We start from the raw sequence: 57,671 nt of genomic DNA, 5'->3' as shown, positions 1-57,671 counted from the left end.
GTGGCCGCGCATGTTGTAGTGGCCCAGACCGCAGAGTTGTGCACAAAGAATATCGAAGCGACCGGTCTTGGTGGGCGTGAACCAGAACGATGTGACCATGCCGGGCACCATGTTCATGCGCGCGCGGAACGGTGGCACATAGAAATCGTGCAAAACGTCCTTCGAGCGCAGGAGCACCTTGATGGGCCGGTTCAGCGGCAGGTGTACCTCCGGCCCCATGACGAGTATGTTGTCCTGTCCATTTGGATCATCGGGATTCAGGCCGAGTGGATTCGTGCCGCTGACGAATCGCGGGTCCGTGGTACCGAGCTGGCCACTTTTGCCGGGGAAGCGGAAGGCCCATTGCCACTGCTGCCCCACCACCTCCATGACCATCGCATCGCGTGGTGGCCGCACGTACTCCGCGTAGACGATCAGGCCTGGTGCCAGCAACGCGATGATGCACACAGCGGTCAACCCGATCAGCCAGCGCTCCAGTTTCGGGTTCTCCGGCGCATAGGCAGCGCGATGCCCCGCACGATGACGGAAGCGCCAGACGATGTATCCGACGAGCAGGTTGATAACGACAAAGAACAGGCCGGTGATGACGAGGGTAATGGTCAGCGTGTCGTCCATCTGTTTCCAGTTGGACGCCAGCGGTGTCGCCCACCACGGGCTCAGGAAATGAAAGAGCACCGAGGCAACGACAATGATGACGAGTGCGATGGCGATCGCCATGACCCCCCTCCTCCGCGCGGACGAAAAGCCGCGAGGAATGCGCAGACTGCGCAGGTGGATTAAGACTAGTGCATCGTTTCAGGTCACGGCAAGGCGACATCGTGCCGATATCGGTGCGCCAGGACGCGCATGGCCACAATAAAAAATGGCGGAGGGGAAGCTTACTTCCCGATCCGCCATCGTGGCCACGCGCGGCCCCGTGTAGTGGCAAAGTGCGCGACGCAATCAGACCATCAGCACATGATGTATTCGGTACAGAATTTCACGGCAGGTATCTAACGAGATACACCGCGCGACTCCAGCTTCCAGTAGCAGATGGCGATGGCCATCCCGAAGATGAGGTGCCCTACCAGCGTATGCCAGCCACGCTGGTCGACAAACCACGGGAAGGCGCTTGTCATCACGTAGAAGTTGAACATGTACACCACCAGGCCAAATACCGCCCCGACCAGTAGCGACATGCCGACGCTCGAATCGAGCTGGAACGGCGCGATGATCGCGCACAGCACGCAGCCGAGTATCGCGCCGAGCACGAAGTGAATAATCAACGCTGCGGCGACCGTGCTGACGCTGAAGAACGAGTTCTGCAGAACATCGCGCCCGAGCACGATTGCGGCAACCATGCGCGTGGTGCCCCATGGGTGAACGCCGGCCACCATCGTCGACCAGAACATCTCCACGACGATCAGCAGCGCACCGGCCGCGAGCCCGGACACGGCGGCCGCCGTCCAGTCCGGCAGGCGACGCATGTAGTGGTGCGAATGCATATGTAGTTCCATAGCGTCCTCCAGTCTGCTTCAGTCTGCTTTGGTGACCCCGTGCGTCCAGCATAGGACACTCGTCATCAATACGGCTGACACGACAGGAAAACCGCGTGGGAAACCGTCCAGGTGCGCTGTCAACGGTACAAACGGCTTCGGGCCAAGTCTCGCGCGAGATACTTGGCAGAGCATGACATGACGCAAACAGTACGGGACAACCCCAAGCACTACAGCCTTGTATTCGCCACACACTGCCTATACTGGAAGAACAAAGAAACAAGATAGGAGACCGCCATGCTGCATCTTCAGTTACAGGCGCACGATCTTGTATTCCTGATCCCCATGGCACTCGTCGGCTTGTTGGCGATGGGCGCGATTCCAGTTGCGGCCAAGGCGTTGCGTATCAGTTGCCGTTGCGCCGGCGCGATCCTGGGAGTCCTGCTTGGGGTATTGGTGCTGGAAGCCCTGCCACTGCTGATCTAGCGATCGGCGATCGAACAGGACACCAGTTAGAGAGAGAACGCCGCCAGGCAAGACGGCCAGAGCGGCTGCAGGCGAGAAGGAGGCGCGATGTCTCTTCTTATGCTCGCCACCGTGATGGTGGCGCTGCTGGTCGTGACTGTGGGCACGGCATTGTGGCGCTGCAGCCACCCATACCGGATGCGCTATACGCGCTGCGCGCAAAAGCGACGGCGCGCGGGCATCTGTCGATCGGCGACCCAGCGCGAAGCGCCTTGACCTGACCTCAGATCTCGATCATCGAGAAATCGCCCTTACCGACATCGCATTCCGGGCAGCGCCAGTCGTCCGGGATGTCTTCCCAGCGCGTGCCTGCGGCAATGCCTTCTTCGGGCAAGCCCAGTTCCTCGTCGTACACCCAGCCGCAAATCAGGCAAACCCAAGTCTTGTAGGCTACTGCTTCCTGCTGCACATCTCGCTCCCGATATCGATTCAAGTTTCGGGGCGCATGATACGCGGTTTTCGATGACGGTCACCACGCCGGCGTTCGAGCATTTCGTTCAAACGCCGGCACGCGTCCCATCATTGACGGATTGAGAAATCGACGCGGTTGGGCTTGCCCTTGTCCTTGATCCCTTCCGCGTTGAGCTTCGGCGCGGTCAGGAACAGCCTGGCGTTGGGCACCTTGCCATCGCGCTCGAGCGCCTGCTTGACCGTCAACGCCCGCTGCTCCGCCAACGCGCGCAGTTCCGTATCGGTCACGGGCGCATGTTCGAGCAGCAGCTTCTCCATCTCGGCCGGCGGCAACGACTTGGTCAGGCCGATGAAGTTGCGGGGCTTCTTGAACGACTCGCGCTTGTACACCGCTTCCAGGTACTTCGGATATTCCTGCGGCGATACGGTGACCGTGGCGCCCTGCTCGCCGCCCTCGCCCTCTTCCGCCTGCGCGCCTGCCTGTGCCGAACGGCGCAGATCACGCTGCTTGGCTTCGGCGACGCGCTGGTTCAGCCAGACGCGGCGCGCGCCATCGGCATCGGTGTCGGGGTCGATCCGGCCGCTGATTTCCAGATTGAGCGAAGGCCGGTCGGCGAGCGCCTTGCCGATGGTCTCGATCTTCTTGTGCGCGTCGTCGGTCAACGTGGAAGAACCCGGCGCGAACTCGATATAACCCAGCTCTTCCGCGTTGCCGCCAAATGCATGGGCAATCAGCGCGAACGGCGAGGTGATCGCCTTGGCCAGCAGGTTCACGATCACGCGCAGGATGACACCGCCGATGCTGAACTCCGGATCAGACAAGGAGCCCGAGACCGGCAGGTTGATATCGATCACGCCATTGCGGTCCTTGAGCAGCGATACCGCCAGCAGCACGGGCACCTTGACCGCGTCGGGGCTGTCCACCTTGTCGCCGAACGTGAGCTGGTCCAGGTAGAGGTGGTTCTTCGCATCGAGCTTGCCATTCTCGATCTTGTACGCCACATCGACATTCAGCTTGCCCTTGGTGATCGGGTAGCCTGCGTACTTGGCCGCGTAAGGCGTCAGACGCGTCAGTTCCACGCCGTCGGCCTTGGCGGCGATATCGAGGAAGAGCTGTTCGCCCAGCGGATTGATCTTGCCGCTGATATTGACGGGAGCATCATCGTCGAGCCGGCCATCCAGCACCAGATCTGCCGGCGTCGGATCCCCCGTGGAGACCTTGGAGATCGACCCCTTCATGCCGGTCAGGTTGGCAGAGTAATTCGGCTTGATGAAGAAGTCCGAGAAGTTGATGTTCCCCTTGTCGATGGAAACACCACCCAGACGGATAACCGGCTTGGGCCCCGCTGCCTGCGCGGGTGCGGCCGCCGTCTCCGGCTTGGCCTCGGGCTTGGCTTCGGGTGCCGAAGCCGGATTCGCCTGGGTCAGGCTGGTCGACGGTGCTGGCTCGCCCTTTGCCGCGCCACCCGCCATCACGTCCTGCAGATTCAGCCGGCCATTGGCGTTCAGGATCACCCGGGCGTAGAAATCGGACAACGCCACGTTGTTGACTCCGAGCTGGAGCGGCCCCTTCGCATCATTCATGTTGAAGTCGACGCCGCTCACGGCCAGCGAGCGCCAACGCAGAAAGTCGTCGCCGGTGACACGGTCCACCGTACGCACATTACCGGCCATCACGTTGCCATTGAATCGCACCGCTATCGGCTTGCCGGCCGGTGCCTCGTAGGCAACCTTGCCCTTGAGCGTCAGCGCCCCGCTGCGCAACGCAGCGTTGAAACGGTCAGCCATGTAGGGCTGCAACGGCGCGATGTCGAGTTCGCGTAGATCGAGCTGCAATTGCGCGGCCGGGCCGGTCGGCGTGACCTGTCCGTCGATGTTCATCACGCCCTTGCGCCCGCTTTCGGCATGCAGTTTCATCGGCACCGCTCCCGGCGAGAGCGGCCAGGTCACGGTGCCGCTGGTGAATCCGATGTTGCGGAACTGGTGAATGACCGGGCGACCGCGATTGGCCTCGGCCGGCTCATAGTCCGCCAGGCGCGCGGAGCCGCCATCCACCGCCATCTTGCCGACGCGCACCTTCCAGCCCGGCCCTCCCGCGCCTCCGCCATTTGTCGCGGCCGTCGCCGCAGCCGGCGCACGCGCCCGCTTGCCGGCGGATTCGGCTGATTCGACGGCCCAGATTCGCGCCATCTCCAGCAGTTGGCCGCTATGGTCACGTGTTGCCGCGATCTGCGGTTTGGCCAGCGATACCTGCCCCGCTTCGAACGTCTGCTTGGCCAAGTCGAGCTGGATGTCGTCCAGCACGAGCTTGTCAGCCCTGAGCAGCGGCAGGTTGGCGCCCTCGGTGTCTGCCACGCGCTGGCTAGCGCGGTTGCCGCGTTGCGCGCGGCCCGCGCGGCCTTTCGGCGCCGGGCTCGCTGCCTTCGTCGCGCGATCATCGTTGCCAGCCGAAGCGGGCAGATTGACAGGCTCGCGAGTGGCCACGTAGAGCGGTGACAGTTCAAGCCGGGATTTCTCGAGCGTGAACTGGAACACCGGCTGCGACCACGCCATCTTGTAATTCAGCTCGGCATTGATGCCGGTATCACCGAACTGGCTGCGCAACTCGTGCGGCCACCACGCCGCGAAGCCTTGCGGGCGCACGCCCGCGGTTTCCAGCGTGCCGTTCAGCGTGCCTTTCTTGAGGTCGAGTTCCCCGGACTGCTTGATGGTCTGACCATCGGCGATCGTGACCGTGGCATCGAGTTTGGCAGGCTTGTCCCCGGTGCTGGCAAGGTTGGCGATATCAACATTCACGGGCCCGATGTCCAGCTTGCCCGGCCCCGAGGGCGCCATCGCATCGACAAACCCCAGTTTCGCGTCCTTGATCGCAATGCGGTCGACGGCGTAGGACCACGGCACCTCCTCGGCCTTGGGCGGCACCTGCACGCCCGATGCAGCAACCACCGAGGCCGGGGCCGGCGTGGCGGTCACCGGTGCGGCTGCGGGAGCCTTGGCCGGCGCTGACTTCATACCTTCCGGCAGGAAGGCCGTCGCCAGATCGAGCGCGCCGTCGGCACCTCGGGTTGCCAGCAAGCCGAAGCCGTCCAGTTCGATGCTCTTCACGTGCGCCTTGTGGGCCAGCGGCTCCACACGATCGAGGTCGACCGCCAGCCGTCCCGCCTTGACGAGCGGCGCGCCCGCATGGGTCACCACGTCGGCGTCGCGCAGGGCAATGGTTCCGGACACGTACAGGTCCTGCTTGTCCTTTTCTTGACGGAAACCCACATTGAGCCGGGTATCCACGAGCCCGCTCTTGACTTCAGCATCTTTCAGCTTTGGCGCGAACGCCATGTACTTCGCTACCTCGAGCCCATCCAGGTTGATGTTGAGGTTTGCTTCACGGCTGTCCGCGAAAGGCTGCATCGTGCCAGCCAGCGCCAGCGGCGACCCATTGATCTTCGCAAACAGGCTCGGCGCCGTGTTCAGGGTGACGTCGTGGGGCAGGTTGGACAGGAACGGCAGGGTCAGCGTGAAGTTCTCCACGCGCTGGACGGTATTGAGCAGCTTGTCCTCATAGACGAAGCTGGTATTCGTCACCGCGATATTGCTGACCGAGAATCGCGCAGGCTTGGCGTCGGCCGGCTTCGGCGGCAGCGCGGCAAAGCGTTCCTGCACATCGGCAAAGTTCATGCGGCCATTCGCATCGCGCAAGACGTGCACGGACAGCGCATCCACATGAAGGGAATCGATGACCGGCGCGAGGTGCCAGACCGATGCGGCCGAGGTCTTGGCCTCGGCCTCGCCGAGCGTCACCGTCGGCGTCTTGCCGTCGGGCTCGTAGATTGTCAGGTTGTTGATCGTGGCGGACAGACTGAACGGCCTCACATGCGCCTCGCCCAGTGTCACCTTGCGCCCAAGCGCCTCGGTGGCGTTTTTCTCCACCAGATACTTGATCAGCGGCGGCCCACCGAAATAGCCGGCCAGCCCGAATACGGCCAGCGCGGCCACCACGCCACCCGCGACGCGTACGGCCACGCGCCTGCGAGGCGTGGCCATGGCCGCCCCTGTCGCGGCCTGGATGGAATCCTTGAAAGCCATGTCACCCCAGAGTAGTTCGACCCCACGCAGGCTCAGCCCCATGCCAGCCCGCGCTTTGTGCCCCGGATTTCACTTGTTTTTCATTATGGAGACGGATTATGGCAGTGCAAAGGACGATTTAGTAATCCGATTTATACAAAATCAGGGATGCGACAGACCGATCTGGTATCGTTACGCCTTTGCGAAGCGTCCGTTGCCTGCCAGCCTGCTTACCCCGCCGGCCTCCGGTTCGCTCAGTTCGTGCTGTTATCCCTTCGGCCGTCCCCCTCCACGTCATCCGTGTTGCGCGCTTCGCATGTGAATGTATCCATGCGAGTCTTTTCATGTCCACCTCCAGCAGTACTGCCGGGGCTTCGGGTGCGCAAGGCGGCCATGCCGCTCGCCCGCTGACCGGTCAGGATTACAAGACGCTCGCGCTTGCCGCACTTGGCGGCGCGCTCGAGTTCTACGATTTCATTATTTTTGTTTTCTTCGCCAAGGTCATTGGCCAGTTATTCTTCCCGGCATCCGTGCCGGACTGGCTGCGCATGCTGCAGACCTTCGGCATCTTCGCGGCCGGCTACCTGGCACGCCCGCTGGGCGGCATCATCATGGCGCACTTCGGTGACCTGCTCGGCCGCAAGAAAATGTTTACGTTGTCGATTCTGCTGATGTCGGTACCGACGCTGCTGATGGGCCTTCTGCCGACCTACGCTTCGGTGGGCCTGCTGGCGCCGATGGCGCTGCTGGTGCTGCGCATCCTGCAGGGTGCCGCCGTGGGCGGCGAAGTCCCCGGCGCATGGGTGTTCGTGTCCGAACACGTGCCCCGGCGTCACGTCGGATATGCCTGCGGCACGCTGACTGCAGGTCTGACGGCCGGCATCCTGCTCGGCTCGCTGGTAGCCACAGGCATCAACGCCGTATTCGATCCGCAGGAACTCGTTGACCATGGCTGGCGCGTGCCGTTCGTGCTGGGCGGCGTGTTCGGTGTCGGCTCGATGTACCTGCGCCGCTGGCTCCATGAAACCCCGGTCTTCGCGGAACTGCAGCAACGCAAGGCGCTGGCCGCCGAACTGCCGCTCAAGACGGTCGTGCGCGACCACCGCGGCGCCGTTGTCATCTCGATGCTGCTCACGTGGATGCTGTCCGCTGGCATCGTGGTGGTGATCCTGCTGACGCCGACCTACCTCCAGACGCTGTACGGCTTCGACGCCCGCACCGCGCTGGTGGCCAACAGCGCCGCAACGCTGTGCCTGTCGATCGGCTGCGTGGTGGCCGGCATCCTGGCTGACCGCATTGGCGCGCGCCTGACACTTTCGATCGGTGGCGCACTGCTGGCTGCCACGGCCTGCGTGCTGTACACGACGATCGGCACCCGTCCCGACCTGCTGCTGCCGCTGTACGCCCTGGCCGGCTTCTTCGTCGGCACGATTGGCGCCGTGCCTTACGTGCTGGTGCACGCGTTCCCAGCGCAAGTGCGGTTCTCCGGGCTGTCCTTCTCGTACAACGTCTCGTACGCGATCTTCGGCGGACTGACGCCGGTGATCGTCTCGCTGATGCTCAAGAATGATTCGCTGGCCCCGGCCCACTATGTGGTTGGCGTCTGCATCATGGGTATCGTGACGGCGCTGTTCGTACGCAAGCGGCACGCCTGATCGCGCTCGCCACGCTTGCCGCGCTGGCACAATCGAAAAGGGGGAAGGCTGACAGCCTTCCCCCTTTTTCATTTGGGCGCGCTTCGGGCCCCGTCCTGCGTTGTCACGCCGCCCGCTTGTGCTGACGGAGAAATTGCCATATCAGCCAGCTCGCATCCGGGCCGATGCTGCTGTGGTACGGTACCGTGGCATCGCCGCCACTCCAGGCATGACCCAGCCCCCCCACTTCCACCAGTCGGACCAGATCGCGATTCCAGCGGCCAAAGCGCGCTTCGCGAACTTCGCCATCCTTGCCCAGCGGCGCATCGTTAGCGCTTTCGATCTGTCCGCCGAGGCTGCCACCCAGGCCGTTGTAGGCCAGGAACTGCTGCGTCAACAAACGCCCGTTGATCGGATGCACCGCTTCGTCCGCCATGCCGTGCAACACGATGGCCGGCATGGCCGGACCGCCGGGCGTCACGCCAGCAGCATCGAGCAATAGCGCGGGCTCGATCGCCGAGCCCTCGTGCATCGCCCTCAGGCCCGCCCGGGGCGAATCGGCCGCACCGATCACCACACCGGAGTGCAATCCCACGGCAGCGACCTTGTCCGGGTAGCGCAACGCCACCAGAGCCGCCATCGCGGCACCGGCCGACAACCCGGCAAGGTAGATCTCGCCGATACGTACGTCGGGCCGGGTTGCCAGTTCGTCGATCAGCAGTGCCAGCGCCTGTGCTTCGCGCCCGCCCTGCCCGGCCGCGAGGTCGAACCACTGCCAGCACCGATGCACGGAGCGCCGCAATGGCTGCTGCGGATAAGCCACCATGAATCCTTCGCGCTCGGCCAGCGCGTTCATGCGCGTGCCAGCCGCCAGGGCTTCAGGCGTTTGCTGACATCCGTGCAGCATCACCACGACAGGCAATGCGCCCTTGGCGCCGGACGGGATATAGAGGCGGTACGAGAGTTGCGGGACCAGTTCGCCGGGTAACGGCGTCAGGCCCAGATTCAGCGACTGCCAGTTGCCTGGCAATTCAGCCGGCCCGGCCTCGCCTGGCGCGGTGTGGCGCTGGCGATGAGTGGCTGGGGGCGCCAGTTCCAGACGCTCCAGCCATGTACGAATTTGTTTCGCGGGCTGAAACTGCGCGCGACGAATTTGTCGAAGCTGCGCATCCCAGTCCGGAGAGAGGCTTTTGGCCATATGAAGACTCCTGTTCGTCTTGAGAACGGGTCTCCTCCTTTCTTGTGCGATGCAGCATAACACAATCGACGAGGCGCTTTTCCGACATTGTCTTGAAGGCACAACATGAATTTTTGAAAGAATTCTCTACTTTCCGGGCACATGCTGACCTCTCCCCCTAAGAGGCCGCAAAAAAACTTATTACGCTTGTTTAAAAGAATGCAGATCGACTCACGATCAGCGATGTTCGTGGGCACTTATACTGTCGGGAAAAAATGTCCATCATGCCTGCCAGGAGGCAATACCACTGGACCACCAAGCCCCCAGCGCCTCATGCTGCACCCTGTGCCCGTTCCAGTCCGTTTGCGCAAGTGCACACGGAGGCACCTTGCTGCCCGACAGACCAGCATTAAGCCCCGAGCGCAAGCACCTGCAAGCCGGCGAGGCGCTATTCAGGCAGGACCAACCGGTACGCGCCGTCTACCCATTGCGCCACGGCGGCATCAAGCGGATGTACGAATCGGCACTTGGATGGCGGCAATTGACCGGCTTCATGCTCCCCGGTGACGTAGCCGGCCTCGAGCCGAATGACGCGCCGCAGTTCGGCACGAGCGCGATTGCCCTGCAGGCATCCGAATGCTGTGTGGTGCCACTGGAGACAGCGAAGCGCTGCGAGGAAGATCCGGCGGTTCACGCCGCCTTGCTCGCGCTACTTCACCGCGACGCCTTGCGGCAGCGCGAGTTGCTGGTGACCATCGGCTCAATGAAGGCCGCGCAGAGGCTGGCCATGCTATTGCTCGATCAGGCTGCGGAACACCGCCGCCGCGGCACCGACGGGGGAGAAGTCATGCTGGCGATGACTCGCAACGATATCGCCAGCTACCTGGGCCTGACGCTGGAGACGGTCTCGCGGCTTCTGTCCCGCTTTGCGTCCGTCGGGCTGATCACGGTGCGGCACCGTCAGCTTCGTATCGTCGACGAGAAAGGGCTGTCAGACGTCCACGCCGAAGCAGACCGCATCACGCTGCGCGGTCCGGATCCAGCTTAGACGCAATTGCCGGAGACTTCGGATCCGGAATCAGCGATCTGCAGCCCGCTCCCAACCCTCGGGCGAAAAGGCTCGCATGGCACCCGCGCGCGTGCCGGTACTCTTGCCTAGGTCTCGCTCGTAGAAACGGCGCTCGCTATCGACCATGAAGGAGTGGATGCCGCTATCACCGTAACGCGCGGGCCAGGCGATGAACGCGAACTTGGCGTCGCTGCCCTTCGGCGGTGCGATGATCCGATAGCGATAGCCGTAGAACGCTTCCTCCGGCGGCACCTCGGGGCCCATTGCCAAGGCATCCGGTCCAAGCGGGCTATCATTCTCGGCCGATGCCGATGGCCAGTACAACCCATTGGTCTTGCCGGGCGTACTCACGAGCTGATGGGCGTACTTGCCATTGCCAATCTGCTCCGCATAACGCTGCTGGGCATCGGCGAGCTGCAGCAACGTATCCATCGCCACGAGTTCGTTGCGCCCGATCCGACGGCGCCGCATCTCCTGCTCGCCGGCAGCCAGATCGAACTGCCAGCCGGTTTTACGCTTTGCCAGCGGAACCGGGAACGTCCAGCCGCTACCGCCCACCTCGATACGTGCGGCCTTATCGCCATCGGGCTGGACGGCATGATGGCTTGCCCAGGCGGCAAGGAAATCGTAGATGTCGTTCTGGCTGAGCCCCGGCGGCACCAGCTTCTCGTAGTTCGCGCCGAGCACCTGCTTCAGCGCATCAGGGTCACTGCGTGCCACTGCATCGCCGAACGCATCAGCTGCGGCATCCGGCGTCGGATAGACATGCTGGGCCAGAACGGGAACGGACATGCTCAGCAGCATCGCCAACGCGCCGGCACGCAACATGGATTCGAACCTCGATTGACGCTTCATCGTTACCTCCGGCCGTGACCAAGGTGACCGCCACCCGCACCTGCTCCACCAGCATGGCCCCCGCCCTGGAAGCCGCCACCACCACCGCCGTGGAAGCCACTACCACCACCGCCACCACCGCCGTGGATGCCCCCGCCAGATCTCGCCGGCGCGGAATGCTGCTGCACCTGGCCCGCGTTGTGTTGGAAGCCGCTGCGATCGCCCCGGTTTGCCTGCTGACGCATCCGGTCACCATTGCCTGCATCGCTGAACGCGTTATTGCGGTTGCTGTCACGCGCACGGTTGCGCGCATCGGCCTGATCGGCACGTTGACGATCCGCGCCAGCCGGCCGCGGATTCTGCCCGCCAGCCTGGCGATTCACGTTCGGCGCCGAATGTCCGGGAATCGACTGGCCGGTACGCCCCTGGAACGACTGGGCCGCACGCTGACGCTCTGCGTCGCGCTGGTTCTGCACACCGCCTCCGCCCTGACCCAGACGCTGCTGGTTCTGCACGCCACCACCTGCCTGACCCAGGCGCTGCTGACCACCCTGCGGGCGATTGGCCAGCCCCTGCTGACGCTGCGCGTCGTAGCGGTTCGCAACGTTCTGATTCCGGTACGGCACGTTGCCACGGTTCGCGGGATTGTGCTGCCAGTTCACGTTGGACCGATTGACGTCCAGTCGCTGATTCACGTTGATGTTGTTGTATCGATTGACGTTGATGTTGACGTCGTGGCTACCCCAGTTGAATCCGCCCCACATCGAATTCACAGCCGCCACGCCAAGCCCGAAGCCAATGCCGGCCACCAGCGAGGTGGCGAACACCGATCCGGGTGGCGGCGGGTAGTAGGCCGGCGGATAGGCGGGATAGGGCCATGCGCCGTAGACCACGGTCGGGTTGTACGACGGCACGTACACCACCTGCGGACTGGCGGGCTCGATCTGGACGATGGTGGTGCCGCCGCTCTGCTGCGTGACCACCTTTTGCTGCTCGTTGGATTTGAGAGTGCCCGCCTTCTGCGCCTGTACGCGCAGGCGTTGCACCGAGTCCATCACGTCATCGGGCTGCGCCAGGAACGCATCGCCCACGCTCTCGACCCACTGCGGCTGGCGTCCCATCATGTCCATCACGGAGGGAAAAGCGGTGAGCGACTTCACGCTTGGGTCCCACGGCTCGCCTTCGACGGCCTTGGTGGCCGCATCACCCGAAAGACTCTGATTCGATTTCGACCATTCCGCGGCGGAAGCCACGTCCGCCGGATAGGTCGATGCCATGAGCACCTGCGACAGCAGTGCATCGGGATACAGCGCAACCGGTGCAAGCAGCTGGTCAAGCTGTGGCTTGTCCAGTTTGGCCTGCGCCAGTGCGCTGCTTGCGCCGGCCAGCAACATCAGCCCGAACGACCAGGCAAGGAAACGTCGCAAGTGGAACATGTTTGCTCCTGCAATGACGGATGTAACCACCATCCCTTTCGACAATCGCCTGGTCACACCCGGCATCATCCTGGCAACGGCGGATCAGAACTTACTTGCGTGACTGGGCGCACTCCTGCCGGTACGCCTCCTCGAGGCGCTTGCGATCCGGCGCGCGCTCGAGCGTGGAATAGGTCCGGCCATCTGCCGTCGTCACTGACGACTTGCCCTGCCCCCACTGCGGCCCCGACGGCAAGGCATTGATCTGGTCGAGTAACTGGCGGCATCGCTCGACCTGAGAGGCACTGAGCGTGCCCCCCGTATCCTCGACGGTGGACGTCGCAGGATCGAGCATGCGCGGCGGCAGCGGCGCGACTATCGGAGTACCCGGATCCTGCGGAGGCGCCGCATGAACCTGAGCGACAGACATCCCGAGCCACACCATTGCGCCTGCGGCAGCAAAAACCTTCTTCACGAAAAAACTCCAGAAACCAATGTCATGCGAGACATTGCAGTGGCAAGAGGAACCGGCTCGATGCGGCGACCAACCAATCAATGGCTTTTGCCATCGCCGTGCCTGCCGGTACGATTGCGCAGCAACTCAAGTTTGAGCAGTGCATCCGCAAGCATACTCTTGAGTCGCGCATTCTCCTCTTCCAACTGACGCAATCTGCGGCTGTCGGACGGGTCGTGTTGCCGTACCTTGCTGCCATACTTGGCCCGCCAACCGTAGAACGAGGCATCGCTGAAGCCATAACGCGCGCAGAGCTCCCGCACCGGCACTGAGCTTGCCCCCGCAAAACGAATCCCTTGCTGAGGTTAAACTGAAGCAAGGAGAGATGTGATGACAAGCAAGACAAAGCGGGCGCAGTACACGCTGGAATTCAAGCTGGAAGCGGTACGGCTGGTGAAGAGCGGGCAGAGCATGGCAGTGGTTAGCGCGACCCTGGGCATCAGAGCGCAGACGCTGCATAACTGGGTCAAGGCGGAGCGGGAAGGCAAGCTGACTGGTGCGGGTATGAAGCCGGTCAGCCCGGAGCAGATGGAGCTGGCCCGGCTTCGGGCGGAGGTGGCGCGCTTGAAGATGGAGCGCGATATTTTAAAAAAAGCCGCAGCATACTTTGCGAAGGAGTCGGTGTGAGGTATGCGTTCATCGAGCGAAACCGACGTTACTGGCCGGTCTCGGTCCTGTGTGAGCTGTTAGGGGTCAGCCCCAGCGGCTATCACCAGCGCAAGCAACGCACAGTAAGCACCGACAGGCCAGATAGAGGCCGACTCAGTGACGATGCCTTGTTGGCCCACATCAAGGCGATTCACGCCGGGGTCAAGGGGGAGTACGGCTGGCCGCGCATGTGGAAGGAACTGCTGGCGCGTGGGGTGCGGGTGGGCAAGGAGCGTGTTCGCAAGCTGATGGCGCTGCACGGCATCCGTGCCCGCCACAAGCGCAAGTACATCGCGACAACCAACTCGAACCACGATTTGCCGGTGGCCCCCAATCTGCTGCAACGCGACTTTAGCCCAGCAGCACCCAATCAAGTCTGGACGAGCGACATAACCTATGTGGCGACCGCCGAAGGCTGGCTCTACCTGGTGGTCATCATCGACCTGTTCAGCCGGCAGGTGGTTGGCTGGTCGATGCAACCACACATGAAGGCCGAATTGGTCACGGACGCGCTGCGCATGGCCTGGTTCCGGCGCCGCCCGGAAGCCGGTGTGATTGTGCACACCGACCGGGGAAGCCAGTATTGCAGCCATCTGTTTCAAGACGCCCTGAAGGCGTATGGCATGCGCTCGTCAATGAGCCGCAGGGGCGATTGCTGGGACAACGCGCCGACTGAGAGTCTGTGGGGGTCGTTGAAGGTCGCTCGCCTGCACGGTCGCCAGTTCGCTACCCGCCGCGCCGCAATGGACGAGGTAATTGACTGGCTTGGCTTTTATAATGCCAGCCGACTCCACTCGACGCTGGGCTACGTCAGCCCCATGACGTTCGAGAAAAACTGGTCCGCAGCTCAGCAACACCGGGCTGCCTAATTCCCTCGGTTATGGGATTCGTGGAACAGGGGCAAGGTCACCCGCACCGGCACCCCTTTGGCGGCCTCTTCTAGATACATGCGGATCTGTTCTTCCGAATAGCGTCTGTTCACGCAAATGTCTCCGCTCGCCGGCCTCCAGTCAGGCGCCCATGCGATCGCGCGCACGGCCCTCCCGCCTACCCTGCCCGTAAGGTAGCCCACCGCCCGCGCAAAAGGCAATTCAGTGTCTTCGCGGCACGAGTTAAGCAAATTGAACAACGCCTCTACAGGATTGTCGGGATACACCCACAACTATTCGGCACAATCCGTACACTCACATTTGCAATTCAAATTTTGTTATTCCAATTTGGAAAAATTCCTACCTCTGCCATTCTCAACTGCCAGTCCAGAATGTTGAATTCACACCCGGATTCGGCGTCGACTAATGCACTCCCATTGACGGAAACCCCCATTTGAGGCGGGTTTCAGGGTTGTATCGTTGTTCGTACATAGGATCTTTGTTGGTATGGCACAACCGTCTGGAAGTTGAGCATTACTAGTAGTTTCCAGAATGTTGTATTAAGATTTCTACGCATCAACTAAATTTCGAAACGCCTGCAGTGGCGCCGCCCGGCGCATGAGGACAGGCGTCAAAGCGGTACGGCGTCGGCAGATGACGCCGCCACAAGCCGCTGCATATTTCCTGGTCTGACGAATAGGAGCCATTGCCGTAGCACGCACCGGATACACAAACCCGTGCGGTCTGGAGGAAGTGGTGGCTGCAAGGCGCGATGCGGACATTCAGCGTCCGCGCGCGGCGTCTTCGGTTGCCAGGGCGCCTCGCCGTCGCCCCCGCCCGTTTTTGGTAGTGCCAGCAGTACCTGCCATCGCCCTCGCCGAATTTCCGCAAGGAGAGCCGGCCGGCAGTCAGAAGCAGTAATGATGTTGCATCACCAGAACAAATAACAAAGTAGAACTCGGATCGGGAGAAGTCAGTATGCGGCACGTCAGCACGAAGCTATTGCATGTTTTCGTTCTGCTTATGGAGTATCGCGACCTCAATGCGGTTGCGGCTTGCACTCAAGGGCGCGTACCCACAGTGGCATATAGCCTGGCGCGATTGCGCGAAATCACCGGCGATGCCTTGTTCGTGAAACGAAATGGCGCGCTGGAACCCACGCCTCATGCGTTGCGACTCGAGCAGACCGCGCGTCAGATTCTGGCCAAATGGAATCAACTCGTGCAGCCAAGCGGGGAACATGCCGCCCAGGCAACCCGAGGCCGACGCATTTCGATCGGGTTTTCTTCGTCAATTGGCGATCCGGTCATTACCGAAATCCTGACCGCCCTGGGCGAACGCTTCCCGCAGGACAGCTTCATCACGCGGCCGGTCATTGCCGATGCGGCGCTGGCGGATAGCCTGGATAGCGGCGATCTCGACTGCGCCTTTGTCGTCGATGGCGCCAACGTGCCCGACTCGGTCATCCCACATAGCATCATGGCCACGCCGCGACGCCTGATCAGCGTCACGCGCACGGGGTCGATGGACGAAGTGGAAAGCGACTGGATCCTGCTGCAGGAAGACTGCGACGCCGCAAGTCCCCTACGTGGATTCCTGGAACGCCAGGCCCTTGCTCCCGGCCATCGCGAAACCGTGGTGCCGTCGTGGCATACCCAGATCACGCTGTTACATGCGGCAGGTGGTATCTGTCCGGTGCTCGACTTCAACGTGCCGCTCGTCACACGCGATCGGAAGGCGCGCCTGCTGGCGCCACCCAGCAGTTTCCCGGCCTGGGCCGCGCTTCATTTCTGGATGCCCCAGGAGTCTGATGACCGCAATACGCTCCGCGACATCATGGACGTCGGCGCCTCGGTATTGCGAGACCCTCTCAAGGCCATCGACGGACGCCGTCAGGCACGACAACCCGCCAGGCCTCTTGCAGTAGCCTGACCCACACGTATTGATATCAACCGACGACCCCGTGGTGCATCGCGCCACGGGGTCGTTTGCGTTCGATGTCCCCGACGCAAGGCAATGCAATACGTTTTTTGCGAATCCTCTTACTCCCTTCCCGCGATCCGGGCATTAATCTCGCCGTGCATCGCGGTGCTCTCCGAGTCGTCTCCCGTTTGATTCGCGGTTCCGCGTGCGCGCAGTTGCTGCGTGTTCGCGCCGTACGCCACTCCCGCGTGCGGCGCTTTTTTGACGCCAGCGTGCAGCCGTATCCGACCCATATGTTCAGGAGTCATTGGATGACGTTGAGGATTTTGCTGGCCGACGACCACCCCGTCATTACGGCGGCAATCCGAGCCAGGGTACAGTCGTCGCAGACTGGCTGGGAAGTCTGCGGCGAAGCCACCAGTGCCACGGAGTTGCAGCAACAGGTCGATCTGCTCCAACCGGATGTGGTCGTGACCGACTACCACATGCCCGGACCCACCGAGCTCGATGGCGTGCGCCTGATCACGTCGCTGCGGCGACGGCACCCGTCGATATCCGTGGTGGTGCTCACCATGATCACGAATCCGCTCGTGCTACGCACGATACTGGATGTCCGCGTGCATGGGCTGTTGATCAAGGACAGTCCGCTGGCGGAAATCATGACCGCAATCGGGCGAGCCCAGCGCGGTTTTACCTACATCGGCAAGTCCGCGCTACGCGCGCTGGCACCCACCGAACTCCGGACGATGCTGCCATGCGGGCGCGATGGCGAGCAGCGTCCGTCCGCGCGCGAAATGGAGGTACTGCGGCTATACCTGACCGGCCGCACGGTAACCGAGATCGCGACCACGCTGTGCCGCAGCGTCAAGACCATCAGCCGGCAAAAGAACTGCGCCATGCAGAAGCTCGGCGTCACCAATGACCGCGAGCTGTTCGAGTGTGTGGCACTTCAGGGCATGGTCCTGCCACGGCGCTAAAGGTGGAGATGTCTGCCCGATATAATCCATCGCATCGCATGGCGCTGCCGCCGTGCATTGCCACCTCCGAGATGCCCCCGCTTCCTATTCAATCCTCTCCGTTGGGCACGACAACACGAACCGGCACGCGCCCGGTCCCCGCGTTGCTCGTTGCCGCCCCCGCATCGGGGCAGGGCAAGACCACGGTCACCGCCGCCTTGGCACGCCTTCATGCGCGGCAGGGCCGTACCGTGCGCGTATTCAAGATCGGGCCCGATTTCCTCGACCCGACGTTGCTTGCCGCCGCCAGCGGTGCTCCGGTGCAATCGATCGATCTCTGGATGACAGGGGAAGTCGATGCTCGCCAACGTCTTGCCCTGGCCGCGCAGACCGCGGATCTGATTCTTGTCGAAGGTGTCATGGGCCTGCACGATGGCACGCCGAGCAGTGCGGATGTCGCGCGATGCTTTAGACTGCCGGTCCTCGCCGTCATCCAGGCAGGCGCGATGGCGCAAACGTTCGGTGCCGTGGCCCACGGCCTGGCGACCTACGGCGAGCCATTTCACGCGATGCACGTGCTGGCGAATGGCGTCGGCAGCGCACGCCATGCCGAGATGCTGCGAGACAGCCTGCCGCATGACATCCACTGGGCCGGCGCGTTGGCCCGCGATGATGCGGCGGCGTTGCCGGAGCGGCATCTTGGCCTGTTCAGCGCCGACGAGCTTCCCGACCTTACCGCGCGACTGGATCGCATGGCGGATGCCTTGGCCGCACTGCCGCTATCGCACCTGCCAGAGCCGATCGTGTTTCCGGACACGCCTACGCAGCAATTGCCGCGCCTGCTGGAGGGCCGGCGCATCGCCATCGCGCGCGACGATGCCTTCCGGTTCATTTATCCGGCCAATGTGGAAACGTTGAACGCGCTCGGGGCGCATATCACATGGTTCTCGCCCTTGCGTGACGCGGCTTTGCCGCACTGTGACGCGCTATGGCTGCCCGGTGGCTACCCCGAACTGCACGCCGCCGCGCTCGCCGCGAATGTGCCGATGCACAACGCGATCCGCGCGGCGCACGCACACGGCCTGCCAATGCTGGCGGAGTGCGGCGGCATGATGGCGCTGTTCGACAACCTGGTGGACAAGGAAGGGCAAACCCATCGCATGGCCGGGCTGCTGCCCGGCACGGTGACGATGCAAAAACGACTGGCGGCAATCGGCCATCAGGCCATCGAGCTACCTACGAGGGAAGGCATGGTCGGCCAGCCGGTACGCGGACACACGTTTCACTACTCGACCACCGACACTCCGCTGACTCCGCTCCTGCACGCGCGGTCACCGCGCGATGATGGAACCGGGGAAGCTGTCTATCGGTCCGGGTCGCTTACCGCGTCCTACGTGCACCTGTACTTCCCTTCTAACCCAACGGCCATAGCGGCGTTGTTTGGCGGATAGAGAGCAGCCAGGCGACGCTGCCAGATCAGGCGGCGTCGCGTTCCGCCTGCGTGCGCGCGACTGCGTCGGCGATGCCCGCCTCGAGCTGAACCAGCCCCTTCGAGAGGTTGTGCATCGTCGTTTCCGTGACGTTGGCCAGCACGTCCTGCAGGAATGCCGAGCGGCGCGGCATTGCCTGGTCAACGATCTCGCGGCCAAGCGCGCTCAGCGTGACGTTGGTCATGCGGTTGTCGCGCTCGCTGGTCATCCGGTCGACCCAACCCATTTCCTGCAACGTCTTGAGCTGGCGTGTCAGCGCGCCGGGGTCCATGCCGACACGATCGGCCAGCGGCTTCTGAGCAATCGGGCCTTCGTGCCCATACAACGCGAACAGAATGCGCCAACGCGGCAACGGGTGTCCGATTCGCTGTTCAAATGCCGCAGCATAAGCCCGGTAGGTCCGGCCAAATTGCTGCAGGACAGCCAGGCTTTGTCGCTCCAGTTCCACTCCACTCCTCCTGTAGGCGAATGTGCTTCACATCCGCACGGCTGTCATCAGTCCGCAGCCATCACGGGTTCATTTACCCGCATCAATTTGATCGGCGGAACCCGGCGCGCGCGCCAGACACCGAACAATGCAGCGATTGCCGCCAGCAACAGGCCAAGATGGATGGCGCCGACGAGGGACACCCGCGCCTGTTCCAGCAGCAGGGCTCCATTGTGCCCTGCCTGCTGCAAATTGGTCAGCAATTCTGCCTGCGCGGCCTTGTCGATCAGGATCTGCGGGTCGGTCATCCTGGCAGTCCAATCCGTCGCATTGGCGGCAGCCAGCGCCGACGTCACGCCAGACGTGTAGCTGCGCGTGACCAGCGTGCCAACCAGTGCCGTCCCTACCATCCCGCCGACCATCCGCAGCGACTGAAGCATCGCCGTAGCGATGCCGAGATGGGCACGACCGGCGGTCTGCTGGGCGAATACCGTCAGGTTGGGCAGGACAAAGCCCAGTCCGAGCCCTGCCAGCAACATGATCGAAAGCAGCAGATTGTGATGCATACCGCGCGTCGCCTGCGAGAGACCCAGCAGCGCCAGCGCCAGCATCGTGAATCCCGCGTAAAGCATGGCATTGGGGCGCGGGATCCGGGTGATGATGCGGCCGTTCACAATAGATCCGATCGTGATGCATACGACCAGCGGCGTCACCAGCAGCCCGGCCTCCTTCGGCGAATAGCCAAACCCGCCCTGGAACAGCAACGGTGCGTACAGCAGCAAGCCGAACATCGTGAAGCCCGCCAGCACGGAAAGCACGAACAGCGACGCAAGGCTCGGATTGCGGAACATGTCGAACGGCAGAATCGGATTCGCTGATTTACGCGACCAATGCCACAGCGCTACGAACGCGGCGATGGAGAAGACCATCAGGCCGATCGTCACAACGCCAAGCCCCCGTTCAGGCAGCCACTCCACCGATAGTTGCAAACTACCCAGCCCTGCCGCGATTAGTGCGGCGCCAGCCCAGTCGATACGGATTGGCTCGGTATGCGACTGATGACGCAAATGCGGCAGGAAGCGCCAGGCAATCAGCAACCCCAGCAAGCCAACCGGCAGGTTGATGTAGAACACCGCTCGCCATCCGAACCACTCAGTCAGCACACCGCCCAACGACGGGCCGATCGCATTGGCCAAGCCGAACGCCGTGCTCATCATGACCTGCCAACGCAAGCGCACATGCGGGTCAGGAAACAGATCGGGAACGCAGGCGAACGCCGTGCCGACCAACATGCCACCACCGATCCCCTGCAATGCGCGGGCAGCTACCAGGAACGGCATGTTCGTAGCCATGCCGCAAAGCGCCGATGCCGCCACGAACACGACGATCGAGGCCAGCACAAACGGCTTGCGTCCGTAATAGTCCCCGAGTCGCCCGAAGATGGGCACGGTAATGACCGACGTCAGCAGGTAGGCCGTAGCCACCCATGCGTAAAACTCGAAGCCCTGCAACTCCGCCACCACGGTTGGCAGCGCGGTACTGACCACGGTCTGGTCAAGTGCAACCAGCATCACGACAAATGCGATGCCGGTCATCGCAAGCAAAGACTCGCGAAAGGGCAGGACCTGCCCTTTCCTCACCGACTGGTTGGCCGGTGATCCTGCTACTGCCCTGCCAGGTGATACATCCTGCTCAGGGCGAAATTCCGAAGTCATTTTGTTGCCCGATCAATCGTTGTTGCATCAATGAATCAGGGATTATAGGCCGTCGTCTGATGACTTGCAGGGGGGAGTTACAAATGGCCAATCGGATTGGATTGCAGCGCCTGTCAGGCCACAGCGGGCGGTGCGGCGGGGGCCGCCGGCAGCGTCACCCTGACGCGTAGCCCGCCCTTGTCGCCGGACTCCAGTTGCACGCTACCCTGATGCGCTTCGCAGATTTGCCGAACGATCGCCAGACCAAGTCCGCTCCCCGCCCCGAGCGTGCCGGCGATGCGAACGAAGCGTTCGAACACGCGTTCGCGATCCGCCGAAGGGATGCCGGGCCCGCTATCGTCCACCAGGATGCAGAGCGTGCTGTCGGACCGCTCCACCGTCACGGAGATGCTCCCACCAGCCGGCGTGTAGCTCACGGCATTGTGCAGGAGGTTGGCCAGCATCTCTCGTAGCATGGCCTCGTTGCCAACGACCCATGCACCAGCCGGACATTCGCCCACGCTGAGATCCTGCCTCCGCTCCCGCGCATGGAGATACCACTCCGCGCAGATATCGCGGCAAAGGTTGCCCAGTTCGATGCGCTGCATCGCGTCACCGTCCGGCGCAAGGACGTCGCCATCCCCTGTACGCGCCAACGTCAGCAACTGGTTGGTCAACCGCACTGTCCGGTCGATGGCGGCCTTGACCTCGGCGAGATCGCCGCCGTGATCCGAAGCGCGTATGCGCTGGTCCACATGGCCCCTGACCAGCGTCAGCGATGTCCGAAGCTGATGCGCGGCATCGTCGAGAAAGCGCTTCTGGTTTTCGACGATGACCCGCAGACGTTCGAGGTACTGATTCAGCGTTTGCAGCAGCGGCTGGATTTCCCTGGGCAGGTCATCGCCCTCGACCGGAGCGAGGTCCGATGCCCGGCGGGCCTGAATGCGATCCTGCAACCGCTTCAGCGGCCGCAGCGTGGCGGCCACCGTCAATGCCAGCAACGTCATCGAGACGCCGATCATCGCCGCCTGTTGCCAGAGCATGGTGAACAGCAACCGTCTGGCCATGTCATCCCGCATCTCCAGCGATTCCCCCACCTGCACCAGCGCAACGCCCTGCTGCCCGCCCTCGGTCACCGGCTGCCACAGCGCCGCCACGCGCAGGGGCGTTCCGGCATAGGCATCGTCATAGAAATGGACCAGCGCCGGATAGTCCTCGCTGCGCGGCACATTGGCCGGCATTGCCGGGAAGTCCTTCTCGCCGGAGACGAAATGGCCTGCCGGATCCAGCACGCGATAGAAAATCCGCCCGCGCGCATCGATCTGGAACGTATCCAGCGCGCCATAGGGGACGTTGACGGTCACCCGGCCGTTAGTCACGTGGATACGCTCGGCAATCGAGCGCGTAGAGGCCAGCAGCGTTCGGTCGTGCGCCTGATTGGCTTCCTTCAGCGCGGTGCGATATGAGGCGAAAGCCGAGACGATGCCGACGGTCAGCAACGCGAGCGCCAGGCGCCAGAGCAGGGTCCGGCGCAAGCTCGTCGCCGAAGGCTGCCTAGCCATCCTGACGCTGTTCCAGCAGATAGCCGACGCCTCGCACGGCGGTGATGACCAGACCGCTCGGCTTCAGCTTCTTCCTGACCCGCGACACATACAGTTCGATAGTTTCGGGATTGACCTCGTCGTCGATCGAGAACACGCACTGGAACAGCACGTCCCGGGTGGCGACGCGGCCGGCCCTCAGGAACAGCGCTTCCAGCACCGCCAGTTCGCGCCGGCTCAGCGTCAACGCCGTGCCCTCGCAGTAGAACGATCTCTCCACCGAATCGAATGACAGGCCGCCGTAGGTGGTCACCGGCTGGCCACCCTGGCGGCGGCGAAGCTGCGCCTTGATGCGTGCCTCGAGTTCGCCAAGGTCGAAGGGCTTGGCGATATAGTCGTCGGCCCCGAGGTCGAGGCCCAGGATGCGATCGGCGATCTCGCTGCGGGCCGTCAGGATCAACACCGGTGTCGTGACACCCTGCGTCCGGATCGAGCGAAGAACGTCCAGCCCGTCGACCTTCCCCAGCGAGAGGTCCAGAAGGATCAGATCGTACGAAGCGGTGGCGATCATCAGCAGCGCGGCCTCGCCGTCCACGGCGTGGTCAATGACGAAGCCGCTGTCCCCGAGGGACTTGATGACCAGCGCAGCCAGATCCGGGTGATCTTCAACGAGTAGCAGGCGCACTTTTGGCAGGGTTTACGTTAAACAATCTGGCAGGCGTTCGACAGCTTGGCGACAGCCGACCGACTTAGCATGGCAAGACAGAAATGATAGCCATCCGGCGCGGACTGCGGGGATGGCCAAGTCAAAAAATGGGAGACAGTCCAGTGCGAACGCTATACCTGTTCGCCCTGTTGCTGATAGGCGGTGTGCAGACCGCCCACGCAGCGCAGGCGGAAATGCCGCAACCGCGGTGCATCGCGCCGGCCAGGCCAGGCGGCGGCTACGACCTGACGTGCAGGATCGCGAAGCTTGGGCTGGACGAGGCCAGGGCACTGCCCGCACGCTTGCAGATCGACTATCGGCCCGGCGGGATCGGCGCGGTCATGTTCGATGCCGTGGTGGAGCAGTCTCCCGATGATGCCAACACCATCGTGGCGTTCTCGAGCGGCGCGCTACTGAACCTGGCCAGCGGCAAGTTCAGCAAGTACGGGCCCGACAGCGTCAAGTGGCTGGTCGCGATTGGCGTCGACCACGGCATGATCGCCGTCGACGCCCGTTCGCCGTACCTGACCCTGAAGGACCTTGTGACCGCAATGAAGGCCGACCCGCGCAAAGTGCTGTTCGGCATCGGCGGCTCCGCGGGCAGCCAGGACTGGATGAAGGCAACCCTGCTTGCCCGGCAAGCAGGGCTGGACCGTAACGCCATGCGCTATGTGGCGTTCGAAGGTGGCGGCGAGGCGATGACCGCGCTGATGACGGGACATGTGCAGGCCGTTCCCGGTGATATCGGCGAGGCCGTCGACTTGATCGAGACGCACAGGATTCGCGTGCTGGCCGTGCTGTCGGATCAACGCCTGCCGGGCCGCTTCGCGTCGATTCCCACCGCGAAGGAACAGGGGCTCGACGTGCAATGGCCCATCGTGCGCGGCTTCTACATGGGACCGAAGGTCGCCGAGCACGACCTGCGTCGCTGGGGCAACGCGCTGCAGCGGGCGGCCGGCACCCGTGCATACGTGCAGGCACTGGAAACGCACGGCATCGTGCCCACCCCGATGTTGTGCATAAGCAGCTTTCGTGATGCCGAAAGCGTGGGGATTTGAGCAAGAACGGTGATGGACGCTGGAGGGGTTCCCTCAGGGAGCGTGCATGCACGCGCCTGAGGGAAGATGTCGCCTTTATTGTGTCGAGCAATGAAGGAGACCTCAGCAGTGTGCCATGCCTTGCTACAAACGCCAGCGTTTTTTGCCCTGTTGCGCCGGATCGACGAAGACTTGATGAAGGTGGCGCGAGACAGGGGCTGCTGCCATTGCGGCTCTGTGCTGCACAGTGCCAACTATCCGCGTAAGCCGCGCGGATGCCCACCGGCAGCACACCCGGACTGCAATACGCGCCTGAGCCTGTGCTGTGCCGGATGCCGCAAACGCATGACGCCCGATTCGGTGCGCTTTCTCGGCCGGCGTGTCTGGCTGGCCATTGTCCTGGTACTGCGATCGAGCCGTGCCACTGGCGCCTGCCTGGACGGCCTGCCGGCGATCAGTTGGGCCACGCTCAAGCGCTGGCGTCAGTGGTGGACCGAGACCTTCCCCAAGACCCCCGTCGGTCGGTGGCTGCGTGGCCTCATCCCGCCAACGCCCGAGCCGTTCATCTATCCCGACTGCCTGCTGCAATCGGTCGAGCACGACAGCGAAGACGAGCGTCTGGCCGCGGTGTTGCTTCTGCTGCTGGGCCCGGCCTGACCACGCTGGCTGAGGGATGCGCCAGATAGGGGAATCTCCCGCAGAACATGTCGATGGCGGGTCACCCGCACTGCCCGTAGCCTGCTCCCGTTATCCCCCCAACGGAGAGTCATGTCACTATCGATTGATCATCGCAACCGATGGGCGCGCTTGCGCTTCTCGGTCATTGGCCCTTTGCTGGCTTCGCCGCCTGCCAAAGGAGAATTGCAGCAAGCGTTCCAGGCACTGGCCGCCAAGGTCTGGCGGCACCCCATCACCGGCGCCGACGTTCAGTTCGGCGCGTCTTCCATCGAACGCTGGTATTACCGGGCCCGTCACGTCCAGGATCCGGTCGATCAACTCAAGAACCGACTGCGCGACGATTGCGGCCACTTCGTCAGTCTGAGCCCAGCCATCATCGAAGCGCTGGTCGAGCAGTACCGTCAGCACCCCGGCTGGACCATGCAGTTGCATTACGACAACCTGCGCGTCGCGACCAAGGATGGCCCGGACACGCTGCCGTCCTACACCACGGTGTGCCGGTATCTGAAGGCGCAGGGTCTGGTGCGCAAGCCAACCCCGCGCTCGAGCACGGATGGGGCCATCGCTGCTGCGGCTCGCCGCGAGGCACGCGAGGTGCGTAGCTACGAGGTCGACCACGTGGCCGCGCTCTGGCACCTGGACTTCCACCATGGTTCGCGCAAGGTGCTCACCCCCGATGGGCAGTGGCACAAGCCGCTGCTGCTCTGCATTATGGACGACCATTCGCGGCTGGTCTGCCACCTGCAGTGGTTCCTCGACGAGACCACTGCCTCGCTGGTGCACGGCGTCTCGCAGGCGATCATGAAGCGAGGGCTGCCGCGGGCCATCATGACCGATAACGGCGCAGCCATGATGGCCGACGAGTTCGTCGAGGGGCTGGCCAGTCTGGGCATCCTGCACCAGACTACCTTGCCCTACAGCCCATACCAGAATGCCAAGCAGGAACGCTTCTGGGGACAGCTCGAGTCCCGGCTGATGGCCATGCTCGAAGGTGAGTCGCACCTCACCCTGGAGCAATTGAACCTCGCCACGCAGGCCTGGGTCGAGCAGGAATACCACCACAAGGAACACGCCGAACTCGAGGCGACGCCTCTGCAGCGCTACCTGTCCTGTGCCGACGTCTCGCGCCCCAGTCCCGAGGCGCTGGCCTTGCGCCGGGCCTTCCGTATCCGCCAGCATCGCCGCCAGCGCAGAACCGACGGCACCTTCACGTTGGACGGCGTGCGCTTCGAGATCCCCGGCGCTTACCGCCACCTCGAGCAAGTCTGCCTGAGCTACGCGCGCTGGGATCTCTCCCAAGTCGACCTGATCGATGCGCGCATCGGCGCGATCCTGGCCGCCGTGTTCCCGCTGGACAAGTCTGCCAATGCCGACGCACGGCGCGCGCATCTCACGGCCAAGGGTGCCTCGCCTGCTAACGAGGAACCCGCGCAGGCTGGCACTGCGCCGCTGCTGCGTCAGTTGCTCGCCGAACACGCCGCCACCGGCCTGCCGCCGGCCTATCTCCCACCCGCACCCACCAAGCTATGAATCAACCCAACCTGCTGGCCTTGTACGGTCTGAAGTTCAACCCCTTCGCCCAGGACATCCCCGTCGAGGCCGTGTTCGTGCCACCCAAGCTCGATCACTTCTGCTGGCGCATTGAGAACGGTATGGCCCGCGAAGGCGGCTTCGCCATGGTGCATGGCGACCCCGGTTGCGGCAAGAGCGTCACGCTGCGCCTGCTCCATCAGCGCCTCATGCGCGTCCCCGATCTGATGGTCGGCTCGATCGCTCACCCACAGAGCAATCTGGCGGACTTCTATCGCGAGCTCAGCGACATCTTTACCGTACCGCTCAAGCCCCACAATCGCTGGGGCGGCTTCAAGGCGCTGCGCGAGCGCTGGCTCACCCACATGGAGGCCAGCCGCCGCCGCTGCGTGCTGCTCATCGATGAAGCCCAGGAGATGGCGGTGCCAGCCCTCTCGGAACTGCGCCTGCTCGCACAGGCACGCTTCGACTCGCAATTGCTGCTGTGCGTGGTGCTTGCCGGCGACGCTCGCCTGCCGGAGAAGTTCAGCCGCGAGGACCTGATCCCGCTGGGCAGCCGCATCCGCTGCCGTCTGGCGCTGGAGAGTGCGAGCATCGACGAGCTGCAGGCCTGCCTGGACCACTTGCTGGCCGCCGCCGGCAACGCCACCCTGATGACCATGCCATTGCGCCAGACCCTGTGTGAGCACGCCGCCGGCAATTACCGCATCCTGATGAACCTGGCGGGCGAGCTTCTGGCCCAGGCCGCGCAGCGGGAGCTACCGCAGATCGACGAGAAGCTCTATCTGGAAACCTACAGCGCAACCCTGAACCGCCGCGCCAGGCGGTGAGTGGCGCCGTTGGCCATCGCCGCCACGTCCATCAACACAACGACGACATCACCATGACCTTCCACCAGCCATCCGGCATCGCCCAGGGGCTGCCCCTGCTCATTGATGCCAACTGGACGCCCGCGCAGGCCTGGGCTGTGATCGAATTGCTCGACGATCTGCGCGACCGTCTGCATGCTCACTATCAATTGGCCTTGGCCCAGTGGCTGGCCGAAGATCGGCAGGAGCATCCTGATGGCCTTGGCGATCTCGCAGATAACGACTTCTGATCCAGTAACAAGGGGCCCGCCGGGCCCCTTGTTACATCAGTGCCGCTGCTCCGCATCCGGTCCACCGCGATAGATCGCCACGTCCATCAGCGTTGCCCGACGGCACGCAACATTGGTGATGGACGGTGCCGCAGCCGACCATCAATTACCGTGCTCGCGCATCCATCGAATCTCGTGCTCACGCACACGATGTCCGGGTCGGAGCTGGACACCTACGTCCAGAACAAGGTTCGCGAATACAGGCGGCTCGCGCGCGAGTTCGACCTCATCAAGTAAGCAGGCCTGCCGGAGCCTCCGGCGGACTGTCCCAGGCCGTCCTGGCCTTCCATAGAACGATAAAACTCTGAGAGAGATGATATGTCCCAGTTTGATTCCTCGCGTCGACGGGTCCTTGGCGCAACGGGTGCGCTGGCTGCCGCCGCAATGCTCCCGAGCCTGTCGCGCGCGCAGACGTGGCCGTCCAAGACGATCCGCTTCGTCGTGCCGTTCGCGCCCGGCGGCAGTTCCGAGATCATCGCGCGCTCCGTAGCCGCCGAACTGACCTCGCAACTGGGCGTGTCGGTCTTCGTCGAAAACAAGCCGGGCGGCGCGGGCAATGTGGCGATGGGCGAAGTGGCCCGCGCGGACGATCAGCACACCATCATCCTGGGTCACATCGGTACGCTGGCGGTGAACCCCTTCATCTTTCCGAAGCTGCCATACGACGTGAACAAGGACTTCACGCCAGTGTCGCTGCTGGCCAAGGTGCCGAGCCTGTACGTAGTACATCCCGATGTGCCCGCGAAGAACCTCAAGGAGTTCGTGGCGCTGGCAAAGAGCAAGCCCGGCAAGCTCAACTACGGCTCTGCGGGCAACGGCAGTGCAGGCCACCTCGCATTCGAGTACCTGAAGGAAGCGGCTGGCATCTTCGTGCTGCACGTGCCGTACCGTGGCAGCGGCCCGCAGATCACGGACCTGCTGTCCGGCCGGCTGGAGGCGGCGGCCGTCGGCGCGCCGGCGATCCTGCCCTTCATCAAGTCCGGCAAGCTGCGCTGCATCGCCACGGGCTCCGCGCAGCGCATTCCGCAATTGCCGGATGTGCCGACTGTCGCCGAGCAGGGCTACCCGGGATTCGAGATGACCCAGTGGTATGGCATCCTTGCGCCGTCGTCGATGTCGAAGGCCGCCGTCGACAAGCTGGCCGCAGCCAGCGCAAAGAGCGTGCGCAGCCCGGCGGCGTCAAGCCGCATGACCGCCGATGCGGCGATCGTCGTCGGCGATACGCCCGCCGAGTTCGCCAGCTTCATCGCCCAGGAGCAGAAGCGCTGGAAACCGATCATCGCCCGGGCGTCGATCAAGCCGGACTGAGACCTCGCCGACATCTCGCCAGCATCTCGCTGACGTTCGACACCCGTTCGTGCCATGATGGCAGGCATCTATCGTCCCCACTGAACCTGGAGACCCCATGAAGCCTGTCACCCTGATTGGCGCGCCGACCGACGTGGGCGCCAGCATCCGTGGCGCCTCGATGGGCCCCGAAGCCTTGCGCGTGGCGGACATCGCCGGCGCCCTGGTGCGCAACGGCCTCGATGTCACCGATCTGGGCAACCTCGTGGGCCCTGGCAACCCTAACCTGCCACCCACGGATGGCGTTCGGCACCTGCCGGAGGTTGTCGCCTGGAACCGTCTGGTCATGGACGCCACATACCAGGCCCTGGCCACCGGCCAGTTGCCGCTGCTGATGGGTGGCGACCACTGCCTGGCGATTGGCTCGGTCAATGCCGCGGCTCGCTATTGCCGCGAGCAGGGAAAGAAGCTCTTGGTGCTCTGGCTTGATGCGCACGCCGATGCCAACACCGGCAGCACCAGCCCGACCGGGAACACCCATGGCATGCCGGTGGCGTGCCTGTGCGGGGATGGTCCCGCCCCGCTTGTGTCACTAGGCGGCGTGACGCCCGCCACCTCACCCCGGAACATTCGGCAGATCGGCATCCGCAGTGTCGATGCCGAGGAGAAAAAGCGGCTGCGTGAGTTGGGCCTGACCGTCTACGACATGCGCTACATCGACGAGAACGGCATGAGGGCCACAATGGAGCAGGCGTTGGCGGGCATCGATGGCGATACCCATCTGCATGTCAGCTTCGACGTGGATTTCCTCGACAGCCAGATTGCGCCGGGCGTCGGCACGGCGGTTCGCGGTGGCCCTACCTATCGAGAAGCGCATCTCGCACTGGAAATGATCGAAGACACCGGCGCCCTGGGCTCCATCGACGTGGTCGAACTGAACCCAGCGCGCGACGTCCACAACCAGACCGCCGAGCTGGTCGTCGAATTACTGGAGAGCCTGTTCGGGAAATCGACGCTGCTGCGTTGATGGCGCGAGCCCCGCTGGCTGGCGGCAGGCAATAAAAAAGGAGGCAGTCACAGACTGCCTCCTTTCGATGCCGGTGCTCCAGTCGACTACGGCCTACGAAGCCGACCCTGCGCCGCCGCCCGTGCTGCCGGTCGTCGAACTTCCGGCCCCATCAGCTGGCGCGCCATTCTCCGGCCTGTGCGTGACATCGGTCCAGCCACCGCCAAGCGCCTTGTACAGGTTCACCTCGCTGGTGAGCTGGTTGAGGCGATCGGTGATCAGCGTCTGTTGCGCGTTGTAGAGCTGACGTTGCGCATCAAGCAATGTCAGGTAGCTATCCACACCAGTACTGTACCGATGTTCAGCCAGCGTGAAGTAGTCCTGACTTGCCCGGACGAGCCGCACCTGTGCCTGAACCTGATCCGAGAACGTGCCGCGTGCGGCCAGTCCATCGGCCACCTCGCGGAAGGCGCCCTGGATCGTCCGCTCGTATGCCGCGACGTTGATGTCCTTCTGGATCTTTGCGTAGTCGAGGCTTGCCTGCAGACTGCCTGCCGTAAAGATCGGCAGCACGATCTGCGGCGAGAACAGCCACGTGCCCTGACCGGCCGCGAACAGGTCCGACAACTGCCTGCTGGCCGTGCCGGCCGACGCCGTCAGCGTGATGCGCGGGAAAAACGCCGCACGCGCCGCACCGATGTCCGCGTTGGCCGCCTTGAGCCGATGCTCGGCCGAAAGGATGTCCGGACGATTCTGCAGCAGATCGGACGGCAGCCCCACCGGCACCTCGGCCACGAGCTTCTCTTCCAGCCCCAACCCTTGCGGCAGATCCGCCGGCATGCCCGAACCCACCAACAGCGTCAGCGCATTGGTGTCCTGCGCCAGCGCGCGCGTGTATGCCGCCAGCGAAGCCCGCGCGGTTTCAACCTGCGTTTCCGACTGGCGCAACTCCAGCCGCGAGGCGATGCCTTCCTCGAAACGGCGGCGCGTAAGGTTGTACGTTCGTTCGTACGTAGTCAGCGTGTCGCGCGTGACTTTGAGTTGCTCCTCGTCCGCGCGCAGCGTCAGGTAGGCATTGGCAACGCTGGCCACCAATGCGATCTGTGTGCTGCGGCGCGCCTCGTCACCCGCGAGGTACTGCTCGAACGCGGCCTCGCTAAGGCTGCGCAACCGGCCAAACAGGTCGAGTTCCCAAGCCGTGGTTCCCAGCGACACGCCGTACTGGCTGCTGATCACACGTTGACCGGTGGCCGACAGATCCGCCGGCACGCGCTGCCGCGTGCCCTGCGCCGCGGCGTCGACCTGTGGAAACAGGTCGGCACGCTGGATACGGTACTGCGCGCGATAAGCCTCCACGTTCAACACGGCCACGCGCAGATCGCGGTTGTTGTCGAGCGAGACCTGGATCAGCTCGCGCAAGCGCGGATCGGTGAAGTAGTCGCGCCAGCCAAGGTCGACGGCCGTCACCGACGCATCGACCGCAGCCGTCTTCGGATAGGCCTCACCCTGTGGGAACGTCGCATCGACCGGCGCGGCGGGCCGCTGGTAGTTGGGAATCAGGCTGCAGCCGCTAAGCGCCGCCACGGCGGCCAGGCAAAGTAGCGTCTTTCTCATGCTTGGGCTCCCTTCTCGAGGGAGGACGAATCGGACTTGCCGCGCCGCTCCTTGAGCGCGCTGACCACGACAAAGAACAGCGGCACCCAGAAGATGGCGAGCACGGTGGCGGTGATCATGCCGCCGATCACGCCGGTACCGATGGCGTGCTGGCTACCCGCGCCGGCGCCTTGCGACACCGCCAGCGGGAACACGCCCAGCATGAACGCCATCGAGGTCATGATGATGGGGCGTAAACGCATTCGGCACGCCTCCACCGCCGCCTCCACGAGGCCCTTGCCGTGATCGTGCAGTTCCTTGGCGAATTCCACGATCAGAATCGCGTTCTTCGCGGAAAGGCCCACCGTGGTCAACAGCCCCACCTGGAAGAACACGTCGTTCGACAGTCCTCGTGCGAGTGTAGCCAGCAGCGCGCCGATCACCCCGAGCGGCACCACCAGCATCACCGAGAACGGAATCGACCAGCTTTCATACAGCGCCGCCAGACAGAGGAAGACCACCAGCAGCGACAACGCGTACAGCGCTGGTGCCTGGGAGCCCGACAACCGTTCTTCGTACGACAGGCCCGTCCACGAATAGGAGATGCCGGCTGGCATCTGCTTCATGATTTCCTCTACCGCCGCCATGGCTTCACCCGAGCTCTTGCCTGCCGCCGGCTCACCGAGGATTTCCACCGCCGGCACACCGTTGTAGCGCTGCAGCTTCGGCGATCCAAAGCCCCACTTGCCCGTGGCAAACGACGAGAACGGCACCATGTCACCCTTGTCGTTGCGCACGAACCACTTGTTGAGGTCCTCTGGCGACATTCGCGAGTTCGGCCGACCCTGCAGGTACACACGCTTGACGCGGCCCCGGTCAATGAAGTCGTTCACGTAGCTGGAACCCCAGGCAATTGACACCGTGCTGTTGATGTCCGCCAGAGACAGCCCCAACGCGCGCGCGCGCTCATCGTCGATTTCGAGGACGTACTGCGGCTCGTCATTGAGGCCGTTCGGACGCACTCGCTGCAACGCGGGGTTCTTGGCTGCGAGCGACAGGAACTTGTTGCGCGCGTTCATCAGCGCGTCGTGCCCCAGGCCGGCCTGATCCTGCATATAGAAGTCGAAGCCCGTGGCGTTACCGAGTTCCTGCACCGCCGGCGGCGCGAAGGCAAATGCCAGCGAGTCGCGGAACGTGCTGAACTTGGCCTGCGCCCGCTTGGTCAGGTCGAACACACTCGTGGCATCGCCTTCGCGATCCTTGAACGGCTTCAGCAGAATAAACGCGAGACCCGAACTCTGGCCACGGCCGGCAAAGTTGAAGCCGTTCACGGTAAAGAGCGACTCCACGATCTTGCCTTCGTCATTCAGCAGGTAGTTGCGCATCTGGTCAAGCACGGCCTGCGTGCGCTCGGCCGACGAGCCGGCCGGTGTCTGCACCTGCGCGTACAGCACGCCCTGATCTTCTTCCGGCAGGAACGAGGTCGGGATGCGCGTGAACAGGAATCCCATCACCACCACGATCGCCAGATAGATCAGCAGGAACGGAGCCCGGCGCTTGAGAATGCCGGAGACCCCACGCTCATAGCTTTGCGTCGACCGGATGAAGCTGCGGTTGAACCAGCCGAAGAAGCCCTGCTTGTGCTCGCCGTGATCGCCCTTCTCGATCGGCTGGAGCATCGTCGCGCACAGTGCCGGCGTGAGAACAAGCGCCACGAGCACAGACAGCACCATCGCGGAAACGATCGTGATCGAGAACTGGCGATAGATCACACCCGTCGAGCCCCCGAAGAACGCCATCGGCAGGAACACCGCGGACAGCACCAGCGCGATACCAACCAGCGCGCCCTGGATCTGCCCCATCGATTTTCGTGCGGCTTCCTTTGGCCCCAGCCCGTCTTCGGCCATCACCCGCTCGACGTTCTCGACCACCACGATGGCATCGTCCACCAGCAGACCGATGGCCAGCACCATGCCGAACATCGTCAGTGTGTTGATCGAATAGCCAAACGCGGCCAACACGCCGAACGTGCCGAGCAGCACCACCGGCACCGCGATCGTTGGGATCAGCGTGGCGCGGAAGTTCTGCAGGAACAGATACATCACCAGGAAGACGAGCACGATTGCCTCGAGCAGCGTCTTGATCACCTCGTGGATCGAGTCGGAGATCACCGGCGTCGTGTCATACGGGAACACCACCTTGATGCCCGGCGGGAACGTCGGTTCCAGCTGAGCCAGCGTATTGTGGATGTTCTTGACCGTCTCCAGCGCGTTGGCGCCGGATGCCAGGCGAATCGCGATACCCGATGCCGGGCGACCGTTGTACTGCGCGTTGATCGTGTAGTCCTGGCCACCCAGAGCAACATCGGCCACGTCCTTCAGGCGCACCTGCGAGCCGTCGGGATTGACCTTGAGCAGGATGTCGCCAAACTGCTCGGCGGTCTGGAGACGCGTCTTGCCAATCACCGTCGCATTAAGCTGCTGTCCGCGAACCGCCGGCAGGCCACCAAGCTGACCCGAAGCCACCTGGACGTTCTGGGCCTTGATCGCGTTGCTCACATCCAGCGGCGCGAGCTGGTAGCTGTTGAGCTTGGCCGGGTCCAGCCAGATCCGCATCGCATACTGCGAGCCGAACACCTGGAAGTCGCCCACGCCTGCGGTACGCGATAGCGGATCCTGGATGTTCGAAACGATGTAGTTCGACAAATCCTCCCGCGTCATGTTGGGGTCGGTCGAAATCAGACCCACGATCAGCAGGAAGTTACGCACCGACTTGGTTACGCGAATCCCCTGCTGCTGAACTTCCTGCGGCAACAGTGGCGTGGCTAGGGCAAGCTTGTTCTGCACCTGCACCTGCGCGATATCCGGGTTGGTGCCTTGCTCGAACGTGACCGTGATGGTCATGCTGCCGTCGGAGTTCGATTCCGACGAGATGTAGCGGAGGCGATCCAGGCCATTCAGCTGCTGCTCGATCACCTGCACCACCGTATCCTGCACCGTTTGCGCCGAAGCGCCCGGGTAGGTTACGGAGATGGCGATGGTCGGCGGGGCGATCGCCGGGTACTGGTTGATCGGCAGCGTTCTGATGGAGAGCACGCCGGCCAGCATGATGACCAGCGCGATCACCCAGGCAAAGATCGGCCGCTCGATAAAGAAATTAGACATGGCGAATCCTCATGCGTCCGTCCCGTTCAGGACTTTGCCGCGGGGGCCGACGCCGCGCTCGGTGCCGAGGCCTCCACGGGGCCGGCTGTGGCCGCATCGGCTTCGGCGGCCTTGACCTTCACACCCGGGCGCACAAACTGCAGACCCTCGACGATCACGCGATCCCCGGCCTTCAGGCCCGCGGTAACGAGCCACTTGTCGCCAACCGTGCGGTCGGTCGAGAGAATGCGCTGTTCCACTTCGTTGTTGGCATTGACCACCAGCGAAGTCGCCTGTCCTTTCAGGTCACGCGTGACGCCGCGCTGCGGTGCCAGGATGGCGGCAGTCTTGACGCCTTCCGCCAGACGCGCATGAACGAACATGCCCGGCAGCAGTTCATTGCGCGGGTTCGGGAAGACGGCGCGCAGCGTCACGGAACCCGTGCCCTGGTCGACCGCGACTTCCGAGAACTCGAGACGACCGGGCTCCGAATAGATGCTGCCATCTTCGAGCTGCAGCGTAACCTTGGCCGCATTCGCACCGGCACCCTGCAGTTGGCCGTTGGCCAGTTCACGACGCAGGCGGAGGATTGCCGACGACGGCTGCGTCACATCCACATAGATCGGATCGAGCTGCTGAATCGTTGCCAGCGCGTTAGCCTGGCCGTTCGTTACCAGCGCGCCTTCGGTGACGAGCGATCGGCTGATACGGCCGGAAATCGGCGAAAGGACCTTGGTGTAGCGCAGATTGATATGCGCTTGGTCCACAGCGGCTTTAGCTTGCAGGTAGGATGCCTGCGCCTCGGCGTACTGCTGCTTGCTGACGGCTTCCTCTCCGACCAGCTTGCCGTAGCGTTCGGCAAGCAAGCGCGCCGATTCAAGATTTGCCTCGGCGCTCTTCGCAGTAGCTTCATAGGTCGACGGATCGATCTGGTACAACTGCTGGCCCTGCTTCACATCGCTGCCTTCGACAAACAGACGCTTCTGCAGGATGCCATTGACCTGAGGGCGAACCTCGGCGATCCGGTAGGGCATGGTGCGCCCAGGCAAGGAACTGTCGAGCGTAACGTTCTCGTCCTTCAGCGTGACAACTTTCACTTCAGGCGTCTGGGCCGCAGGCGGCTTGTTGTCCTTGCCGCACGCAGACAGTACTGTTACGGCAACTGCCAGAATGCCTGGAATCAAAGCACGCCGGGCGCGCATTGCTTGCATAGCGATATCCTCGAGGATGAAACGGATGAGTTCTTCTTGGGGCCTGGTTGGCCAGACCGGCTGACCGCGCTACGCGCGGACGCAATTGGCGTGCCTGCCAGCGGCACTTGTCGGTTATCGGGTTCAGCGGACTGTCATCGCCATTCGCCCCTGCTTTCGCCAGATAGCTGGCCTCGAAATACACAACGCCGGACGCGCACGCGTCCGGCTGGCAGGGTGACTTAGATGCCCGCCCCGCTCCCCGTATTCTGACTGTCTTGCACAATCTTCTGTTATCGCTGTTACCGTCATTCGCGCGAGTTCGTGCCCGAATCTGAGTGAGCATCGTCTCGCCGATCGCAACAATAGACCAAGGCCCGATATCGGATCCCAAAGATTGCTGGCGATGACTTCAACGGTAACGCTTGCCGGCCGGGTGTCGCCCAGAACGCTCTGCGCGCTGACAAGGTCCTCCTCCGAACCCTTTGTCACACCGCTGCGGCAATGCAGCATTTGAGCAGCATGCCTTTGAATCAGTTCAATAAGCATGCTGCCAATAGCGCGTCATCCTACCAGTTTGTAGATCAGTTAGGGTCACTGGAAATCGACCTGTAATGCGGTGAAATACTCGCAATAGATGCGTTCCGACGACATTTCGCGGGCTCGCGCGAGTTTTCAACCGCCGAGATACATGCTCGCGGGACGGTGTTTTGCGCGAGCGGGACAGTGAGACAGGCTATTACGAAATGCGCAATAAAAAGGCCCACGCCGCTATGGCGTGGGCCTTTGTGCTGAATTTCGAGTTGTATTGGCAGACGTTTCCGCCGGCGACGCTGCGCAAACAAACCGCGCCGGCAAAAGCAAAACCCCCAGCTTATGGGGCTGGGGGTTTTGGGTATAAGAGCCTGGCGATGACCTACTTTCACACGGGTAGTCCGCACTATCATCGGCGCGAAGTCGTTTCACGGTCCTGTTCGGGATGGGAAGGAGTGGTTCCAACTTGCTATGGTCACCAGGCATGAGGGGTTGCCGGGCTGACCCGAGGTCAGCGCGGCGAATCTGGGTGTAGTAAAGATTGGGTTGTGTTGCACACCTGGGCACAAGGCGCACTCACCAGGTAAAACACACTGGTTATAGGATCAAGCCTTACGGGCAATTAGTACTGGTTAGCTTAACGCATTACTGCGCTTCCACACCCAGCCTATCAACGTCCTGGTCTCGAACGACCCTTCAAGGAGGTCAAGCCTCCAGGGAATCCTCATCTTCAGGCGAGTTTCCCGCTTAGATGCTTTCAGCGGTTATCTCTTCCGTACATAGCTACCCTGCGATGCCTCTGGCGAGACAACAGGTACACCAGCGGTACGTCCACTCCGGTCCTCTCGTACTAGGAGCAGCCCCCGTCAAGATTCCAACGCCCACGGCAGATAGGGACCAAACTGTCTCACGACGTTTTAAACCCAGCTCACGTACCTCTTTAAATGGCGAACAGCCATACCCTTGGGACCGGCTACAGCCCCAGGATGAGATGAGCCGACATCGAGGTGCCAAACACCGCCGTCGATATGAACTCTTGGGCGGTATCAGCCTGTTATCCCCAGAGTACCTTTTATCCGTTGAGCGATGGCCCTTCCATTCAGAACCACCGGATCACTATGTCCTGCTTTCGCACCTGCTCGACTTGTCGGTCTCGCAGTTAAGCACGCTTTTGCCATTGCACTTTAGGTACGATGTCCGACCGTACCAAGCGTACCTTCGAACTCCTCCGTTACACTTTGGGAGGAGACCGCCCCAGTCAAACTGCCTACCATGCACTGTCCCCGACCCGGATTCACGGGCCAAGGTTAGAACCTCAAACAAACCAGGGTGGTATTTCAAGGACGGCTCCACGTGAACTAGCGTCCACGCTTCAAAGCCTCCCACCTATCCTACACAGATCGGTTCAAAGTCCAATGCAAAGCTACAGTAAAGGTTCATGGGGTCTTTCCGTCTAGCCGCGGGGAGATTGCATCATCACAAACACTTCAACTTCGCTGAGTCTCGGGAGGAGACAGTGTGGCCATCGTTACGCCATTCGTGCAGGTCGGAACTTACCCGACAAGGAATTTCGCTACCTTAGGACCGTTATAGTTACGGCCGCCGTTTACCGGGACTTCAATCAAGAGCTTGCACCCCATCATTTAATCTTCCGGCACCGGGCAGGCGTCACACCCTATACGTCCACTTTCGTGTTTGCAGAGTGCTGTGTTTTTATTAAACAGTCGCAGCCACCATTTTATTGCAACCCCTTCACCCTCCTGGCGCAGGCCAGTCAAGCTACAAGGGCGTACCTTATCCCGAAGTTACGGTACCAATTTGCCGAGTTCCTTCTCCCGAGTTCTCTCAAGCGCCTTAGAATACTCATCTCGCCCACCTGTGTCGGTTTGCGGTACGGTCTCGTATGACTGAAGCTTAGAGGCTTTTCTTGGAACCACTTCCAATTGCTTCGCAGCACTAGGCCGCTCGCCCCACATCCTTGAATTCCGCGCCCGGATTTGCCTAAGCGCCTTCTCCAATGCAGGGACCGGGACTTCCAACACCCGGACAACCTTCCGCGATCCGTCCCCCCATCGCATCATACGACGGTGCAGGAATATTAACCTGCTTCCCATCAGCTACGCATCTCTGCCTCGCCTTAGGGGCCGACTCACCCTACGCCGATGAACGTTGCGTAGGAAACCTTGGGCTTACGGCGAGGGGGCCTTTCACCCCCTTTATCGCTACTCATGTCAGCATTCGCACTTCTGATACCTCCAGCATCCTTTACAAGACACCTTCACAGGCTTACAGAACGCTCTCCTACCACGCACTTGCGTGCGTCCGCAGCTTCGGTGACTGGCTTAGCCCCGTTACATCTTCCGCGCAGGACGACTCGATCAGTGAGCTATTACGCTTTCTTTAAAGGGTGGCTGCTTCTAAGCCAACCTCCTGACTGTTTTAGCCTTCCCACTTCGTTTCCCACTTAGCCAATCTTTGGGACCTTAGCTGGCGGTCTGGGTTGTTTCCCTCTTGACACCGGACGTTAGCACCCGATGTCTGTCTCCCGTGATTGCACTCTTCGGTATTCGGAGTTTGCTATGGCGGGGTAATCAGCAATAGACCCCCCAACCATGACAGTGCTCTACCCCCGAAGGTGAGACACGAGGCACTACCTAAATAGTTTTCGGAGAGAACCAGCTATTTCCAGATTTGTTTAGCCTTTCACCCCTATCCACAGCTCATCCCCTAACTTTTCAACGTTAGTGGGTTCGGTCCTCCAGTACGTGTTACCGCACCTTCAACCTGGCCATGGATAGATCATCTGGTTTCGGGTCTACACCCAGCGACTCAACGCCCTATTCGGACTCGCTTTCGCTACGCCTTCCCTAATCGGTTAAGCTTGCCACTGAATGTAAGTCGCTGACCCATTATACAAAAGGTACGCCGTCACCCGTTTCCAGGCTCCGACTGTTTGTATGCATGCGGTTTCAGGATCTATTTCACTCCCCTCCCGGGGTTCTTTTCGCCTTTCCCTCACGGTACTGGTTCACTATCGGTCGATTACGAGTATTTAGCCTTGGAGGATGGTCCCCCCATCTTCAGACAGGATTTCACGTGTCCCGCCCTACTTGTCGTACACCTAGTTCCACAACGCTGTTTTCGCATACAGGGCTATCACCTGCTATGGCCGGGCTTTCCATCCCGTTCTGCTAACAATGCTGCTAAAGAGTACAAGGCTCTTCCCATTTCGTTCGCCACTACTTTGGGAATCTCGGTTGATTTCTGTTCCTGCAGCTACTTAGATGTTTCAGTTCGCCGCGTTCGCTTCCCTGACCTATGTATTCAGTCAGGGATGACCCATTCGGGCCGGGTTTCCCCATTCGGACATCTCCGGATCAAAGCTCGTTTGCCAGCTCCCCGAAGCTTTTCGCAGGCTACCGCGTCCTTCATCGCCTGTAATCGCCAAGGCATCCACCACATGCACTTGTTCGCTTGACCCTATAACGAGTGTGTCTCTCGGACACGACCGCCATAGGTCTGAGTTCTCGCGTTTGTGCCGTATTCCAAGTCATCTTTCGATCACTTTAAATACTTTTTGGTTGATACAATCACAACCCGGTATCGCGTTTGTACTACAGCGTCTCATCAACGCTCGCGACACCTTTACTACATCCCATATTGTTAAAGAACAGCCAGGCTTAACGCCTGTTGGCAACAGCCAAAGACAAACACTCAGGCGCCTCGCCTGAATTCTTGTCTTTGACTACAACCCCAAGGTACTGGTGGAGGATGACGGGATCGAACCGACGACCCCCTGCTTGCAAAGCAGGTGCTCTCCCAGCTGAGCTAATCCCCCGCGCGATAACTTGGTGGGTCTGGTAGGACTTGAACCTACGACCCCCGCCTTATCAAGACGGTGCTCTAACCACCTGAGCTACAGACCCTTGGCTGTAACAGCAAACAAACCGATAAGTGTGAACGCTTGACTTGTGAACACAAGCCTCTAGAAAGGAGGTGATCCAGCCGCACCTTCCGATACGGCTACCTTGTTACGACTTCACCCCAGTCATGAACCCTGCCGTGGTAATCGCCCTCCTTGCGGTTAGGCTAACTACTTCTGGCAAAACCCACTCCCATGGTGTGACGGGCGGTGTGTACAAGACCCGGGAACGTATTCACCGCGGCATGCTGATCCGCGATTACTAGCGATTCCAGCTTCACGTAGTCGAGTTGCAGACTACGATCCGGACTACGATGCGTTTTCTGGGATTAGCTCCCCCTCGCGGGTTGGCAACCCTCTGTACGCACCATTGTATGACGTGTGAAGCCCTACCCATAAGGGCCATGAGGACTTGACGTCATCCCCACCTTCCTCCGGTTTGTCACCGGCAGTCTCTCTAGAGTGCTCTTGCGTAGCAACTAGAGACAAGGGTTGCGCTCGTTGCGGGACTTAACCCAACATCTCACGACACGAGCTGACGACAGCCATGCAGCACCTGTGTCCACTTTCCCTTTCGGGCACCTAATGCATCTCTGCTTCGTTAGTGGCATGTCAAGGGTAGGTAAGGTTTTTCGCGTTGCATCGAATTAATCCACATCATCCACCGCTTGTGCGGGTCCCCGTCAATTCCTTTGAGTTTTAATCTTGCGACCGTACTCCCCAGGCGGTCAACTTCACGCGTTAGCTACGTTACTGAGAAAATGAATCCCCAACAACTAGTTGACATCGTTTAGGGCGTGGACTACCAGGGTATCTAATCCTGTTTGCTCCCCACGCTTTCGTGCATGAGCGTCAGTCACGTCCCAGGGGGCTGCCTTCGCCATCGGTATTCCTCCACATCTCTACGCATTTCACTGCTACACGTGGAATTCTACCCCCCTCTGACGCACTCTAGCCTTGCAGTCACAAGCGCAATTCCCAGGTTAAGCCCGGGGATTTCACGCCTGTCTTACAAAACCGCCTGCGCACGCTTTACGCCCAGTAATTCCGATTAACGCTCGCACCCTACGTATTACCGCGGCTGCTGGCACGTAGTTAGCCGGTGCTTATTCTTCCGGTACCGTCATCCACGCCAGGTATTAACCAGCGCGATTTCTTTCCGGACAAAAGTGCTTTACAACCCGAAGGCCTTCTTCACACACGCGGCATTGCTGGATCAGGGTTGCCCCCATTGTCCAAAATTCCCCACTGCTGCCTCCCGTAGGAGTCTGGGCCGTGTCTCAGTCCCAGTGTGGCTGATCGTCCTCTCAGACCAGCTACTGATCGTCGCCTTGGTGGGCCTTTACCCCACCAACTAGCTAATCAGACATCGGCCGCTCCTGCTGCGTGAGGCCTTGCGGTCCCCCACTTTCACCCTCAGGTCGTATGCGGTATTAGCTAATCTTTCGACTAGTTATCCCCCACAACAGGGTACGTTCCGATGTATTACTCACCCGTTCGCCACTCGCCGCCAGACCGAAGTCCGCGCTGCCGTTCGACTTGCATGTGTAAGGCATGCCGCCAGCGTTCAATCTGAGCCAGGATCAAACTCTTCAGTTCAATCTCTGTGTGGTGCCGAAGCACCTCGCTCTTTCGAGCGGTCGCTCACTCTCAGAAAACTGACTGGCCAGGCCCCGAAGAACCCAACCAACATGTTTTACTGTGCGAGCACTGATAACTTTTGAAGCATCACAGCGACCGAAGTCACCGTGGCGTTCGCCATCAAGCGCCCACACTTATCGGTTGTTTGATTGTTAAAGAACCTCAGCGCCCGGCTTTGCCGGTTCGCTGTCGCTGCCTCGCTGACGTTGCCGTCATTTCGTTGCAGCGGAGAAACGAGATTATGCAGAGCATTCAACGTTTCGTCAACAGTTTTTGCAGAACTTTTTTCTGCCGGTCAGCGCTGCATTCCCTCGCAACCCCAACCCACTGCCGCCCCGCAACCCTTGTCGCTGCTGCGTTTGCAGTGCGTTTCGTGTTGCGAGGGGGCGAATATTAGATGACCACACCGCGGAACGCAAGAGGTTTCGTAAAAGAATTTACCTATCTATTAGAATCGCCGCATGACCCTCCAAGAACCGCCCACCTACCTTCCAGAGAAGTTGACCAGCCGCGAGCCCGGCATGCTCGATGCACAGGCGCTTGCTGCCGCGCTTGCCCGGCCTATTGTATTTGTCGATCTGGAAACAACCGGGGCGGACGCGCAGCGAGACCGCATCACCGAAATCGGTGTGGTCGAAGTCGGCCCCGACGGCATTCAGGAATGGGACACGCTGGTCGATCCCCTGACCAGCATCCCACCGTTCGTACAGGGACTGACCGGCATCACCGACGAAATGGTCCGCGGCCAGCCCACCTTTGCATTGATTGCCGAAGCCCTGGCCGAGAAGCTGCAAGGCCGCCTGTTCGTCGCCCACAATGCGCGCTTCGACTATGGGTTTCTGAAGAACGAGTTCCGCCGCGCTGGCGTGACCTTCCGTGCGGACGTACTTTGCACGCTTCGTCTGTCCCGGTCGCTCTTTCCGTCCGTCGAGCGCCATGGCCTGGATGCCCTGATCGCCCGCTTCGGCCTGACGCCGAAGGGTCGGCACCGCGCGCTAGCCGATGCCGAGCTGCTCTGGCAGTTCTGGCAGAAGATTCACGAGATCTATTCGGTCGACCTGGTCGAATCCGCCGTAACGTCGCTGGTCAAGCACGCCAGCCTGCCAGCGGGTCTGGAAGAAGCTGCATTGGACGATGTACCGGATCGCCCGGGCGTCTATCTCTTCTATGGCGACGACGACGTGCCGCTCTACGTTGGCAAGAGCATCCATCTGCGCCAGCGCATTCGCGCCCACTTCGCCGGGGATCACAGCAACGCCAGGGAGATGCGGCTGTCCCGCTCCGTGCGTCGCGTCGAGTGGCGCGAGACCGGAGGAGAAATCGGCGCACTGCTGAGCGAGGCGCATCTGGTCAAGACACTGCGCCCGCTGCACAACCACCTGCTGCGCCAGAACACCGAGCTGTTCTCCTGGGAAATGCTCGACGGGCTGCCTGCGCCGCGCCTGCGTTCGGATCGTCACGTCGATTTCAGTCGACACGCCGCACTATATGGTGCATTTCCGAGCCGGGCCTCCGCGCAAGCGCGCCTGCGATCGCTGGCGGATGAACACCGGCTTTGCCTGGCGACGCTGATGCTCGAAGGCACCACCCGCCGGGGCAGCCCTTGTTTCGCGCGGCAGTTGCACCGATGCGCGGGCGCCTGCACCGGGGAGGAATCCCAGACGGCCCATCGGGAACGCACCGTGGAAGCAATGGCTTCCATGGCCATCCAGCGCTGGCCGTTTGCAGGAGCAATTGCCTGGCGTGAAGCTTCCGGCGATCGTTTCCCCTGGCACATCATCGAAGACTGGTGCTACCTGGGCTCGGCCCCCACGCTTGAGGACGCCGCCCGGCAATTGGTCGCGCCGGCCCGCTTCGACATCGATACCTACCAGATCCTGGCCCCGCGGATCGAGGAGTTGAAGGCCAGCGCCGTACCCCTGTTATCTACACGCGAGTTCGTGCTGACGCCGCCGGTCCTCCCGGAGCCCAGAGCGGCCCGCGTGCCTCGCACGGCGGGAAAGCGTACGGCAAACGCCTCGGAGCACAGTCAGACGCCGGGGCTCTTCAGCTAAAACAGCCGAACGGGCTGGCGAACGGTGCGGCAGCACGCATAAATGCACTGGCAGCCGGCGCCTGGCTCGCCTAGTCTCCGAGGGGAGGACTGCCGCCCCTGATGGAGTCTCCATGCCTGCACCACCCCGACGCTCCCCTGGCCGCACCGGCATGATCGCCGCTGCCGCGATCGCGCTGACCACCGCCTGCGCCAATCTGGAGGCGGGCACCATGCAACGGATCTTCGAATCCTGGAAAGGGGCGCCGGTCGAGCAAGCCAAGGCGCAGTGGGGGCCGCCACAGACCGTACAGGCCGCTCCGGACGGCACGGCCTATGTCTGGACCGATGAAATGCCCACCGCCCACCCACCGGGCAGCGGTCCACGCGACGCGCAACTCGAGCCGCCTCCCACGGTCGCGTATTGCCAGCGCAAGCTCATCGCCGGCGCGGACGGCAAGATCAGCCGTGGCGAGTGGAGCGGGAGTGCCTGTTGTGCCCAGACTCTGATAGGTCAGTGCGCAGGACTGGCAAGGAAACCCTCCGCTACCAGCAACAGTTGACCCGCTGTCAGCGCATCAGCGCACGCTCTGGGCGCCATTAGGCACCACCCGCCTCACTCGAGCACGAGTCCCCGCGTGCGCACCAGCGTGCCCCACTTCTTCACCTCGCTATCGATAAATGCGGCGAAATCGGCGCTGCTACCAGGCTCGGGTTGCAGGCCGAGCGCGAGAAGCTTTTGCCGAACCTGCGCATCACTCAATGCCTGACTGGCATCCTGATTGAGTTGTCGCACGATGGGCGCAGGCGTACCTGCCGGCGCGACGATGCCGAACCAGCCATAGCCGACCACGCCCGGCACACCTTGTTCCGCGAAGGTGGGCGCATCCTGATAGACCGGCGTGCGCTGTTCCGCCGCCACGGCGATCACGCGCAGCTTGCCCGCCTGAATAAAAGGCAGCGCCGTGGTGATGGCGGTCAGCGTTGCGTCGACGCGCCCGGCCAGCAGTTCCGTGTAGGCCGTCGCATCGCCCCGGTAGTGCACGTTCACCACCTTGAACCCGGCCTGCCATGCGAACAGTTCCGCCGTCAGGTGCGGCCCCGAGCCGATACCCGGCGATGCGAAGTTCACACCATCGGGCTTCTGTTTCGCCAGCTTGACGAAATCCGCCACGGTCTTCACCGAAGAGTTCGCGTTGACGATCAGGAAAAGCGGCCCCAGCACGCGAGGGCCCACGGCGACGAAATCCTTGTGGATATCGAAACGTTGTGACAAGCCTGCGCCGGTGTTGATTGCGAACGGTGCGGCCGCCCACAGCAGCGTGTAGCCATCCGCCGCCGCGTGGGCCACGGATTCGCTCGCCACGCGCGTGCCGGCGCCCGGCTTGTTCTCGACCACCACCTGCTGGCCATACTTGCGGCTCAACACCTCGGCCAGAATTCGCGCCGACGTATCGTTCGACCCGCCCGGCCCGTAGGGCGACACAAAGCGCACCGCCTTGCTCGGATACGCGTTCCCGAAGGCTGGCGGCACCAGGCCAGCCAGCGCCATCGCGCCGAGCAGGCGGCGGCGTGTCAATTGCGAAGGGTTCATGCTGGCACCTCCAACAGCTGGATGGCGGGGTAGCGATAGGTTCGGTTCAGGTGCGAGGGCTGCGGCACGTACAACCGCAGCGCGACGTAGAACGGTCCGGGCGGCGCGGGCAGCCAGTTGCCCCGCAGCGCTTCGTCACGCGGTGGCGTTGCGGAAAGGTAGAGGCTCAGGCTGCCGTCCGCGCCACGGGTCAGTGATGGCGAGCGATCGCCCAGTGAGTACCGCGAGATATCGTTCGGCACCAGCATGCAATCGCCTTTGTCGTACATCGTCAGTGACCAGAATGCGCCGACATCGGGCAGGTTGTCGGCGGCGAAATCGAGCCGGTACGCGTGCCGGCCGTCGAGCGGTTCGCCGTCGCCACCACGGTCGGCCATGACATACATGGCCTCCTGCACGCCCAACGCGCCGATGTAGTTCCTGGCCACCAGTGCCCGCTGCAGGTAATTGCTACCGAAGGACTCACGCACATCCACCGACATTGCCCAACCGCCGCCCATGTCCGACGGCTGCGGCTCGGCAAGATCCGCCAGCACGCCACGCAGGGCGGCGTCGAGCAGGTCGATCTGCTGTGGCGTCGGCACGATGCCATGGCCAATGCCAACCTCTGCAAAGGCTGCGATCTCGGCGGCCTCCGCACCCAGCGGCGGGTTTTCTCCCACCACGCGATTCACCACCTCGGCAAAGCGTCGCGCGTCGCCCAGATGCTCCTCGGGTTGCATCGCAACGTCGAATGCGAACGCCGCCAGCGAGCCGTCCAGTTGCCGCAGCGCGATGGCATCCTGCAGCGCGTGCACCACGGGCAGGTCGGCTTCGCCGTCTACGAGCAGACGGCCGATCATCCATACCGCATTCGTCGGACATGCCACAGCCCGCATCCCCGCAGGTACCGTGCCGAGCCAGTCCGGCCCGTGCAACAGGAAACGACCCGCACTCGTGCCGGTCGTGCGGCTGCCGATGTAGCCAAACGGATTTGTATAGAAATCGAGCAGCCCCAGCACGTAGTAGCGCCCGTTGAAATCCGGCACTTCCAGCACCACCGGGCCGCGCGACAAATCGATCCATGCATTGGTGTAGAGCGTGTCGTTGTTCGGCGTCACCACTTGTCGGTGCTGCGGGCCAAGCAACTGGCGAGGGCGAATCACGTGGTTGACCCAGCGTAGCGTCGATTCGGGCCCGTCTCCGGCGAACCTTCCAGTGTGATCGCGTCGCGGGCAGGTGGCGGCGCGCATGCGTGCCATCTCGTAAAGCGGCAGCGTGTGGATCACGGCATCGCGCGCGCGTTGCTGTGCGGTGTTCTCTTGTTGCGTCATGTCTCGTTGTCTCCTGTCGTTCTCTAATGATGTGCTTGCTCAGCCGACGCGGCGCACGGCAGGAATCGTGTACTGCCCGGCCCGGAACGCTTCGGAAGGATGGTAGAGGCGCAGGATCAGATAGAAGTGGCTCGACGGCGCGGGCAGCCAGTTGGCGTCTTCCGCCGGTCGGGCATGGCCGATGGGAATCACCAGCGTGCCGTCCGGCTCCTTGCGCAGTCCGGGCGTGCGATCGCCCACGGCGTAGCGCCCCAGTTCGTTGGCCGTGAAAAAGCGGTCCTCGCCATAGAGCGAGACGGACCAGAATGCATCGGCCGGCGGCAGCATGCCAGGCGGAAAGCGCAGTTCGTATGCCTGGTTGCCGTGGAGCCGTTCGCCATCGGCATCGAAATCGGCCATGGCGTACACCGCTTCATCGGCGCGCAAGGCACCCAGCCCCTTCATCGCCGTGCAGGCGCGCAGCAGCCAGTCATCGCCATAGGTGCCCAGTCGCAGGCTGTATCCCCACGCCTTGTGTCCCTGGCTGCGGGTATGCGCTTCGATCAGCGCCATGGCTTGCGCGTAGGCGCTGCGCAGGCCGTTGACGATCGACGGGCGCATCGAGCCGATGTCCGGATCATCCTCGAGGCGCAGCCCGACCTTGCGCAGCAAGGTGAACAGCCCCAGTTCCTGCTGCGTGGGCGGGAAATCGCGCATGGCGCGATAGAGATTCTGGAAGAAGTCGACGGCTTCGTCGTCGCTTTCCTGCCACTGGGCCACGCTCGGCGGCTGCGCCGGGCCCGCGCTCTTCACCATCTGGAAGCCCTGTTCGAACGCATAGGCACGCGCGAGGTCATCGGCGCCGGTCACGAGGACCCGCCCGATGATCCAGACGAGCGATGTCGGCGACTCCACGGTCTGTCCGCCGCTGCCGCGCTGGCCGGGGCCGACGATCTCGATATCGGCGCCCTCCTTTGGTACGTTGCGCGGCCCAAGGTTGGCGAAGTTGTTCGTGTGCGCGTCCAGCAGTTCGATCACGTAGTAGCGGTCCGCGTCCGGCAATGCGGGCACGCGAATCGTTGCCGGACCATCTGCCAGGTTCAGCCAGCCGCAGAAGTACAGCAGGTCATTGGCCGGTGTGACGATGTCCCTGTCCTCGTGGGTCCATTGCCGTGCGCTGGCGGACAGCATGTTCATCGGGGCGCGGCCATAGCGCGTGGGCGCATCGACAGAAGTCTGCAGGCGGCAGGTGCGCAGCGTTTCGATCAGCGGATAGCCATAAATCACCAGTGGTAGCGCCGCGGCGGCAACCATCGCCTCCTGCGGGCTGGTGTGGACGGGCGCGGGGAACATCGGGGAAGCAGGATGGTTCATGGGGTTCTCACGGTTGAACGTTCTGGATCATTCGAGCGCGGCGCCACTCGACTTCACAAGTGCTGCCCAGGTGCGGGTGTCTTCACGCATCTGGTTGGTGAACTGCGCGCGGGAAACCGGCGCGTAGCGCATGCCCAGGCTGGCGATCTGCGCCTGCAGCCCGCTGTCCTGCATGGCTTCCTGCATTGCGCGGTCGAGCTGTTCGACGATCGGCGCCGGCGTGCGGGACGGCGCGAACAACGCGAACCAGCTGTCGAGCCGGAACCTGACGCCGCTCTCGGCAAACGTAGGCACATCTGGCAATGCCACCGAGCGCTCCGATCCAGATACGGCCAGCGCCCGCACCTTGCCGCTGCGGATCAGCGGCAACGTACCCGCGAGGTCCGACATCGCCACGGGCAGCGTCCCGCCCATGACATCGGTCAGCATCGGCGCCACGCCCTTGTACGGGATATGACGCAGATGGATGCCAGCGGACACGTTCAGGCTTTCACCAGCCAGATGGCCACCGGAACCCTGCCCCCAGGACCCGTAGGTCAGATCGGCATTAGGTTGCTTCGCCATGGCGATCAGCGCGCGCAGGTCATGGGCAGGGAAGCTCGGATTCGCCACCAGCACGTTGCCGCCAATGGCGATACGGCCGATCGGCACGAAATCGCGCAACGGGTCGTACGGCAGCTTGGGAAAGATAGACGGCGCAATGGCGTGCGTGGCGGAGATCCCGAGCACGAGCGTGTAACCATCCGGTGCGGCACGTGCCACCTGAGCCGTGCCGATCGTGCCCGTGGCGCCCACCACGTTGTCCACCACGACCGTGGTCTTGAGCGTGTTGGACAATCTCGCCGCCAGCATCCGACCGATCACATCAGTACCGCCACCCGCGGGGAATGGCACCACGAGCCGGATTGGCCTGTCTGGATAGACTCGCGCAGCATTGACGGCGCCCGTCGTCATGCACACGCCCGCCAGCACCAGCGTCATGCCGAGCAGCGCCCTGCGAAGCTTCGATCGCATAACCTGTCTCCTGTCGTTGTTATGAGTTGTTGTTCGTGTCGATCAGCGCAGCGTGATCACCGCATCGGCTGCAACCAGCCCGTCCGCGCTCACGATGAACGGGTTGATTTCCAGTGTGTCCAGCCGATCGCCGATGGCATCCGCGGCACGCGACACGTTCACGATGACATCGGCCACCGCATCCAGATCGAGCGGGGGATGTCCCCGATGGCCGGCGCACAACGCGGCGGCGCGACTCTGCGTCAGCATGGCCCGCGCGCGTTCACGTGAAACGGGTGCCAGTCCGAAGGACATCTGGCGGAATATCTCAACGGCCGTGCCGCCGATACCTGCCAGCGCAACCAGCCCGAACACCGGGTCGCGCCGCACGCCAACCATGATTTCGCCCCAGCCGCGCACCATGCGTGCAACCAGCGCGCCATCGAACCTTGCGGTGCCGGCAGCACGACGCACACGCTCGAACGCGGCGCGCACCGCGTCGGCGTCAGACAGGTTGAGCACCACCCCACCCACATCGCTCTTGTGCAAGATGTCGGGCGAGCAAAGCTTCACGACTACCGGATAACCGATCGACTCCGCCACGCGTACCGCTTCGTCGGCATCGCGAGCCAGACCGTGCGGTGCCACGGGAACGCCAGCCTGCAACAGCAGTGCCATCGCGTCGGCTTCAGACAGCGCCTTTGCGTCGGCTGGCAGTTCGGGCACGGACAGCAGCTGCGCCGGGGCGACCGGGGATTGCGCGGATTCGGTCATCGCGGCAGCCTTGGCAAGCGCGGCCACCGCCTCGATGGTGTGCGCCGGCTCGCGGAACACCAGGCAGCCGCGCGCCTCGAGCCATGCGCGCTTTTCGTCGGAGATCACGCCGGCAATCATCAGCGGCGCGGCTTGCGGATCGCTCGCCAGATCATCAACGGTTTGCTCCAGCAAGCTCCACACCCTCGGCGCGTTCCCGCCACCGGCCAGAAACGCCGCCACACTGCCATATGCGCCGCTGCGTGCCACACCTGCCAGCGCGTCAGCAAGCACTTTTGGCTGCGCGACGACCTGTCCGGTCACGTCGATCGGATTCGAGGTGCTGGCAAACGGCACAGCCTCGCGCAGCGCCGCGGCCGCGGCATCGGGCATCGGTGGCCGGGGCAGCCCTTGCGACTCGGCGCTATCGGCCATCATGATGCCAACGCCACCAGAAACGGTCACGATCGCCACCGGCGCCACGGCGTCCGCCGCCATGCCCGTGGGCGAATGCCAGCGTGCCGGTCGCCTGCCTCGCGCCAGCGTGTAGCCAAGACGGAAGAATGCTTCCAGGGTATGCGCGCGATGCACGCCGTATTCGTCAAACACGGCCTGGTACACGGCGTCCTCGCCGGCCAGGCTGGCCGTATGCGATTGCGCGGCGCTGGCGCCGGCGACCGTGGTACCGACCTTGGCGATTACCACCGGCTTACCTGCCGCGCGGGCCGCCGCCAGCGCCTGGCGCAGGCGCATCCCGTCGCGCGCACCCTCGATATAGGCCAGGATCACCTGCGTCTGCGGGTCATGCGCGAGCCATTCGATGACATCGGCCACCTGCAGACCCGCCTCGTTGCCCGTGGTGACCCAGTGGCTCAAACCCAAACCCGCCTCACGCGCCAACGCGAATGCGTAGGCACCGAATGCACCGCTCTGGCTGACAAGCCCCACGCCGCCAACTGGCGGCACGCCTGTCAGCGGAATCGGCGAGAACGTGGCGAACATGCGCTCGCCGAGGTTCATCGCGCCCAGGCAGTTCGGCCCGAGGAGCTGCACCCCATGCGTCTTAGCCTGCGTGGCCAGTGCGTGCTGCAACCCGCTGCCGTTCGCGACCTCGGCAAAGCCCGAGGTGAAGACCACCGCGGCACGCGTTCCCGCGCGGCCGAGCTGCGCCATCACGTCGGGCGCGGCCAGCGCCGGGACGGCGACGATCGCCAGGTCCACGGGCTCGCCAATGGCTTCGACCGTCGGAAACGCGCGCAGGCCCTGCACGGTGTCGGCCCCGGGGTTCACCGGGAACACGCGGCCGGCGTAGCCGAGTTCGCCCAACAGGCGAATCGGCATGCCGCCGACTTTCTCTGGTTGCGTCGACGCGCCGATCACCGCGATCGAACGCGGGCGCAGCAAGGGTTGCAGATCCTGCATGTTGTCTCCGTTGATGACGCGCGCGATACGTGCCGCGACGCGTTCAGCCTGGCGGGAAGGTCCGGTCCCGCCTACCGGCGGCCTAGCGTCCCACGCCAGCCATGTTTTCTATCGATCGCACCATCTCGCGCAGCAGCGGCGCCACGCGCTTCTCCATCGAGCCCCGCTTGACGCGCATCCCGGGGATGGCGCAGTTGAACAGCAGCGGCCGGTTCATGTACACCACGCGCGAATACACCCCCACGCCATGTACATCCGCTCCCGCATCCCCCTCGTTGAGCGTGAATCCGCGCTTCGGATAGTGGGCGATGCAGTGGCACAAGGTCTCGTAGCAGGCGGCGTACTCATCGGGTCGCTCTGCACGCGCCGTGGTCATCAGTTTCTCGAATTCGGTCTTCGACAGCGTGCACAGGTACGCGCGCCCCATCGCGCTCGTCAGCACCGACCGCACCGCGCCAATCGCCGGCCGCGCCGGCGTGCCTTCCATGTGCGTGCACGATTCCAGGTAAGTCACGTCGAGCCGGTAGGCCACGCCCATCGACACCGCGCCTTCGATCTGATTGGCCAGCGCCTGCATCAGCGGTCGTGCCAGGTGGCGGACCTGCAGTCCAGCCATGTACGGATAGCCCAGCGCCAGCACCTGGGCGCTGACGAAGTACTTGTCCAGCTTCGGTTCCCAGTCGAGGTAGCCGAGTTCGAACAACGTGCGGCAGATGCGCGATACCGTGGCCCGCGGCAACTGCAGCCGCTGCGCCAGTTCTCCGTTGCCCAATGGGCGAGGGTCGTCGATGAAGCAGCGAAGCAGCGCGAAACCCTTGGCCAACAGCCCACCGAACGAAGGATCTTCGCGGCGGCGCTCGGCAATGAATTGTTCGACTGGCGTGTTCATTTGCATCTTGTCTCCTGTTGTCCAGTGTGGTCGGCGACGTCGTCGTATGTCAAAAGGCGGAATGAATTTCCAAATATTGGAAATCGTAACCCCTATCTTGACGGTGCACGTTGGCGGCACATAAGGTTCAAAACCGAATGCGAATTCGAATACGGAAATCTGCCATGCAAAGCCCCATTACGAGTGCGCCATCCACCTCTTCCCCCTTCCCAAGGGTAGACACGACGTCGATCCTGCAACCGCCGCGACAGCGCCGCGCACGCGAGACCGAGCAGGCCTTGCTTGCCGCCGGCCGCAAGCTGCTGGCCGAACGTGACTTCGCAGCGGTATCGGTCGCGCAGATCGCGGCGGCCTGCCAGGTTTCCGTCGGGGCGTTCTACGGGCGCTTTCGCGACAAGATGGCGTTCTTCGACGCGCTGCGCACGCTGGTGATGGAAGAGTCAGACGCCTCGGTGGCCCGCTACATGGCCGAACATCGCTGGGGCGAAGTACCGGCGCGGCAGATCGTCGAGAAGACCATGCGCTTCCTGGTCAATGGCTGCCACAACAATCGCGGCGTGATTCGCGCGTCGCTCAAGCATTCGTCCACGCGCCCGGAGGAATGGCTGCCGCACCAGAAGAACGGCGAGGAAATCGTCGAACGACTGGTGGCGCTGCTTACCCCCCGGCTGCCGGGCCCGGCCGAAGCCAACGAAGTCCGCGTGCGTTTCGCCATGCAGATGGTGTTCGGCATGCTGGTCAATGCCGTGCTCAACAATCCGGGCCCGCTCCGGCTCGACGACGAGCGCCTGTCCGGCGAGATGACGCGCATGGTCGCCTGCTATCTCGGGCTGGAAAGCTGACACGCCAGCCTCCAAAGGTTTTTCCCTCGCTTCACCCAATCCACCGCCCGCAGCAGCCGCAACCATAGCGGTATGTCCCGACAGGGACCGGGCATCAAAACGAGGAGACACACCATGAAGCAAACCATTCCGCCACGACGACGATGGGTCATGCGCGCCGCATGCGCCGCTGTGGCACTGCTGCCGCTGGCTACGTTCGCGCAGGGGAGCTATCCGTCCAAGCCGATCCGGATGGTCGTGCCGTATCCGGCCGGCGGATTGACTGACACAGTGGCCCGGCAATTGGCCGAAGGCCTTGGCAAGCGCCTTGGGCAGCCGGTGGTGGTCGAAAACCGGGGTGGCGCGGGCGGCATCATCGGCACGGACTTCGTCGCCAAGTCGCCGGCTGACGGCTACACACTGCTGATGACGATTCCGGGTCCGATCACGGCCAATATCGCGCTGTACAAGAAGCTCCCGTACGACCCCCGTACCGAACTGCGGCCCATCTCCGACGTGGCCATGGCCCGCACGGTGCTGACCGTCAATTCGGCCGTGCCGGTGAAGACCGTGACCGAGCTGATTGCCTACGCGAAGAAGGAACCGGGCAAGCTGCGCATGGGCTCCTGGGGTCCGGGCACGCAACCGCACACGATCCAGGCGTACATGGACAAGACCTACGGGGTCGATATCCTGCACGTTCCCTATCGCGGCGAAGGGCCGATGGTGACCGACTTGCTCGCCGGACAGGTCAACCTGACGATCGGATCCGTGACCACGCTGCGCCAGTACATTGCGGTCGGCAAGCTCCGACCGCTGGCCGTGGCGGGCACCACCCGCGCGAAGGCATTGCCGGATGTGCCGACGTTCACGGAGGCCGGCTACAGCGATGCCGCCTACAAGATCGTTGGCCCGACCACGCTGCTGGCGCCGGCAAAGACACCGGATGCGATCATCGAACGGCTGGGCCGCGAGGTCAGCGCGCTGGTGAAGTCACCAGAACTGAGCGCGAAGATCGACGAATTGGGCGCGGAACCGATCGGCAACACGCCGGCTGAAGCCGAGCGCGCGTACAAGGCCTATCTGCCAGTGGTGCTCAAACTGACGGCGGATACTGGTGTGACGCTCGACTGACCTGACCTGACCGGATCGGGTCGGACCTGACTGCCGGCCCCGTGCCGGCAGCGCAGCGAAATCTGGCGAAATGCAGCAAAAAGATGGCCGACATGAATTTCGGCGAGGCTTGCTAGGCTCGCCAGCCGGCCCCATCTAGAATCGCTGCAACGCAGACTCTTTCGGGCGCGTCGCCGCCCGCACTTCATGGCAACGCTATTTCTGGTCCGCCACGGACAAGCCTCGTTCGGGGCCGCCAACTACGACTGCCTGTCCGATACGGGCCGCCAGCAGTCACGCTGGCTGGGCGAGTATTTTCGCGACCGCGGTGTGCAGTTTCGCCGCGTGGTGGCTGGCACACTCGTGCGCCAGCAGGACACGGCCAGCGAGATCCTGGCCGGCATGGGCATCAGTGACTTGCCTGTGGCATCGCACCCAGGCCTGAATGAATACGACGGCGAGTCGCTGTACCGCAGCTTCACCAAGGGCGCGGATCATCGCGCCCATCAGAATGGGGACTACCAGGATTACTGGCGCACCTTCCGCGCCGCATTCGCGGCCTGGACGCAAGATCAGCTGACCGGCATGCCGGAAACCTGGGGCGAGTTTGGACAGCGAATGCAGGCCGCTCTCGCCCATGCGACGGAAGGCGCCTCGCGGGAGGACGCATTGCTGGTGGTCAGCTCGGGCGGCGCCATTGGCCGTGCGGTGGCCGACCTGCTCGGCGCGCCGACGCAAACCGCCATCGAACTGAACCTGCAGTTCCGCAACACCGGCTTCTGCGAGTTGATCGTCGGACGTGGCACGCAGCGCCTGCTGAGCTTCAACAACGTGCCGCACCTGGAACTGCCGGAGCGGCGTCCCGCGATCACCTTCGCGTGAACACCGGCCCCGCACGGGGCCGATCCCTTACCGCTGAGACAGCGCCAGCCTGCCGGCGAGCGCCAGGAACACACTTCCGGCGAACCAGTTCACCGCGCGTTGCATCCGCGCGGAGCGCATCAGCACGCGGCCGAACGCGCCCGAAAACCAGGCGATCGAGCCGAATACCAGCAGCGTGGCAAGGATGAACACGAAGCCAAGCACCATGATCTGAGGGGCCACCGGGCCCCGATCCGGGCTGACGAACTGCGGCAGGAATGCCAGGAAGAAGATCACGACCTTGGGGTTGGTCAGGTTCATGATCACCCCGCGCAGGTACATGTGCTTGCCGGTCTTCACCTGCATCTGGGAAGACGACAGCTCGCCCACGGGAGCGCGGAACGCCTGCCACGCCAGATAGACGAGATACAGCGCGCCAGCGATCTTCAACACGGTGAACGCCACCGTCGATGCCGCCAGCAACGCAGCCAGGCCCACGGCCACCACCGCCGTGTGAACCAGCAGTCCCGTGCAAAGTCCCAACACCACGGTCAGGCCGGCGCGCGTGCCATGCATCGCTGACAGCAACAACACGAAAATATTGTCAGGTCCCGGCGCGAGGCTGAGCAGGACTGCGATGCCGAGAAACGGCAGCAGCGTATCGAAGGGCGGCATGAACGGCTCCGAAGGATGGAGCGGTCATGGTAACGATGTTCAGACCAGCTCTGCAATTGCCGCCGCGCGGATCGCCTCGGCCTTGGTCTTCAGGCGCAGGGCGATGTCGGCGCCGCGCTCGCTGGCCACGCGGTTGATGAACGCCATGCGAAGCGGCTCGCAGAGCGTGGCGACATGCGACGCTTCGCAGAACACCTTCCATGCCATCGGCTGGCCCGCGTACTCGTCACGGCGGCGCAGCATGGCAGCGTCGATGGCCGCGGCAATGGCGGCATCGTGCACGATCACGGCATCGGCTTGAGCAAAGGTGTTCTGGAACATGGCGATCTCCTGTTTGACGTCGGGACGCTGTGTTTGAAGCGCGTCTGCGCTCTCCTTTCTGCAAACCACGTGCCAATCTCCGGCCCGACCGGGTAGATGCGAACCCGCGTTTCAATCGCCCCGCCTGGATGCCGCGCGAAATGGACGTTCCGGGTTTCGCCACCCTACTTCAGTCGGGCGGTCGATGCCCCTCCCGTGATCCCCGTCTGGCCGCTGTTCCAACGAAAAAGGCGTTACGGGTTACGTAACGCCTTGTTCGGAACGCGTGACACCGGTCATGCGCGGGCGCCGTCCAGGTACGGGTCGAATGACCGGGCCGGCTCTGCCGACACACCGGCCTTGTCCAGCCCTGCCACCTTGCGGGCGCCATCGGTGAATGCGTCGAACTTCCCAGCGCGGGCGCCATCGGTGAACGTGTCGTGCGTGCGGAATTCGTAGCCATACTTGTCTGCCGGCACCCGGGTCCCCGCGGACTCGCCGGTGCGGAATTCATAGCCATACTTGTCGGCAGGTACCGTGCCTGCCTGGGCCGCGCCAAGGGCTGCAAGCGAAAGCACGAGGGAGGAAGCGAGCTTGAGGGCGATGGTCCGGGTCATGATTCTCTCCAAATATGTGAATTTGTTTAGCTGTTTTGAATCCTGCTGAACGCTCGCTTTCTTGTTTGTCGCGCCGTCCATGTGCAGAACTATAGAATTCGACGCCAAGACGGATGCAGCCAATTTCCGGACAAATTGATCAAATATTTTGAATAAAAAGCGGGCGCCACGCGATGCGCCCGACACCCCACTCGCACACGTGCATCGCGTGCCGATGCGCTACAGTGACGCGCATACAGGTGCTCCTATCGCGGCAATCCCCCTGCCACATCCCAACCGTCCATGCAGCGTTCACGACTACGCGTTCCAGTTTTCACCTGGCTTGTCGGCATCCTGATGGCGATGTTCCTGGCCGGCGCCGCGCAGAGCGCCGGACTGTCGCTCGCCGCGATGACCCAGAAGGCCAACGCCCAACCCGCTTCGGCACCCCCCGCCAGCGCGCCTCTGGCGCAATCGCTCGATCAGGTCATCAATACCTTGCAGAACGAGGGCGAACGACAGGCTTTGGTGAAGCAACTGCAGGCGGTGCGTACTGGCCTCGACGCATCGGCGGCGGGCGCGGCAGGGGCGGCATCGGCCGCTGGCGCCAGCGCACCCTCCCCGGGCCTGATTGGCGCCGTTGCGCAGGCCATCCAGGAAATGGACAACGCGCCGCACAAAAATAGCGGCGCAATGCATTACTGGAAGTGGCGGATGGAGTTCGCCCGCGAAGAACTGCACGATGCCCTGACGATCAAGAACACCCGCAAAGCCATCGTCTCCTGGACCGAATTCGGCACCGTGTTTGCCGGGTGGGCCATTACCGGCTGGCTGTTGCGGGAACTGGCTCGGCGATTGCGCCAGAATCGGTTGCGGCGGCCCAGAGACCA

At 62.8% G+C, this 57,671-nt stretch carries 47 protein-coding genes, 2 tRNA genes and 3 rRNA genes (2 of these 52 cut by a window edge); 22 read left to right on the top strand and 30 right to left on the bottom strand.

Features of this window, described 5'->3' with window-relative positions; translation table 11 throughout:
• Positions 1-717 carry the 5' portion of a cytochrome c oxidase subunit II gene (locus tag RMET_RS20485; protein WP_011518462.1) on the bottom strand. The gene continues 459 nt to the left of window position 1, outside the view, so only the first 717 of its 1,176 coding nucleotides appear in the window; it begins with the start codon at positions 715-717; its stop codon lies off the left edge, out of view.
• 275 nt (positions 718-992) lie between these two features.
• The gene (locus RMET_RS20480) at positions 993-1,496 is read right to left on the bottom strand and encodes a membrane protein (protein ID WP_011518461.1); all 504 of its coding nucleotides are present in this window, start codon (positions 1,494-1,496) and stop codon (positions 993-995) included.
• A gap of 276 nt (positions 1,497-1,772) precedes the next feature.
• Here RMET_RS20480 and RMET_RS20475 point away from each other — a divergent pair, with 276 nt between their 5' ends.
• Positions 1,773-1,961 carry a hypothetical protein gene (locus RMET_RS20475; protein WP_008644630.1) on the top strand — a complete coding sequence of 63 codons (189 nt, stop codon included), beginning with the start codon at positions 1,773-1,775 and terminating at the stop codon, positions 1,959-1,961.
• An 87-nt stretch (positions 1,962-2,048) separates the two neighbouring features.
• Positions 2,049-2,216, top strand: a complete 168-nt coding sequence (locus RMET_RS33650) for a hypothetical protein (protein ID WP_155714372.1) — start codon at positions 2,049-2,051, stop codon at positions 2,214-2,216.
• 7 nt (positions 2,217-2,223) lie between these two features.
• Here the strand turns inward: RMET_RS33650 and RMET_RS20470 are convergent, their stop codons facing one another.
• Together RMET_RS20470 and RMET_RS20465 are read right to left on the bottom strand one after the other, a co-directional pair.
• Positions 2,224-2,409 (bottom strand): rubredoxin, encoded by a 186-nt coding sequence (locus RMET_RS20470; protein WP_008644636.1) that lies wholly within the window; start codon positions 2,407-2,409, stop codon positions 2,224-2,226.
• A 110-nt stretch (positions 2,410-2,519) separates the two neighbouring features.
• The gene (locus RMET_RS20465) at positions 2,520-6,491 is read right to left on the bottom strand and encodes a DUF748 domain-containing protein (protein ID WP_029309830.1); all 3,972 of its coding nucleotides are present in this window, start codon (positions 6,489-6,491) and stop codon (positions 2,520-2,522) included.
• Between the two features lie 323 nt (positions 6,492-6,814).
• On the opposite strand from RMET_RS20465, the gene RMET_RS20460 reads away from it, so the two are divergent.
• The gene (locus RMET_RS20460; RefSeq protein WP_011518458.1) at positions 6,815-8,125 is read left to right on the top strand and encodes an MFS transporter; all 1,311 of its coding nucleotides are present in this window, start codon (positions 6,815-6,817) and stop codon (positions 8,123-8,125) included.
• Positions 8,126-8,228: 103 nt separating this feature from the next.
• On the opposite strand, the gene RMET_RS20455 is transcribed toward RMET_RS20460, so the two are convergent.
• Positions 8,229-9,302 (bottom strand): extracellular catalytic domain type 1 short-chain-length polyhydroxyalkanoate depolymerase, encoded by a 1,074-nt coding sequence (locus RMET_RS20455; protein WP_011518457.1) that lies wholly within the window; start codon positions 9,300-9,302, stop codon positions 8,229-8,231.
• A 367-nt stretch (positions 9,303-9,669) separates the two neighbouring features.
• On the opposite strand from RMET_RS20455, the gene RMET_RS20450 reads away from it, so the two are divergent.
• The gene (locus RMET_RS20450) at positions 9,670-10,329 is read left to right on the top strand and encodes a Crp/Fnr family transcriptional regulator (RefSeq protein WP_011518456.1); all 660 of its coding nucleotides are present in this window, start codon (positions 9,670-9,672) and stop codon (positions 10,327-10,329) included.
• Between the two features lie 30 nt (positions 10,330-10,359).
• Here RMET_RS20450 and RMET_RS20445 read toward each other — a convergent pair whose 3' ends face one another.
• The 4 genes from RMET_RS20445 to RMET_RS34545 all read right to left on the bottom strand — a co-directional run bounded on the left by RMET_RS20445 (position 10,360) and on the right by RMET_RS34545 (position 13,376).
• Complete coding sequence (locus RMET_RS20445; protein ID WP_011518455.1) at positions 10,360-11,205, bottom strand: DUF2950 domain-containing protein; 846 nt, start codon at positions 11,203-11,205, stop codon at positions 10,360-10,362.
• A 2-nt stretch (positions 11,206-11,207) separates the two neighbouring features.
• Positions 11,208-12,620 carry a DUF3300 domain-containing protein gene (locus tag RMET_RS20440; RefSeq protein ID WP_011518454.1) on the bottom strand — a complete coding sequence of 471 codons (1,413 nt, stop codon included), beginning with the start codon at positions 12,618-12,620 and terminating at the stop codon, positions 11,208-11,210.
• Between the two features lie 91 nt (positions 12,621-12,711).
• On the bottom strand, positions 12,712-13,029 hold the full coding sequence (locus RMET_RS20435; RefSeq protein ID WP_011518453.1) for a hypothetical protein: 318 nt from the start codon (positions 13,027-13,029) through the stop codon (positions 12,712-12,714).
• A 122-nt stretch (positions 13,030-13,151) separates the two neighbouring features.
• Complete coding sequence (locus RMET_RS34545; protein ID WP_196776423.1) at positions 13,152-13,376, bottom strand: transposase; 225 nt, start codon at positions 13,374-13,376, stop codon at positions 13,152-13,154.
• A gap of 67 nt (positions 13,377-13,443) precedes the next feature.
• Between RMET_RS34545 and RMET_RS20420 the strand changes: the two genes are divergently transcribed.
• From RMET_RS20420 to RMET_RS20405, 4 genes are all read left to right on the top strand, one after another.
• Positions 13,444-14,630 (top strand): IS3-like element ISRme13 family transposase gene (locus RMET_RS20420; RefSeq protein WP_085960481.1). Its coding sequence is split into 2 segments (ribosomal slippage): positions 13,444-13,699 and positions 13,699-14,630, totalling 1,188 coding nucleotides; the frame shifts between segments, so codons are not numbered across the junction.
• A 978-nt stretch (positions 14,631-15,608) separates the two neighbouring features.
• The gene (locus tag RMET_RS20415; protein WP_011518451.1) at positions 15,609-16,562 is read left to right on the top strand and encodes a LysR family transcriptional regulator; all 954 of its coding nucleotides are present in this window, start codon (positions 15,609-15,611) and stop codon (positions 16,560-16,562) included.
• Between the two features lie 302 nt (positions 16,563-16,864).
• The gene (locus tag RMET_RS20410; RefSeq protein ID WP_029309286.1) at positions 16,865-17,530 is read left to right on the top strand and encodes a response regulator; all 666 of its coding nucleotides are present in this window, start codon (positions 16,865-16,867) and stop codon (positions 17,528-17,530) included.
• 143 nt (positions 17,531-17,673) lie between these two features.
• Positions 17,674-18,960 (top strand): cobyrinate a,c-diamide synthase, encoded by a 1,287-nt coding sequence (locus tag RMET_RS20405; protein ID WP_029310304.1) that lies wholly within the window; start codon positions 17,674-17,676, stop codon positions 18,958-18,960.
• Between the two features lie 25 nt (positions 18,961-18,985).
• Here RMET_RS20405 and RMET_RS20400 read toward each other — a convergent pair whose 3' ends face one another.
• The 4 genes from RMET_RS20400 to RMET_RS20385 all read right to left on the bottom strand — a co-directional run bounded on the left by RMET_RS20400 (position 18,986) and on the right by RMET_RS20385 (position 23,346).
• On the bottom strand, positions 18,986-19,447 hold the full coding sequence (locus tag RMET_RS20400; protein ID WP_011518448.1) for a MarR family transcriptional regulator: 462 nt from the start codon (positions 19,445-19,447) through the stop codon (positions 18,986-18,988).
• A gap of 47 nt (positions 19,448-19,494) precedes the next feature.
• On the bottom strand, positions 19,495-21,021 hold the full coding sequence (locus RMET_RS20395; protein WP_029309284.1) for an MFS transporter: 1,527 nt from the start codon (positions 21,019-21,021) through the stop codon (positions 19,495-19,497).
• A 233-nt stretch (positions 21,022-21,254) separates the two neighbouring features.
• Positions 21,255-22,655, bottom strand: coding sequence for a sensor histidine kinase (locus tag RMET_RS20390; protein WP_231138528.1), 1,401 nt, complete (start codon positions 22,653-22,655; stop codon positions 21,255-21,257).
• A gap of 19 nt (positions 22,656-22,674) precedes the next feature.
• Positions 22,675-23,346 carry a response regulator gene (locus RMET_RS20385; RefSeq protein WP_011518445.1) on the bottom strand — a complete coding sequence of 224 codons (672 nt, stop codon included), beginning with the start codon at positions 23,344-23,346 and terminating at the stop codon, positions 22,675-22,677.
• A gap of 143 nt (positions 23,347-23,489) precedes the next feature.
• Between RMET_RS20385 and RMET_RS20380 the strand changes: the two genes are divergently transcribed.
• From RMET_RS20380 to rocF, 8 genes are all read left to right on the top strand, one after another.
• Complete coding sequence (locus RMET_RS20380) at positions 23,490-24,425, top strand: tripartite tricarboxylate transporter substrate binding protein (protein WP_011518444.1); 936 nt, start codon at positions 23,490-23,492, stop codon at positions 24,423-24,425.
• 90 nt (positions 24,426-24,515) lie between these two features.
• Positions 24,516-25,061: a transposase gene (locus RMET_RS32565; RefSeq protein WP_124682078.1), complete on the top strand. Its 546-nt coding sequence runs from the start codon at positions 24,516-24,518 to the stop codon at positions 25,059-25,061.
• A 111-nt stretch (positions 25,062-25,172) separates the two neighbouring features.
• A complete protein-coding gene (locus tag RMET_RS20370; RefSeq protein WP_008651549.1) occupies positions 25,173-26,612 on the top strand; it encodes an IS481 family transposase in 1,440 nt (479 codons plus the stop codon).
• Complete coding sequence (locus RMET_RS20365; protein WP_008651548.1) at positions 26,609-27,442, top strand: ExeA family protein; 834 nt, start codon at positions 26,609-26,611, stop codon at positions 27,440-27,442. Before RMET_RS20370 ends, RMET_RS20365 begins: the two co-directional genes overlap by 4 nt.
• A 53-nt stretch (positions 27,443-27,495) precedes the next feature.
• On the top strand, positions 27,496-27,711 hold the full coding sequence (locus RMET_RS20360; protein WP_011229369.1) for a hypothetical protein: 216 nt from the start codon (positions 27,496-27,498) through the stop codon (positions 27,709-27,711).
• Positions 27,712-27,861: 150 nt separating this feature from the next.
• Entirely contained in the window at positions 27,862-27,987 is a 126-nt protein-coding gene (locus RMET_RS34385; RefSeq protein WP_268895914.1) for a hypothetical protein, read from the top strand.
• An 81-nt stretch (positions 27,988-28,068) separates the two neighbouring features.
• A complete protein-coding gene (locus RMET_RS20355; RefSeq protein WP_011518443.1) occupies positions 28,069-29,058 on the top strand; it encodes a Bug family tripartite tricarboxylate transporter substrate binding protein in 990 nt (329 codons plus the stop codon).
• A gap of 97 nt (positions 29,059-29,155) precedes the next feature.
• Positions 29,156-30,064: an arginase gene (gene rocF / locus RMET_RS20350; RefSeq protein WP_011518442.1), complete on the top strand. Its 909-nt coding sequence runs from the start codon at positions 29,156-29,158 to the stop codon at positions 30,062-30,064.
• 93 nt (positions 30,065-30,157) lie between these two features.
• Here rocF and RMET_RS20345 read toward each other — a convergent pair whose 3' ends face one another.
• From RMET_RS20345 to RMET_RS20310, 8 genes are all read right to left on the bottom strand, one after another.
• The gene (locus tag RMET_RS20345; protein ID WP_011518441.1) at positions 30,158-31,657 is read right to left on the bottom strand and encodes an AdeC/AdeK/OprM family multidrug efflux complex outer membrane factor; all 1,500 of its coding nucleotides are present in this window, start codon (positions 31,655-31,657) and stop codon (positions 30,158-30,160) included.
• Positions 31,654-34,800 carry an efflux RND transporter permease subunit gene (locus RMET_RS20340; protein ID WP_011518440.1) on the bottom strand — a complete coding sequence of 1,049 codons (3,147 nt, stop codon included), beginning with the start codon at positions 34,798-34,800 and terminating at the stop codon, positions 31,654-31,656. The genes RMET_RS20345 and RMET_RS20340 overlap by 4 nt, the downstream gene beginning before the upstream one ends.
• 26 nt (positions 34,801-34,826) lie before the next feature.
• Positions 34,827-35,990: an efflux RND transporter periplasmic adaptor subunit gene (locus RMET_RS20335; protein ID WP_011518439.1), complete on the bottom strand. Its 1,164-nt coding sequence runs from the start codon at positions 35,988-35,990 to the stop codon at positions 34,827-34,829.
• An 882-nt stretch (positions 35,991-36,872) separates the two neighbouring features.
• Positions 36,873-36,986: ribosomal RNA gene (gene rrf, locus RMET_RS20330) — 5S ribosomal RNA — on the bottom strand.
• 118 nt (positions 36,987-37,104) lie between these two features.
• Positions 37,105-39,983: ribosomal RNA gene (locus RMET_RS20325) — 23S ribosomal RNA — on the bottom strand.
• Positions 39,984-40,265: 282 nt separating this feature from the next.
• Positions 40,266-40,341: transfer RNA gene (locus RMET_RS20320), tRNA-Ala, on the bottom strand.
• Between the two features lie 11 nt (positions 40,342-40,352).
• Positions 40,353-40,429: transfer RNA gene (locus tag RMET_RS20315), tRNA-Ile, on the bottom strand.
• A gap of 63 nt (positions 40,430-40,492) precedes the next feature.
• Positions 40,493-42,024, bottom strand: a 16S ribosomal RNA gene (locus RMET_RS20310).
• The 16S, 23S and 5S rRNA genes sit together here with 2 tRNA genes alongside, the layout of an rRNA operon.
• A 503-nt stretch (positions 42,025-42,527) precedes the next feature.
• Between RMET_RS20310 and RMET_RS20305 the strand changes: the two genes are divergently transcribed.
• A complete protein-coding gene (locus RMET_RS20305) occupies positions 42,528-44,120 on the top strand; it encodes a 3'-5' exonuclease family protein (RefSeq protein ID WP_011518437.1) in 1,593 nt (530 codons plus the stop codon).
• Between the two features lie 112 nt (positions 44,121-44,232).
• Positions 44,233-44,661, top strand: coding sequence for a hypothetical protein (locus RMET_RS20300; RefSeq protein ID WP_011518436.1), 429 nt, complete (start codon positions 44,233-44,235; stop codon positions 44,659-44,661).
• 53 nt (positions 44,662-44,714) lie between these two features.
• Here the strand turns inward: RMET_RS20300 and RMET_RS20295 are convergent, their stop codons facing one another.
• From RMET_RS20295 to RMET_RS20270, 6 genes are all read right to left on the bottom strand, one after another.
• A complete protein-coding gene (locus tag RMET_RS20295; RefSeq protein WP_011518435.1) occupies positions 44,715-45,692 on the bottom strand; it encodes a Bug family tripartite tricarboxylate transporter substrate binding protein in 978 nt (325 codons plus the stop codon).
• Complete coding sequence (locus RMET_RS20290; protein WP_011518434.1) at positions 45,689-47,005, bottom strand: DUF1254 domain-containing protein; 1,317 nt, start codon at positions 47,003-47,005, stop codon at positions 45,689-45,691. The genes RMET_RS20295 and RMET_RS20290 overlap by 4 nt, the downstream gene beginning before the upstream one ends.
• Before the next feature lie 39 nt (positions 47,006-47,044).
• The gene (locus RMET_RS20285; protein ID WP_011518433.1) at positions 47,045-48,358 is read right to left on the bottom strand and encodes a DUF1254 domain-containing protein; all 1,314 of its coding nucleotides are present in this window, start codon (positions 48,356-48,358) and stop codon (positions 47,045-47,047) included.
• Between the two features lie 27 nt (positions 48,359-48,385).
• Positions 48,386-49,372: a Bug family tripartite tricarboxylate transporter substrate binding protein gene (locus tag RMET_RS20280; protein ID WP_011518432.1), complete on the bottom strand. Its 987-nt coding sequence runs from the start codon at positions 49,370-49,372 to the stop codon at positions 48,386-48,388.
• A gap of 42 nt (positions 49,373-49,414) precedes the next feature.
• Positions 49,415-51,526: an acetate--CoA ligase family protein gene (locus RMET_RS20275; protein WP_011518431.1), complete on the bottom strand. Its 2,112-nt coding sequence runs from the start codon at positions 51,524-51,526 to the stop codon at positions 49,415-49,417.
• An 82-nt stretch (positions 51,527-51,608) separates the two neighbouring features.
• The gene (locus RMET_RS20270; protein ID WP_035822869.1) at positions 51,609-52,415 is read right to left on the bottom strand and encodes an IclR family transcriptional regulator; all 807 of its coding nucleotides are present in this window, start codon (positions 52,413-52,415) and stop codon (positions 51,609-51,611) included.
• Positions 52,416-52,579: 164 nt separating this feature from the next.
• Between RMET_RS20270 and RMET_RS20265 the strand changes: the two genes are divergently transcribed.
• The 3 genes from RMET_RS20265 to RMET_RS20255 all read left to right on the top strand — a co-directional run bounded on the left by RMET_RS20265 (position 52,580) and on the right by RMET_RS20255 (position 55,231).
• On the top strand, positions 52,580-53,257 hold the full coding sequence (locus RMET_RS20265) for a TetR/AcrR family transcriptional regulator (protein WP_029310285.1): 678 nt from the start codon (positions 52,580-52,582) through the stop codon (positions 53,255-53,257).
• A gap of 114 nt (positions 53,258-53,371) precedes the next feature.
• A complete protein-coding gene (locus tag RMET_RS20260) occupies positions 53,372-54,370 on the top strand; it encodes a Bug family tripartite tricarboxylate transporter substrate binding protein (RefSeq protein ID WP_011518428.1) in 999 nt (332 codons plus the stop codon).
• A gap of 186 nt (positions 54,371-54,556) precedes the next feature.
• On the top strand, positions 54,557-55,231 hold the full coding sequence (locus RMET_RS20255; protein WP_011518427.1) for a histidine phosphatase family protein: 675 nt from the start codon (positions 54,557-54,559) through the stop codon (positions 55,229-55,231).
• Between the two features lie 27 nt (positions 55,232-55,258).
• On the opposite strand, the gene RMET_RS20250 is transcribed toward RMET_RS20255, so the two are convergent.
• The 3 genes from RMET_RS20250 to RMET_RS20240 form a co-directional block, all read right to left on the bottom strand.
• Positions 55,259-55,885 (bottom strand): LysE family translocator, encoded by a 627-nt coding sequence (locus RMET_RS20250; RefSeq protein WP_011518426.1) that lies wholly within the window; start codon positions 55,883-55,885, stop codon positions 55,259-55,261.
• Between the two features lie 39 nt (positions 55,886-55,924).
• Positions 55,925-56,206: a DUF7696 family protein gene (locus tag RMET_RS20245; protein WP_049799794.1), complete on the bottom strand. Its 282-nt coding sequence runs from the start codon at positions 56,204-56,206 to the stop codon at positions 55,925-55,927.
• 275 nt (positions 56,207-56,481) lie between these two features.
• The gene (locus RMET_RS20240; protein ID WP_011518423.1) at positions 56,482-56,802 is read right to left on the bottom strand and encodes a hypothetical protein; all 321 of its coding nucleotides are present in this window, start codon (positions 56,800-56,802) and stop codon (positions 56,482-56,484) included.
• Between the two features lie 282 nt (positions 56,803-57,084).
• Here RMET_RS20240 and RMET_RS20235 point away from each other — a divergent pair, with 282 nt between their 5' ends.
• Positions 57,085-57,671 carry the 5' portion of a mechanosensitive ion channel family protein gene (locus RMET_RS20235; protein ID WP_011518422.1) on the top strand. 1,729 nt of this gene lie beyond the right edge of the window, so 587 of the gene's 2,316 nt are visible here — the first part of the coding sequence; it begins with the start codon at positions 57,085-57,087; its stop codon lies off the right edge, out of view.

Origin of the sequence: Cupriavidus metallidurans CH34 (genome assembly GCF_000196015.1) — a bacterium.
Classification (GTDB): Bacteria; Pseudomonadota; Gammaproteobacteria; order Burkholderiales; family Burkholderiaceae; genus Cupriavidus; species Cupriavidus metallidurans.
Note: the sequence above shows the minus strand (reverse complement) of the source record. Positions and strands in the feature narration are given on the sequence as shown.

Excerpts from the sequence above, each read along its gene's own strand:
- rocF (WP_011518442.1), top strand. The coding sequence starts at position 29,156 with ATGAAGCCTGTCACCCTGATTGGCGCGCCGACCGACGTGGGCGCCAGC.
- RMET_RS33650 (WP_155714372.1), top strand. The coding sequence starts at position 2,049 with ATGTCTCTTCTTATGCTCGCCACCGTGATGGTGGCGCTGCTGGTCGTG.
- RMET_RS20255 (WP_011518427.1), top strand. The coding sequence starts at position 54,557 with ATGGCAACGCTATTTCTGGTCCGCCACGGACAAGCCTCGTTCGGGGCC.
- RMET_RS20335 (WP_011518439.1), bottom strand. The coding sequence starts at position 35,990 with ATGCAAGCAATGCGCGCCCGGCGTGCTTTGATTCCAGGCATTCTGGCA.
- RMET_RS32565 (WP_124682078.1), top strand. The coding sequence starts at position 24,516 with ATGAAGGAGACCTCAGCAGTGTGCCATGCCTTGCTACAAACGCCAGCG.
- RMET_RS20260 (WP_011518428.1), top strand. The coding sequence starts at position 53,372 with ATGAAGCAAACCATTCCGCCACGACGACGATGGGTCATGCGCGCCGCA.
- RMET_RS20270 (WP_035822869.1), bottom strand. The coding sequence starts at position 52,415 with ATGAACACGCCAGTCGAACAATTCATTGCCGAGCGCCGCCGCGAAGAT.
- RMET_RS20345 (WP_011518441.1), bottom strand. The coding sequence starts at position 31,657 with ATGAGAAAGACGCTACTTTGCCTGGCCGCCGTGGCGGCGCTTAGCGGC.
- RMET_RS20445 (WP_011518455.1), bottom strand. The coding sequence starts at position 11,205 with ATGAAGCGTCAATCGAGGTTCGAATCCATGTTGCGTGCCGGCGCGTTG.
- RMET_RS20465 (WP_029309830.1), bottom strand. The coding sequence starts at position 6,491 with ATGGCTTTCAAGGATTCCATCCAGGCCGCGACAGGGGCGGCCATGGCC.
- RMET_RS20340 (WP_011518440.1), bottom strand. The coding sequence starts at position 34,800 with ATGTCTAATTTCTTTATCGAGCGGCCGATCTTTGCCTGGGTGATCGCG.
- RMET_RS20435 (WP_011518453.1), bottom strand. The coding sequence starts at position 13,029 with ATGTCTGTCGCTCAGGTTCATGCGGCGCCTCCGCAGGATCCGGGTACT.
- RMET_RS20475 (WP_008644630.1), top strand. The coding sequence starts at position 1,773 with ATGCTGCATCTTCAGTTACAGGCGCACGATCTTGTATTCCTGATCCCC.
- RMET_RS20290 (WP_011518434.1), bottom strand. The coding sequence starts at position 47,005 with ATGACGCAACAAGAGAACACCGCACAGCAACGCGCGCGCGATGCCGTG.
- RMET_RS20285 (WP_011518433.1), bottom strand. The coding sequence starts at position 48,358 with ATGAACCATCCTGCTTCCCCGATGTTCCCCGCGCCCGTCCACACCAGC.
- RMET_RS20275 (WP_011518431.1), bottom strand. The coding sequence starts at position 51,526 with ATGCAGGATCTGCAACCCTTGCTGCGCCCGCGTTCGATCGCGGTGATC.
- RMET_RS20280 (WP_011518432.1), bottom strand. The coding sequence starts at position 49,372 with ATGCGATCGAAGCTTCGCAGGGCGCTGCTCGGCATGACGCTGGTGCTG.
- RMET_RS20360 (WP_011229369.1), top strand. The coding sequence starts at position 27,496 with ATGACCTTCCACCAGCCATCCGGCATCGCCCAGGGGCTGCCCCTGCTC.
- RMET_RS20480 (WP_011518461.1), bottom strand. The coding sequence starts at position 1,496 with ATGGAACTACATATGCATTCGCACCACTACATGCGTCGCCTGCCGGAC.
- RMET_RS20245 (WP_049799794.1), bottom strand. The coding sequence starts at position 56,206 with ATGTTCCAGAACACCTTTGCTCAAGCCGATGCCGTGATCGTGCACGAT.
- RMET_RS20240 (WP_011518423.1), bottom strand. The coding sequence starts at position 56,802 with ATGACCCGGACCATCGCCCTCAAGCTCGCTTCCTCCCTCGTGCTTTCG.
- RMET_RS20300 (WP_011518436.1), top strand. The coding sequence starts at position 44,233 with ATGCCTGCACCACCCCGACGCTCCCCTGGCCGCACCGGCATGATCGCC.
- RMET_RS20410 (WP_029309286.1), top strand. The coding sequence starts at position 16,865 with ATGACGTTGAGGATTTTGCTGGCCGACGACCACCCCGTCATTACGGCG.
- RMET_RS20365 (WP_008651548.1), top strand. The coding sequence starts at position 26,609 with ATGAATCAACCCAACCTGCTGGCCTTGTACGGTCTGAAGTTCAACCCC.
- RMET_RS20440 (WP_011518454.1), bottom strand. The coding sequence starts at position 12,620 with ATGTTCCACTTGCGACGTTTCCTTGCCTGGTCGTTCGGGCTGATGTTG.
- RMET_RS20295 (WP_011518435.1), bottom strand. The coding sequence starts at position 45,692 with ATGAACCCTTCGCAATTGACACGCCGCCGCCTGCTCGGCGCGATGGCG.
- RMET_RS20305 (WP_011518437.1), top strand. The coding sequence starts at position 42,528 with ATGACCCTCCAAGAACCGCCCACCTACCTTCCAGAGAAGTTGACCAGC.
- RMET_RS20370 (WP_008651549.1), top strand. The coding sequence starts at position 25,173 with ATGTCACTATCGATTGATCATCGCAACCGATGGGCGCGCTTGCGCTTC.
- RMET_RS20250 (WP_011518426.1), bottom strand. The coding sequence starts at position 55,885 with ATGCCGCCCTTCGATACGCTGCTGCCGTTTCTCGGCATCGCAGTCCTG.
- RMET_RS20460 (WP_011518458.1), top strand. The coding sequence starts at position 6,815 with ATGTCCACCTCCAGCAGTACTGCCGGGGCTTCGGGTGCGCAAGGCGGC.
- RMET_RS20455 (WP_011518457.1), bottom strand. The coding sequence starts at position 9,302 with ATGGCCAAAAGCCTCTCTCCGGACTGGGATGCGCAGCTTCGACAAATT.
- RMET_RS20355 (WP_011518443.1), top strand. The coding sequence starts at position 28,069 with ATGTCCCAGTTTGATTCCTCGCGTCGACGGGTCCTTGGCGCAACGGGT.
- RMET_RS20265 (WP_029310285.1), top strand. The coding sequence starts at position 52,580 with ATGCAAAGCCCCATTACGAGTGCGCCATCCACCTCTTCCCCCTTCCCA.
- RMET_RS20395 (WP_029309284.1), bottom strand. The coding sequence starts at position 21,021 with ATGACCGGCATCGCATTTGTCGTGATGCTGGTTGCACTTGACCAGACC.
- RMET_RS20415 (WP_011518451.1), top strand. The coding sequence starts at position 15,609 with ATGCGGCACGTCAGCACGAAGCTATTGCATGTTTTCGTTCTGCTTATG.